Below are 55333 nucleotides of genomic sequence, written 5' to 3' on the forward strand. Positions count from 1 at the left end.
CGTCAGCATCACGTTGGCCGGCTTGAGGTCGCGGTGCACCAGCCCGGCCGCGTGGATCGCGGTCAGCGCGGCGGCCACGCCGACGGCCGCGGAGTGGAGCACCGACGGCGACAGCGCGCCGTGCTCGATCAGGTGGTCCTCGAGCGAGATGCCGTCGATGTACTCGGTGACGAGGTAGAGGACGCCGCGGTCCTCGCCGTGGTCGAGCACGCGCGCCGTGCAGAACGAGGCCACCTTGCGCGCGTTGGACACCTCTTCGTGGAAACGCGCCCGGTAGACGGGGTCGGCCGTGTAGTCGCGCCGGATCGCCTTGAGCGCCACCCGCTGCCCGTCGGCCGCCTTGGCGAGGTAGACCACGCCCATGCCACCGGAGCCGAGACGGCTGATCAGCTCATAAGGGCCGATCGCCGGCGGATCTTCCGGCTCCAGCGGAGTGCCTGCGGAGCGCCCCAATGTCGCCGTCCTCTCGCCGTCGTCATCCCGTCTCAACCCGAACCGTTCCTCCGCCCGGCACGTCATTTTGTACCCAAGACTCTAACGGAGGAAGTGCCTGCCCGGTGGCGACTAGTTCTGAGCAGGCGAGGGGGCGCCGTGGATGCGCAAGGGGCGCATCGTCACCCGCAGGCGCGAGAGGTTGAGGCTGTGGGGGAGGGGGCGGTGCGGGGACAGCAGCCGCCCGACCGGCTTGGGACGGGCGGCGCGGACGATGCCGGCCAGGAAGGCGGTCCCGACCGTGAGCGAGAGGTGCACGCCGTCGCAGCCCGGCCCCTTGAACGATTGCGCCCACCACTCGTTCGCCGCGGTGCCGTCCAGCCAGATCTCGGGGGCGAAGGTGTTCGCGTACGGCAGGCGCGGGCTGCGCTGGTGCGCGGCGATCGGCACGAGCACGGTGGTGCCGGCGGGCAGGGTGGTGCCGTACCAGTCGGTCCTGGTGGCGGTGACCCGCGACAGCGCCGGCACCGGCGGCCACAGCCTCAGCCCTTCGCGCAGGCAGGCCCGCAGGTAGTCGGCGTCGCGGCGGGCCGACTTGCGCTGGGCCGGGTGGGCGGCCAGCAGCGCCAGGGTCTGCATCAGCCCCGCCGACAGCATGCCGAGGCCCATCAGCCAGAACGCCGCCTGCATGAGCCCGCGCGAGCGCCCCACCCCCGGCCTCTCCGCGATCAGGCCGGCCAGGCTGCCGGGTTCGGCGCGCCGCAGGTGGTCGAGGATGCGGGCGTCGTACCGGCCCGAGAGCAGGTCCTGGCGCCGCCTGTCGCGCCACCTGCCGGCCCGCGTGAGGTCCGCCAGCAGGCGGGTGAGCTCCACGTCGTCGGCCGCGCCGTCGCCGTAGACGCAGCGTCTGGCCACCCGCTGCCACCGGGCGTTGAGCCGGTCGTGGTCCACCACGCCGGAGGTGAGCTCCCCGGCCTCCTCCCTGGCGATGTCGACGAACGTCGGGCGCAGCACGTCCGTCGGCAGGCCGAAGGGGCGTTGCTCGACGCCCTGCGCGTATTCGCCCTCCTCCGACAACACGCGCAGGGCGTCCCGCTTGGAGATGATCAGCAGCGCGGGGCCGCGCAGGCCGCGCACCAGGACGGGGCGGCCGCCGTACCTGGACTCGAGCTCGGCCAGCAGCGCGCGGGAGCGCAGCGGGTCGCGCCCGGGCATCAGATGCGGCGCGCCCGGCGGGACGATCGTGGCGGCCAGGCGCAGGCTCTCCAGCACGGTGGCCCGGGGGAGGCCCCTAGGCACGCGCAACCTTCCCTGTTCCGACCGGCGCCCGCGGATCCGTGGTCATGCGGGCTCTGACCTTTCGGACCGCGGGCGCCTCCTGGGTGGCCGGAGCAGGAAGGAAGTCCATATGCCGATGTGATCTCCCGTGGCGCCGCGTTCGCAATCAGGGGTCTCGGCCACCGGAACACTTCTGGGCGGACGCCGCGGAGATGTTCCGATGGCTGGAACGCCTAGGCGCCGAGGAGGGCGGCCGAGATGGCCTGGGCGGCCCCGCGAACGGAGATGCCGAGCTTGGCGAGCGGCGCCGTGCCCGCGGGGGCGGCCACGCCGAGTGACATGCAGATCCGGCCGCCCGGGCCGAACACCGGCGCGGCCACACACGCCACGCCCTCGGTGAACTCCTCCTGCGAGTACGCCACGCCGTGCCGCCTGACCTGGGCCAGCTCGCGTTCGAGCCCGGCCGGCGTGGTGATCGTGCGGCGCGTCATCCGCTCGAACGAGCCGCGCGCCAGCAGCTCCTGGCGCAGCCTCTGGTCGAAGGCCAGCAGCGCCTTGCCGGTCGCCGTGCAGTGGAGCGGCGCGCGGTCCATGCCGTCGGAGCGGGAGTCGACGCGGTTGTGGCTGTAGAGGCGCTCGACGTAACGGGCCTCGAGGCCGGACGGGACGGCCAGGTTGACCGTCTGCCTGGTGGCCTCGTACAGGTAGAGCAGGTACGGCAGCACGACCTTGCGGGTGCCGGGCACGCGGGCCCGGGTGATGCCGGCCATCGTCTCCAGCAGCTCGCCCGGCACGTAGCCGTTGCCCACCCGCCTGGCCAGCTCGCGCGAGCACAGCACGCCCAGGATGCGGTGGGCGGTCGACTTGGGCAGGCCCGTGCTGCGGCACAGCTGCGAGAGGCTGACCGGGTGGGAGGCGGCGCTGAGCGCCAGCAGGATGTCGATGCCCCGCTCCAGGCTGCCCGGCTGGGCCGCGGGGCGGTCGTCGGCCATCCTCTGCACTTGGCGGATCAGTTCCGTCGGCATTGATGTCCTTTCGCTCTCCGGAGAGCGAAAGGGGCTTCCCGGGGGCTGCGGTTGTCCTTTCCTTGGCGTACCCGGCTGCCGCCCGTTAACGCAGGCTGATGATCTCGGCGTACACGGAAACCGCCACTTCACCGGGCGTTCTGGCACCTATGTCCAGACCCGCCGGAACCCGCACGCGCTCTCCTCCCTCCACGCGCGCCAGGACCGCCGTGCCGCGCTTGCGGCTGGCGATCAGCCCGATGTACGGGACGCCCTTGGCCAGCGCGTCACGCAGGACCGGCTCCTCGCCGACCCCGTGCGAGGCCACCAGGACGGCATCGGCGTCGGCGGTGATCCCGGGGCCGGTCTCGATCTGGTATCCCAGCGCCTGGCCGACGGCGGCGAAGGCCCGGGCGATGGGGCTGTCGCCGTACACGTGGATCAGCACGGGAGGCAGCACGGCCTCCAGGAAGATCTCCAGCGTGCCGCCGGACAGGCACGGCTGGCCCACGGCGATCAGGCCCTCCTCCTCGCGCGGCTCGCCCGCCTCCGGCGTGATCCGCAGCAGCGTGGTCCCTGCCGCGCGCCGGAGTTCGAGCAGCCGCAGGCCCTGCGCCCGGACGGTGTCAGTGGCGCAGACCCCGCCGACGAACCCCTCGATCGTCCCGTCCGGCAGCACCAGCGCGCGGTCGCCCGCCTTCGCGCTGGTCGGCCGCTGCGCCCGCACGACCGTGGCCAGCACGTACGGCTCCCGCCCCGACCGCAGCCGCGCGACCCGGGCGTCCAGGTCTGCGGCCGGCCGCGGCCGAGGCGTCGGCATGCCGAGAAACTCGTTCATGCGTCCTCCTTCGTCGGACGCATGAACGAAACTCGGCTGTGTCTGATTGTTCGCTCGCTGCGCTCACTCACGGGATGGCCAGGTCCGTGCGGAACGGGTCGCCGTTGACGACGCGCCAGACGTTCGCCGGGGTGAGCGGCATGTCGGCGTGGCGCACACCGTACGGCTTGAGCGCGTCCACCACGGCGTTGACCACGGCCGCGGGAGAGCCGACGGTGGCCGACTCGCCCACGCCCTTGGCCCCGATCGGGTGCGTCGGCGAGGGCGTCACGGTCTCGCCCAGCTCCCACGACGGGCACTCCATCGAGGTCGGCAGCAGGTAGTCCATGAACGACGCCCCCAGGTGGTTGCCGTCCTCGTCGAACGCCATCACCTGCATGAGCGCCATCCCCACCCCGTCGGCGAGCCCGCCGTGGATCTGCCCCTCGACGATCATGGGGTTGATCCGCACGCCACAGTCGTCCACCGCCACGAACCTGCGCACCTTCACCTGCCCCGTCCCCGGATCGACGTCGACGACGCAGATGTAGGCGCCGAACGGGTACGTGAGGTTGGGCGGGTTGTAGACGGTGACCGCGTCCAGGTGGCCTTCGACGCCTTCCGGCAGCTCCAGGTTGGAGTGCGCGGCCAGCGCGATCTCGGCCATCGACTTGCCGGCGGACGGATCGCCCACCACCGACCACCTGCCGTCGGCCCACTCCAGGTCGTCCGGCGCGGCCTCCAGCATGGCCGCCGCCACGATCTTGGCGCGGTCGCGCACCTTCCTGGCCACGATGGCGGTGGCCGCGCCGGAGACGGGGGTGGAGCGCGAGCCGTACGTGCCCAGCCCGAACGGCGTCTGGTCGGTGTCGCCGTGCACCACCTCCACGTCGTCGGCCGGGATGCCCAGCTCCTGCCCGACGATCTGGGCGAACGTGGTCTCGTGCCCCTGGCCCTGCGACTGGCACGAGACCCGCAGCACGGCCTTGCCCGTCGGGTGCACGCGCAGCTCGGCGCCGTCGGCCATGCCCAGGCCGAGGATGTCCATGTGCTTGCGCGGGCCCGCCCCGACGGCCTCGGTGAAGAAGCTGACGCCGATGCCCATCAGCTCGCCCCTGGCCCGCTTGTCGGCCTGTTCGGCGCGGAGCTTGTCGTAGCCGGCCATGTCCATGGCCAGGCGCAGCGCCCTGGGGTAGTCGCCGGAGTCGTACTCCCAGCCGGTGGGGGAGTGGTAGGGGAACTGCTCGGGTCTGAGCAGGTTGCGCATCCGCAGGTCGGCCGGGTCGAGGTCCAGCTCGGCGGCCAGTACGTCGATCATGCGCTCGACCAGGTAGACGGCCTCGGTGACGCGGAAGGAGCAGGCGTAGGCGACGCCGCCGGGGGCCTTGTTCGTGTAGACGCCGGTGACCTCGCAGTGGGCGGCCTCGATGTCGTACGAGCCGGAGAAGACGTGGAAGAAGCCGGCCGGGAACTTGGTCGGCTGGGCCGTGCCGTTGAACGCGCCGTGGTCGGCCAGCACCTTGACCCTGATCGCCTGGATCCTGCCGTCGCGCGTCGCCGCCACTTCGCCGCGCATGTGGTAGTCGCGGGCGAAGGCGGTGCTCATGAGGTTCTCGGAGCGGTCTTCCATCCATTTGACCGGCTTGCCGGTGACGATCGAGCCGACGATCGCGCACACGTAGCCGGGATATATCCCGACTTTTCCGCCGAAACCGCCGCCGATGTCCGGCGAGATCACCCGGATCTTGTGCTCGGGCAGGCCGGCCACCATCGCGTACAGCGTCCTGTGGGCGTGCGGCGCCTGCGTGGGGCACCAGACGGTCAGCTTGCCGGTGACCTTGTCGAAGTCCGCGAGCGCGCCGCACGTCTCCAGCGGCGCCGGGTGCACGCGCGGGTAGAGCAGGTCCTGGGCGACCGTCACCTCCGCCTGCTCGAAGAGGGCGTCGGTGCGGGCGCGGTCGCCGGCCTCCCAGTCGAAGATGTGGTTGCCGGTACGCCCTTCGAGATCGTCCCGGATGACCGGGGCGTCCGGGTCGAGGGCCTTCCTGGCGTCGATGACCGCGTCGAGGGGGTCGTACTCGACGTCGATCAGCTCCAGCGCGTCGCGGGCCGAGTAGGCGTCCTCGGCCACCACGAACGCGACCTCCTGGCCCTGGAAGCGCACCTTGTCCGTGGCGAGCACCGCCTGGGTGTCCTGCGAGAGCGTCGGCATCCAGGCGAGGCCGAGCCCGGCCAGGGTCTGCCCGGTGATGACGGCCTTGACCTTCGGGTGTGCCTCGGCGGCGCTCGTGTCGATGGAGACGATCCTGGCGTGGGCGTGCGGGCTGCGCAGCACGGCGCCGTACAGCATGCCGGGCAGCCGTACGTCGTCGGTGTAGTTGCCGCGGCCCCTGATGAAGCGGGCGTCCTCTTTGCGGTGCATGCGTCCGTAACTCATGATTTCGCCTCCTCCTGTGCAGCCCAGCGGATCGATCGGACGATGTTCTCGTAGCCGGTGCAGCGGCACAGCTGTCCCGAGATGGCCTCGCGGATCTGGCCCTCGTCGGGGTCGGGCACGCGGTCGAGCAGCGCGCGGGCGGTGAGCAGCATGCCGGGCGTGCAGAACCCGCACTGCAGCCCGTGGCACTCCACGAACCCCTTCTGCACCGCGTCCAGTTCCCCGTCGCGTTCCAGGCCCTCCACGGTGGTCACCTCGTGGCCGTCGGCCATCACCGCCAGCACCGTGCACGACTTGACCGGCACGCCGTCGAGCCGCACCGCGCAGACGCCGCAGTTGGAGGTGTCGCAGCCCCAGTGGGTGCCGGTCAGGCCGAGCTCGTCGCGCAGGAAGTGCACGAGGAGCAGCCTGGGCTCGACCTCTCTGGTGTACGGCTGCCCGTTCACCGAGACCGTGATGCGCATGTCAGATCCTCCCTGCGGCTCTGGCCAGCGCGCGCCGGGTCAGCTCGGCGGCCAGGTGGCGCTTGTAGTCGGCGGGGCCGCGCTGGTCGGCGTGGGGGTCGCAGTGCTCGGCGGCGATCCGGCCCGCCACCGCGAACGCCTCCTCGCCGGGCTGCCTGCCCTCCAGGTAGCTCTCGGCCTCGGGGGCGCAGAAGTGCTCGGCGCCGACCGCGGTCAGCCCGATGCCCGCCCGCGCGATCAGGCCGTCCCGCACGGTGACGACCGCTCCGGCCGCGGCGACCGGCCAGTCGCCCACGCGCCGCTCGACCTTCTCGTACGCGCTGCCCGTGCCCGCCGTGATCGGCACGCGGAGCTGGACCAGCAGCTCGTCCGGCGCGACGGCGGTCTCGTACGGGCCGCGGTGGAAGTCCCTGATCGGCACGGTACGCTGACCGCCCGCGCCCTGGATGACCGCCCGCGCCCGCAGCGCCGAGAACACGGCGGACAAATCCTCGGAAGGGTCGCCCTGGCACAACGACCCGCCAACGGTCCCCCGATTTCTCACTATTGGGTCGGCAATAACTCGCTCCGCATCCCGAAATATCGGGAAAAGGTTGGTGGCGGTGGTGCTGTCCAGCAGCTCTGCGTGCCGTACCAGCGCGCCAATGGCCAGTTCGTCACCCTCGACGGCGATCCGCCCCAGCTCGGCCAGCCCGTTGATGTCGATCAACGCCTCCGGCTGGGCCAGGCGGAGCTTCATCATGGGGATGAGGCTGTGCCCACCTGCGACGATCCTGGCCTCGGGGCCGTAGCGCGCCAGCAGTTCGAGCGCGTGCGGCACGCTGTCCGCTCTCTCGTATTCGAATCTCGCGGGAACCTGCATGACTGCACATTGCTGGCACCGATTTGTCCCGACAATCCGCAAATAAGGGATTCCTTAATGAGCGCCGGAGAACTATGAAGGGGGGATGACACTCAGCCAGCTCGGGGCGTTCGTTTTCGTCGCGCGTCTGGGATCTGTCAAGGCGGCGGCACGGGCGCTGGGCGTGAGCGAGCCCGCGGTCTCCCAGTCGCTGGCCCAGCTCCGCAGGCACCTCGGCGACCCGCTGCTGACCCGTACCGGCGACCGGATGGTGCTGACCGAGGGCGGGCGGCGCCTGCTCGGGATCGCCGCACAGATCGTCGCGCTCGGCGCGGAGGCGGTCGCCGCCGTCCAGCCGGGCCGCGTCGCCGGGCTGCACGTGGTCATGGACGCCGGCCTCGCCGAGTACGTGGCCGGGCCGCTCGTCTGCCTCTTCACGCAGCGCAAGTCGGTGGACGCCACCACCGGCGTGGCGGCCACGGCCGAGATCCCGCTCCTGCTGTCCAGCCGCCTGGCCGACGTCGCGCTCGGGGCCCAGGCGACCGGCGAGGGCCTGGTGAGCCGCCCGGTCCTGCGCTGCCGCCTCATCGTGGTCGGCTCACCCCGCGGCCGCCGCGACCAGTGGCTGGTGGGCCCCTCCGGGACGGACCCGCTGAGCGACACGAGCCGGCTGCTGCGGCTGCTGCGGGTCCCGGAATCCCAGGTACGGGTCTTCGCGAACCAGACGGCCGCCTGGAAGGCCGCCGCCGAAGGTTCCGGGGTGGCGCCCGCCACGGCCCACCTGGTGGCCTCCCAGTTACGCAGGGGTGAGCTGGTGGCCATCGAGACCGCCGCCACCCCGCTGGCCGCGTACTGGTACGCCACGACCCTTGAGCCGCCGAACCGGTCGGTGGCCGCGGGCACCTTCCTGGACTTCCTCACGACCCCGGCCGCCACCCAGGTCATGCGCACCCCGGACGACGGCATCCCCCGCAGCCGCTTCCGCCCCCCGATCCACGTGTCGATCTGGAGCTGAGCTCTCCCCGTAGAACCGGACCAGGATGTCGCCCATTACCGCCGTACTCAGCGCAGAGCCGCGGCCTCCGAGGCGAGCTTCTCGACGCGGCCCCAGTCGCCGGAGGCCAGTGCGTCGGCCGGGGTCAGCCAGGTGCCGCCGACACAGCCGACGTTCGGCAGCGCGAGGTAGTCGGCCGCCGTGGTCACCCGGATCCCGCCCGTCGGGCAGAACCGCACGTCCGGCAGCGGCCCGGCCAGCGACTTGAGGTAAGGGATGCCGCCCGCGGCCTCGGCGGGGAAGAACTTCAGCTCCTTGACCCCGCGCTCGACCAGCGCCATCACCTCGGACACGGTGGCCGCTCCCGGCAGGTAGGGGACGCCGCTCGAATCCATCGCCTCGATCAGCGAGAGAGTCGTGCCGGGCGACACCAGGAACCTCGCCCCGGCGGCCACCGACGCCGAGATGTCCTCCGAGCTGCGGATGGTCCCCGCGCCCACGGTCGCCTCGGGCACCTCGGCCGCGATCCTGGCGATGGCCTCGCGCGCGGCCGGGGTCCGCAGGGTCACCTCGATGACCGGCAGGCCGCCGGCGACCAGCGCCCTGGCCATCGGCACGGCGCTCTCCACGTCGTCGATCACCACGACGGGGATCACCGGGGCGAGATCGAGCAAGCTCATGAGTTTTCTTCTCCTCGTCGGCCCGTTGACGGCCGTCTAGTCACGTACAGGTCCGCACGGTCATCCCACCAGTTCCCGGCGGGCGCGCTGGGCCAGCCAGGCCGCCGCGCCCGTCAGCGCCGGCTGCGGGGCGACGATCAGCGCGGTGCCGATGGCCTCCAGGTAGTGGGCCATGTCCGGATTTGCGGTGAAGCGCGTCCGGAAGCTGCTGGTGCGTACGCGTTCCACGATACGGGGGAGCACGCCGCCGCCCAGATACACCCCGCCCCTCGCACCGAGAGTCAGGGCCACGTTCCCGGCGAAGCTGCCCAGCATCCCGCAGAACACCTCCACCGTCTCCGCGCACAGCGAGTCGTCCAGCCGCGCCACGATGTCCGAGGCGGTCAGGTCGGGGGCGGCGACGCCGTTCACCTGGGCGAGCGCCCGGTGCAGCCGGACCAGCCCGGGCCCGGACAGCACGTGCTCGGCCACCACGTGCGGCAGCCCCTGTGACCGCAGGGCCTGGACGATCTCCAGCTCCCGCCGGTCCACCACGGGCACCGTGACGTGACCGCCCTCGCCCGGGATCGGCGTCCAGCCGTGCTCGGCCGGCACCAGCCCGCCCACGCCGAGGCCGGTCCCCGGCCCCAGCACTGCCTTGACCCCGTGGCCCGGCTCGGGGCCGCCCAGCGAGACCAGGTCCTCGCCCTCCAGGTGCGGCAGCGACACCGCCAGCGCCTCGAAGTCGTTGAGCAGCACCGCGTACGGCACGTCGAGATCCCGTACGGACCCGGCCCACGCGGAGTTCGTGAGCCGGTAGCGGTCGCCGTCGATCGGCCCGGCCACGGCCAGGCACGCCGCCCCCGGTCGCACTCCGCCCGCGTGTTGCGCGAGATAGGCGGCCACGGCTTCGGGGAGGGTTTCGTAGTCGGCCCCGGCCAGGACCGCGACGTTCACCGGCCGCGCTCCCAACGAGGTGACCAGGCCGAACCGGGCGTTGGTCCCGCCGATGTCGGCGACCAGCCACGGAAGGTCAAAGGCACTCACCGCATACCTCCGGCATCCAGGGCGGCGTCAAGATCGCTCGCCATCGGGTCTGTTGAGGGGGCTGCCGGATTCACCCGGCGGGGGTATCGCGCCCCGGATACGGTTCTCGGGTTCAAAACGGGCAGGGCTTGTCCGTCGCTTACCCCAGTTGGGGAAAGCGAGAAGCCGATCCCTCTGGGGAGCGGAGGAGTCACATACCGAAGGATCCCACGGTGACCCGGATCGGGTGGTGAGCCCCATCCGCTGTCTCACACCCGCCTGTCGCACGCCGCGGGACTCGCGTCGCGCGACAAGCGGGTGTGCGTGGGGAGCCGCTGTTCGCCGTACCAGCAGCGAGGTGTCATCGGGCCAGCCCGGCGTGCTGGGCGCCGACCGGGGCGCCCGTCTCCAGGTGGGAGACGCCGGCCTCGGCGAGGAAGCCCAGGCCGGGGCCGTGGTCGGGCGACTCGGCGCCGCTGACGCCGAAGATCCCGGCGCCCTGCTCCGCGTGGCCCGCCATCCGGCGGAAGGCCGCGAACAGCTCGCGCCCGGTCCCCACCCACTGCGCGTCGCTCAGCGGGCGGCCCTCCGGCACGCGCCGGGCCAGCTCCTCGGCGGGCACCTGCAGCTCCAGCGTCCCCGCTGCCGAGTCCAGCCTGATCATGTCGCCGTCCCGCACCAGGGCGATCGGCCCGCCGTCGGCGGCCTCGGGCGACAGGTGGATGGCCGCGGGCACCTTGCCGGACGCGCCCGACATGCGGCCGTCCGTGACGATCGCCACCCGCTGCCCCCTGTCGAGCAGCACGGCCAGCGGGGGCGTGAGCTTGTGCAGCTCGGGCATGCCGTTCGCGCTCGGCCCCTGGTAGCGGATGACCGCCACGAAGTCCTGCCCGTCGAGCTCGCCCGCCTCGAACGCCCGCAGCAGCTCCAGTTGGTCGTCGAACACCTTGGCCGGCGCCTCGATCACCAGGTGCTCCGGCTTGACCGCCGAGACCTTGGAGACGGCCCGGCCCAGGTTGCCCGACAGCATGTGGATCCCGCCGTCCGGCGAGAACGGCGCCGCGACCGGGCGCAGCACGTCCAGGTCGGAGCTGCCGCCGGTGACCGGCGCCCAGACCAGCTCGCCGTCGACCAGCTCGGGAGCCTCGCGGTAGCGGTCGAGGCCGCGCCCGGCCACGGTCATGACGTCCCCGTGCAGCAGGCCCTCGTCCAGCAGGTCGCCGATGAGGACCTGCATGCCGCCGGCGTCGCGGAAGTGGTTCACGTCCGCCTGACCGTTCGGGTAGATCTTGGTGAGGGACGGCACGACGCCCGACAGGCGGGCGAAGTCGTCCCAGGTCAGCGCGATGCCGGCGGCGGCGGCCATGGCGACCAGGTGGATCGTGTGGTTCGTGGAGCCGCCGGTGGCCAGCAGGGCGACGCAGGCGTTCACGATGGCCTTCTCGTCGACCAGCTCGCCGATCGGCGTGTACTCCGAGCCGTGCGCGGTGATCTCCACGGCACGGCGCCCGGCCGCCTCGGTGAGGGCGTGGCGCAGCTCGGTGTGCGGGTTGACGAAGGTCGAGCCGGGCAGGTGCAGGCCCATGACCTCCATCAGCGCCTGGTTGGAGTTGGCGGTGCCGTAGAAGGTGCAGGTGCCGGGGGAGTGGTACGACTTCGACTCGGCGTCGAGCAGCTCCTGGCGGCCCACCTTGCCCTCGGCGAAGAGCTGGCGGGTGCGCGCCTTGACCTTGTTCGGCAGGCCCGAGGCCATGGGCCCGGCCGGGACGAAGATCGCGGGCAGGTGCCCGAAGTGCAGCGCCCCGATGAACAGGCCGGGCACGATCTTGTCGCACACGCCCAGCAGCAGCGTCGAGTCGAACATGTCGTGCGACAGCGCGATCGCCGTGGCCATCGCGATCACGTCGCGGCTGTAGAGGGACAGCTCCATGCCGGCCCGCCCCTGCGTGATGCCGTCGCACATCGCGGGCACGCCGCCCGCCACCTGGGCCACGCCGCCGGCCTTGCGCACCGCGGCCTTCAGCTCCGGCGGGTACGTCTCGTACGGCTGGTGCGCCGAGAGCATGTCGTTGTAGCTCGTCACGATCGCCACGCCCGGCTTGGCCGTGCCGCGCAGCGCGAGCTTGTCGTCGGCGGGCGCGCCCGCGAAGCCGTGCGCCAGGTTCGCGCAGCCGAGGTGGGCGCGGGCCGGGCCCTTCGCCCTGGCGGCCTCGCCGTCGCGCCGGATGCGCGCCAGGTACGCGGCCCGGCTGGTGGCGCTCCGCTCGGCGATGCGGTCGGTGACGTCCTGGATGACGGGGTTCACGGTGTCTCCTTCGTCGGGTCCCTGAACCCGGAATCGATTGTTCACGCGTCCTCCTCGTGCCACTCGCGACCGCTGCGGCCGAGCAGTTCGTGGGCTCCTGCGGGGCCGGTGGTCCCGGCGGGGTAGGGCTCGGGCAGGTCCCCGGACGACTCCCAGGTCGACAGGATCGGGTCGATCCAGCGCCAGGCCGCCTCCACCTCGTCACGCCGCATGAACAGCGTCGGGTTCCCGGCCAGCACGTCCGTCAGCAGCCGCTCGTACGCCTCCGGCACCCGCGCGGTGAACGTCTTGCCGAAGCTCAGCGACATCGGCACCGGCTTCAGCGTCACCTCGCCCGCGCCCGGCTCCTTGGCCATGATGTGCAGCTCGATGCCCTCTTCCGGCTGCAGGCGCAGCACCAGGCGGTTCGGCGTGCCGCCAGGGAAGATGGAGTGCGGCACGTCCTTGAACTGCACCACGATCTCCGACCTGCGGTACGGCATCCGCTTGCCGGTCCGCAGGTAGAACGGCACTCCCGCCCACCGCCAGTTCTTGATCTCGGCCCGGATCGCGGTGAACGTCTCCACCCGCTGCGAGGCCTCCGTCGGCGGCGTGGAGGCGGGCTCGTCGAGGTAGCCCGGCATCCCGTCGGCCTCGGTGTACTGGCCCCGCACGGTGAAGCGGTCGACCTCCGTGCCCGTGATAGGGCGCAGCGCCTGCAGGACCTTGACCTTCTCGTCGCGGATGGCCTCGCGGTCGTTGCGGGCCGGCGGCTCCATCGCGGTCAGCGTGAGGAGTTGGAGCAGGTGGTTCTGCACCATGTCGCGCAGCGCGCCCGCGTGGTCGTAGTAGCCGCGCCGGCCCGGCGTGCCGACGGTCTCGGCGGCGGTGATCTGGACGTGGTCGATCCACAGGGAGTTCCAGATCGGCTCGAGGAAGGCGTTGGCGAAGCGCAGGACCAGCAGGTTCTGGACGGTCTCCTTGCCCAGGTAGTGGTCGATGCGGAAGATCTGGCGCTCGTCGAAGATGGCGCCGACCTCGTCGTTGATGCGCTGCGCGCTCGGCAGGTCGTGGCCCAGCGGCTTCTCCAGCACCACGCGCGAGCTCGGCGTCACCAGCCCGGCCTCCTCCAGCTCGCGGCAGAAGGGGCCGAACGTCCGGGGCGGGCTGGCCAGGTAGAAGACCCGGTCGCGCTGCTCGTGCCCGGCCAGCAGCCGGGTCAGCGATCCCCAGCCGGACTTGTCGGCGCCTCCGACGTCGACCGACACGTGGTGCAGGCGGCCGAGGAAGCGCTGCCACATAGCGGGGTCGTCGATCGGGACCCGGTCGCGTACCTCGGCGTCCACCTTGCCGCGGAAGTCGGCGTCGGTCAGGCCGCCCCTGGACATGGCGATGACGCGGGTCTCCGGGGAGAGCCGGCCGTCCCTGTCGCTGTGGTAGAGCGCCGGGAGCAGCTTGCGCATGGACAGGTCGCCGGTCCCGCCGAAGACGACGAGGTCGGCGGTGTGGGCGGGGCTGGTTGTCGACACGGGGGACACGGTTACGGGCTCCGATGATCTACCAAGCAGGGACAGAACGGACACTAACGAGAGTTTGGGTCCCACACAAGCGGAGTTTTGGCATTTGAGATAAAAAAGTCGGGACTTTTCATGACCTAACCCCATGTGATTCACTTGGCCGATGCCTCGACGTACCGCCGCGACCCTTGCCACGAGTGGCGAGGTGCTCCGCCTCATCCGCACCGGAGAGGCCGTGACGCGGGCCGATTTGGGCCGGGTGACCGGTCTGTCGCGCCCCGCGGTGCAGCTGCGCGTGGGTGAGCTGCTGGAACGCGGCCTGGTCGTGGAGCGCGACGACGCCCCGTCCACGGGCGGGCGGCCGCCGGTCCGGCTGGAGTTCAACGCCGCGGGCGGCGTGGTGCTGGTGGCGGCGCTCGGCGCCAGCCGCACCCGGGTGGCCGTCTGCGACCTGGCCGGGCAGGAGCTGGCCGGGCGCGAGTTCGCGATGGACGTGGAGCAGGGACCCGACGTCGTGCTCCCGGTGATCATGGATTCCTGGGACGAGCTGCTCGGCGACCGGCCCCGCTCGATGCTCAGAGGCGTCGGGATGGGCGTGCCGGCCACGGTCGAGTTCGCGCAGGGGCGCGCCGAGAGCGCCCGCGTGATGGCCTCGTGGACCGGCGTGGTGATCCCGCCGATCATCCGCGAGCGCTTCCCCGTCCCCGTGCTCGTGGACAACGACGTGAACGTGCTGGCCATCGGCGAGCACCGCGGCGCCTACCCCGACCTGGACGACCTGATGTTCGTGAAGATCTCGACGCGGATCGGCGCGGGCGTGATCGCCGGGGGCGGCATCCTGCGCGGCGCGCTGGGCGCGGCGGGCGAGATCGGGCACATCCCCGTGCTCGACGGCGGCGACGTGCTGTGCCGTTGCGGCAACACCGGCTGCGTCGACTCGGTGGCCAGCGGCACCGCGCTGCTGCGCGACCTGCGGGCGCAGGGCAAGGACGTCAAGACGATCGCGGACGTGACCGCGCTGGTGCGCGCGGGCGACGCCGAGACGATGGCCACGGTGCGCGAGGCCGGACGCCGGATCGGCGAGGTGCTGGCAGGGGCGGTCAACATCCTCAACCCGTCGGTGGTGGTGCTGGGCGGCGACGTGGCCGAGGCGTTCGGGCCGCTGGTGTCGAGCATCCGCGAGGTCGTCTACCGCCGCTCCACGGCCCTGGCCACCCGGCGGCTGCGCATCGAGCCGAGCCGGCTGGGGGCGGGCGCGGGCATCAGCGGGTGCGCGGTGATGGTGCTCGACCACGTGCTCTCGCCGGATGCCGTGGACGAGACCATGACGATCACGACCCTGCGCCGCGAGCGCGTCGCCGCCCAGTAACGTCAGAGGTCCCAGCGGGGGACGTCGCTCTCCCGTACGAGCCCGTCCGCGCCGAAGACCAGATGGCGATCGAGGTCGGCGGCGAACCAGCGGTCGTGCGTGACCGCCAGCACCGTCCCCTCGAACCCCGCGAGTCCCTGCTGGAGCGCCTCCGCGCTGGCCAGGTCGAGGTTGTCCGTCGGCTCGTCGAGCAGCAGCAGCGTGGCCCCCGACAGCTCCAGCAGCAGGATCTGCAGCCGGGCCTGCTGCCCGCCCGACAGCGTCTCGAACGGCTGGCCGCCCGCCGGAGCCAGCTCGTAGCGGGCCAGCGCCGCCATCGCCTCGTTGCGGGTCAGCGCGTACTCCCGCATCACCACGTCGGCGGCGGCCCGCCCGAGCAGGTCGGGTCGTGCGTGGGTCTGCGTGAAATGCCCGGCTGACACCCTGGCGCCCAGGCGGGCCACACCGGTGTGCGCGATCGGCTCGCCGGCCAGCAGACGCAGGAAGTGGGACTTGCCGGTGCCGTTCTGGCCCAGCACGCCGACCCGCTCGCCGTACCAGACCTCGGTGGAGAACGGCCGCAGCAGCCCGGTGAGCTCCAGGTCCTCGCAGGTCACCGCCCGCTTCCCGGTGCGCCCGCCGCGCAGCCGCATCCGGACGTTCTGCTCCTGCGGCGCGCGCTGCGGCGGCCCCGCCCGCTCGAACCGCTCCAGCCTCGTGACCGCCGACTGGTACGCCCCCGCCAGCGCGTCGTTGTTCGCCGAGCGCTGGCGCAGCGTGTGGACCAGCCGGCGCAGCCTGGCCCGCTCGTCCTCCCAGCGCCGGCGCAGCTCTTCGAGGCGCTCCTTGCGCCGCCTGCGGGCCTCGGCGTACGTCGCGAACCCGCCGCCGTGCACCCACACCCCGCGCCCTTCCACGGTGATGATCCGGTCTGCGGCCTCGGCCAGCAGCTGCCGGTCGTGCGAGACGAGCAGCACCGTCTTGGCCGAGCCCCTGATCGCCCGCTCCAGCCACTGCTTGGCCCGCACGTCCAGGTAGTTGTCGGGCTCGTCCAGCAGCAGCACCTCGTCCGGCCCGCGCAGCAGCGCCTCCAGCATGAGCCGCTTCTGCTCCCCGCCGGACAGCGTGCCCAGCGCCCTGTCCTTGACCCGTTCGTACGGCAGCCCCAGAGCCTCGGTGGCGCACACGTCCCACACCACCTCCAGCTCGTAGCCGCCCGCGTCGGCGTAGTCGGCGATGGCCTGGGCGTAGGCGAGCTGGACGGGCTCGTCGTCGCTGCGGGCGATCGCCGCCTCGGCCGCCTCCATCGCGGCGGCGGCCTCGCGGACACGCCTAGGGGCGACGCCGATCAGCAGGTCGTGCACGATGCCCGCGCCGAGGAACTGCCGCATCACCCCGATCCCGCCGCTGCTCGCGACGCGGCCGTCCGACGGGGCCAGCTCGCCCGCGATCAGCCGCAGCAGCGTGGTCTTGCCCGCGCCGTTCGGCCCGACGAGCGCCGCCTTGGCGCCGGCGCCCACTTTGAAGGACGTCTCCAGCAGCAGCGGCCGCCCGTCCGGCAGCAGGTACGTCAGCCCGCTCACCTCGATGTGCCCCATGACGGCCACCTCCACTCGATCGTTGTTCCACCACTAGACCATTGATCCAGTCTCTCGAACAACGTATTATCTCCGAGTGGGAACCGTGTGGTCGCGCCCCCAGAAGGCGCCGAGGCAGACGCTGACGCTCGACCGGATCGTGGCCGAGGCGGTCGCGCTCCTCGACGAGGAAGGCGTGGGCCGGCTGACCATGCGCCGCCTGGCCGAGCGGCTCGACACCGGCTCGACCACGCTCTACTGGCACGTCAAGACCAAGGACGACGTCCTCGACCTGGCCCTGGACGCCGTCTTCGGGGAGGTGCGCCGGCCGGCGGGCGGCTCCGGGTGGCAGGAGGCCGTACGCGAGCTGATCGGCGGTTGGCGCGCGGCCCTGCTGCGGCACCCGTGGTCGGCCACCATCCTCGACCGCCCCCTCATGGGCCCGAACGCGCTGGAGCGCACCGAGTTCCTCTACGCGACGCTGGCCGCCGCCGGCTTCGCCGCCCCCAAGGCCGCCGCCTACAGCCTGTCCAACTACGTGATGGGCTCGGTCGTCATGCAGGTGACCTGGCAGGACCGCGACCGGGACGACACCGGCGACTTCCTCAGGGAGCGCGCCGACCGCTACCCGGCCCTCGCCGAGCACGGCCTCGACCACGCGTGGGACGCCACGTTCGACGAGGGCCTCGGCTACCTCCTGGACGGCATGGAGCAGTCCCGCAGACGCGAAGACGGCCGGCTCGGGTGAGCCGGCCGTCTTCGGGAGTTCGTCAGTCCTCGCGGGCCTGCTTCGGGAGCATCAGCCCGACCGCGAACGTCGTGGCGATCATCCCGGCGGCCACCCACAGCGTGATCGTGACGCTGCCGGTGCCGAAGTAGAGGGTGCCCAGCACGGCCAGGCCCAGCGCCCCGCCCACCTGCTGGAGCGCGGTCAGCGCGCCGGAGGCGGAGCCGGTCTCCTGCGGCTCGACGGCGGCCATCACGATGCTGAAGTACGGGCTCATGATCAGACCGCTGCCCAGCCCGGCCACCACCAGCGCCGGGGCGAGCTGCCAGGGCGAGACCCCGGGGGAGACGACGGCGATCACACCGGTCACGCCGAGCCCCATGACGATCGCGCCGGCCAGCAGCACCTTGCGGCCGTGCCTCCGGGCGGCCTGCGCGACGCCCATGCCCGCGATCATGCCCAGCGACGAGGGCACGCTGGTCAGCGCCGCCTTGAGCGGGGAGTAGCCCAGGCCGAGCTGGGTGTAGAGGCCGATCACGAGGAAGAACCCGGTGAAGGCGGCGAAGTAGATCGTGCCGGTCGCCATGCCGGAGACGAACGCCCGCTTGCCGAACAGGCTGGGCGCCACCAGCGGGTCACCGCCGCGCCGGGCCCTGCGCTTCTCGTAGGCCGCGAAGACCGCGAACACCGCGGCGGAGGCCGCCATCATCGCGAACGCCCATGCCGGCCAGCCGCTCTCGCGCCCCTGGACCAGCGGGAAGACCATGAGAACGGTGCCCGCGGAGGCCAGCGCGGCGCCCGGCAGGTCGAGCCGCACACCCTTGACCGGGCGGGAGGCGGGCAGGAAGCGCAGGGCGGCCAGCGCGGCGGCGGTGCCGATCGGCAGGTTGATCAGGAAGATCAGCCGCCAGTCGACGCCGGTCAGCGCGCCTGCCAGGATGGGCCCGCCCACCGCGGACAGCCCCATGACCGGCCCGAACATCCCCATCGCGACCGCCAGCTCCTTGGGCGGGAACATCTCCTTCATCAGCCCCATGCCCTGGGGGATCATCGCCGCCCCGAACAGCCCCTGCACGACCCGGGCCGCGATGATCGTCTCGGGGGAGGCGGCCAGGGCGCACAGCAGCGACCCGACGGTGAACCCGATGACGCCGATGAGGAACATGCGCTTGCGCCCCACGATGTCCCCGAGCCGCCCGCCGGTCAGCAGGCCCGCGGTCATGGCGAGGGTGTAGGCCGCGCCGAGCCACTGGATCAGGGAGGCGCCGCCGCCGAGGTCGGCCCGCATCGTCGGGCCCGCGACGTTGGTGACGGTCGCGTCGAGCAACTCCATCACCGAACCGGCGAGGACCACCGCGAGCGCGGGCCAGCGCCACTTGTAGGGCGCGGGTGCGACGGGCGTCTGCGCGGGGCGGGTGTCGAGGACGGTCATTCACGGCCTCCTGAATCGGAACGGCTTGTTCTGTTCCAGAATAGCAGAACGGAATGCTTCATTCCACAACCAGGCCAAGATTCTTCGTAAGAGTGCGCGTCGTCACGGCGAGCAGCCCGTGAGCCTTCACGACCGGCCATGACAGACGGCAACGGGGGTCGGCGCGTGCGGCCCACCGTGCGCAGCCGTAAAAAAGAGGGGTTTAGTGCTTTTTGGGGTGCCGCGTCTGACCGGGCGGAACGTGAGTGCGGCCGGGCGGCGTGGCGGCGGTGGGGGGTGGCGCCACGGACGAGCGGGTCGGCTGCACCGCCGGGGTAACCGTGACCTGCGCAGGCGTGGGCGTACGGGAAGCCGGGGCGGGGGTCGGGCGCGTGGAGTTTGTCCGCCGTGGGGTCGGGCGCGCCGAGAGTGCCTGCTTCGGAGTGGGGCGGCGCGCGACGGAGGAATGCGCCGGATGCGCGGAGGGGCCGAGGACGGTGGGCGCCGTGCGCAGGCGGGATTCGGTGGCGACCGGGATGGAGCCGTCGCGGGCGCCGGGGCCGGTGCGGTGCCAGTCGACCGCGTCCAGCCGCGTGCCGGTGGACGCCCCGCCCACCAGGATCCCCGCCGAGGCCAGCATGAGCGTGCCGATCAGCGCGCCGGCGATCATCAGTATCCGCCCCCGCCGCCCGCTCTCGTCGGCGAACTGGTGGGGTTCCGATGATCGCTCCGTGCCAGTCACGCCTCAAATGCTAGAGAGGTGCCGCCGATGCCAGGGCCGATCCGGACAAATCGGAGAGCCAATTGTGATCATCAACAGGAGCACAGCAGCCCGCGCAGCGCCGTCTCCAGGCACAGGTCGGAGCGGGCCGGGGTCGGCCACGGGAAGCGGATCAGCGCCTCGTCCACCCGCACGGTCGCCCCGAACCGGTCCAGCTCCCACAGCCACACCTCGCCGGCCTCCTCACCGAGCTGCCGGGACACGCCGGCGGTGAGCTGCGCCCGGTGCGAGGCGTTGACGTGCGCGAGCACCCGCTCGGCCGTCTCCGCCAGCGGGTCCGGCGTCGCGCCCAGGTAGTCGTCGGCGTCCAGCAGCCCCGACTCCTGCCCGGTCAGGTACACGACCTGCCCCACGTCCAGCCGCAGCAGCCGGGGCGCGGAGCGCTCCCCGAACCGTTCGAGCGCGTCGAACAGGCTCTCGTCGGCGCTGTGGGCTGCCACCGCGACCGCCGCGCCACGCGCCTCGCTCTCCGGCACGGCCTCCGCCCACCCCTGCACCTCCAGCAACCCGCGGGGATGGGTGGCGTCGCCCAGTTGCCGCATCGCCGTCAGGTTCACCGCAACGACGGCGTCCTCGCGCAGGGGGTGCAGGGGCTCGCCAGGCAGCACCAGGAGCACGGGCCGGCCGCGCTCGTCCACGCCTCCCCGGGCCGGCGAGGGGGCTCCGTCGACCGACAGCTTGGCGACGCTCGCGGTCGCGGCGAGGGTGCGGACCCGCTCGGGGATCGGCAGCATGGGCCCTCCGTTTCAATGATAGGTTAGGCTTCCCTAAGTAAGGATTACCTAATCACATTGAGGTGAACGTGCGCTACACCGGTCCCAAGGTGCGACTGTCGCGTCGCGCGGGCGTCCCGCTGACCAGGAAAGCCGTCCGCTACTTCGAGCAGCGCCCCTATCCGCCGGGCGAGCACGGCCGCAAGACCAACCGCCGCAGCACCGGCGACTACGGGCTGCGGCTGATGGAGAAGCAGAAGCTGCGCTGGTACTACGACGTGTCGGAGCGGCAGCTGCGCCGCTACTGGGACCTCGCCGTCCGCAAGTCGGGCGCGTCCGGCGCCGAACTGGTCACGCTGCTGGAGAGCCGCCTGGCCTCGCTCGTGCTGCGCGCCGGGCTGGCGCCGTCCATCTACGCGGCGCGGCAGTACATCAACCACGGCCACATCGCCGTGGACGGCCGCAAGGTGGACATCCCCAGCTACCTCGTCAAGCCCGGCCAGGTGGTCACGGTGCGGGAGCGGTCCCGCAAGATGCAGCCGTTCGTGGCCGCCGCCGAAGGGATCTACGCCGACGAGCGCATCGCGCCCTACCTTTCCGTGGACCACGCCAACCTGACGTTCACGCTGGTGAACCGCCCCGAACGCGGGCAGATCGTGGTGCCCGTGGAGGAGCAACTCGTCGTGGAGTTCTATTCTCGTTAGCCGTGAGTGAACCGGTAGAGCGTCACGCGAGTTGGTTAGAGCTGTTCTTCGACCTGGTGGTCGTCGTGGCGGTGGCGCAGCTCGCCCACCGCCTGGAGCACCCGACGTGGGAGAACGTCGCGTTGTTCGCGGTGCTCTACTACGCGGTGTGGAGCGTGTGGACGACGCTGACGCTCTATTCGAACGCCGAGGCCGAGCGCACCCGCACCCGCGGCATGCTGATCGGCATGTTCGGCATCGCGGTGATGGCCGCGGCCGCGCCCGACGTGGCGCACGTGCTGGAGGCGACCGGCGACACGCATGACGGCTGGTTCATCGCCGCCTACATCACCTGCAGGGTCGCCGCCTCGCAGACCCTGCAGCGCTCCGGCACGATCCTGACGGCGTGGCCGGCCGCCCAGCTCGGCGCGGGCCTGATCCCGTGGTTCGCCTCCATCGGCGTCCAGGGCCCGGGGCGCTACTTTCTGTGGGGGCTGGGCGCCGTACTCGACATGATCTTCTCCGTGCTCCAGAGCCGCAGGCCGGAGCGCCTGATCAGCGAGATGCAGCGGCAGGCCCAGCGGCAGGCGCAGCGGCTGGAGAATCGCGACCGGAGGAGGGGCAACGGGACGGTGCTGCGCCCGGCGGCGGCGGTCAAGGCCGCCGTGCTCGACCCGGCACATCTCGGGGAGCGGCTCGGCCTGTTCGTGATCATCGTGCTCGGCGAGGCCGTCATGCAGGTCGTGATGGCCTCCTCCGGGCATTCCTGGGACCTGTCGCTCGGGCTGGCGGCGGTGGCCGGGTTCGGGCTGATCGTCTCGCTGTGGTGGCTGACCCTGCAGTACGGCGTGAGCGCGGTGCCGGGCGCGGCCGAGCGGGGGCTGCGCGCGTATGTGGCGCTGCCCGCGCACTTCGCGATGACCGCGGGCATCACCGCGACCGCGGCCGGGCTCGGCGCGGTCGCCGGTGATCCGGCCGCGCACCCGCACGGCGGCGTCGGCTGGGTGCTGGGCGCCGGTCTGGCCGTCTACTTCGCCGCCTCCGCCGTGCTCGGCGTGGCGGGAGGCGCCGAGCGGCGGTGGATCTGGGGATGGGCGCTGCCGTCCGTGGCCGCGCCGCTGGCGGTGGGCGCGGTTTCCGGGTTCCTCGCGGGCTGGGCCGTGGTCGCGCTGCTGCTGGTCGTCGCCCTGTGGCGGGTGGCCTACCGGCATGGGGGCACGGTTCAGGAGGGCTCAGCCCGGCCGGCGTAGCTCGGCGATCTCCTTGCGCAGCTCGGCCAGTTCGTCGAGGATCCGCTGGGTGTGCTCGCTGGTGTCCTCCAGCACGGCGCGCTCCTCGGCGTTCTCCTCGTCCATGGCGCTGACGACCACGGCCATGAAGAGGTTCAGGATCACGAACGTGCACACCAGGATGAAGATGGTGAAGAAGACCCAGGCCGACGGATGCCGGGTCATCACCTCCCTGGCGATGTTGCCCCAGTCGTCGCCCGTCATCGTCTGGTAGAGGGTGAACAGCGAGGTCTGCAGGCTGCCGAAGCGCTCGGGGGAGGTGCTCCCGTAGAGCTTGGTGGCCATGACGGCGGCCACGTAGAGCACCAGGCCGAGCAGCACCACGATCGAGCTCATCCCCGGCATCGCGCGCAGCAGCGCCGAGACGACGCGGCGCAGGCTGGGCACGACCGACAGCAGCCGCAGGGCACGCAGGATGCGCAGCGAGCGCAGCACGGACAGGCCGCCCGTGGCGGGCAGGAAGGCGATGGCGACGATCGCGGCGTCGAAGACGTTCCACGGGTCGCGCAGGAACCTGGAGCGCTCGACGTAGATCTTGGCGATCAGCTCGACGGCGAAGACGTACAGCGCGATGTGGTCGACCACAGTGAGCAGGTGGCCGAAGCGCGCGACGACCTGGGGGAAGGTCTCGAGACCCAGCGTGGCCGCGTTGAGCAGGATGACGCCGACGATGAACCGCTGGAAGCTTTCGCGGGCGAGGAAGGCGGCGGTGCGTTCACGCACGGGGGCAGGCTCCTAAAGGGCTTGGTCATGTGCCCCACCATGATGACGCAACATGATCAAGCCGGTGTCTGTGGTATAAAAACGCACCTGAGCGACGAATGGTGAGGGCGCCGAGCGACCATGTCCTATCCGAACTACGGTCCCTCCTACTACGGGCCGCCACCCCAGACCCACCCCCAGGGCACCACCATCCTGGTGCTGGGCATCCTGAGCCTGGTGGTCTGCACGTTCATCGGCCCCTTCGCCTGGTCGATGGGCAACCGGGCGCTGCGCGAGATCGACGAGAGCGGCTACTACTACGAGAACCGCGGCATGGTGCAGGCCGGGCGCATCTGCGGCATCGTCAGCTCGATCCTGATGATGGTCACCCTCGGCTTCGTCGTCCTAATGTTCGGGCTCATGCTGATCACCGGCGCCCTTTCCAGCTAGCAGGTCGCCGACGCCCGACTCCAGCAGGTCGAAGGCCTTCTCCGCCTGAGCCCGCAGGCCGGGCTCGATGCTCTCCCATTCCTCGCCCGCGAGGAGCCGGCGGATCGAGTGGTCGCCGAGCAGCCGCGTCGTGTTGAGGATGTGGGCGGCCACCAGCCGCGGCGTCAGATCGTCGGGGTCGGCCTCGAGCTCGTCGGCCAGCGCCTGCGCCAGCGCGCGCTCCCGCCCCTCGCCGATCTCGCGTAGCTTGGCGACCAGCGAGGGGGCCTCGCTGACGATCCTGGCGAACACGTCGGCTCCCATGTTGAGCCCGTAGCGCCAGTGGCGGGTGTCGAGGGCGTCGAGGAAGTCGCGGCGGAACGCCCGCACCACGCTCTCCCCGGGCTCGCGCTCGCGCAGCACCCGCGGGGCCAGGTCGACGGCCACCTCCTGCCGGTCGGCGAACAGGTCCTCCTTGGTGCTGAAGTAGTTGAACACCGTGTTGACCGACACGTCGGCGGCCCGCGCCACCTCGGCCACGGTCACGTTGTCGAACCCCTTGGCCATGAACAGCCCCATCGCGACGTCCGCGATGCGCTGCCTGGTCTCGCGCTTCTTCCGCTCCCGCAGCCCCTCTTGCATGCCTCCATCGTACCAAGTTTGCAGTCACACCAAAATTATGATTACCCTAATTTTGGAGGCGATGAAATGATCAGAACTTCAGGTCTGAGCAAGACCTTCGACGGCGGCGTAGAGGCCGTCAAAGGCGTCGACCTGTCGGTCGGGCCCGGCGAGATCGTCGGGTTCCTCGGTCCGAACGGCGCCGGCAAGACCACGACCATGCGCATGCTGACCACGTTGCTGCGCCCCACGTCCGGCACCGCCACGGTGGCCGGCCACGACCTGCTCGGCGACGCGAAGGAGGTGCGCAGGCGCATCGGCTACGTCTCCCAGACCGGCGGGACGTCACCGGCCTCGCCGCTGATGGCCGAGCTCGTGCTCCAGGGCATGCTGTACGGCCTGAGCAGGGCGAAGGCGGAGACCAAGACGCGGGAGGCGCTGGAGCGGCTCGAACTCACGGGCCTGGAGTCGAAGCCCGGCGCGGCGCTGTCCGGCGGTCAGCGCCGCCGCTTCGACATAGCGTTCGCCCTGCTGCACGACCCGGTCCTGCTCTTCCTCGACGAGCCCACGACGGGCCTCGACCCGCAGAGCCGGGCCAACCTGTGGGACCACATCCGCTCCCTGCGCGCCGAGCAGGGCATGACGGTCTTCCTCACCACCCACTACCTGGACGAGGCCGACGCGCTTTGCGACCGGATAGTGATCATCGATCACGGCCACATCGTGGCCGAGGGCGCCCCGGCCGAGCTCAAGACCGGCGGGCGCACCCTCGACGAGGTGTTCCTGGACATCACCGGCAGGTCGCTGCGCGAGGAGGCGGGCGTCTGATGCTGCGCGACACCTGGGTGCTGTTCCGCCACGGCGTGCGCGTCACGCTCCAGCAGAAGGTCGGCATGATCTTCGGCGCGATCCAGCCGCTGCTCTTCCTGGTGCTGTTCGGGCCCATCTTCGCTACGTTCGGCACGTGGGAGACGCTCGTCCCCGGCCTCATCGTCCAGCTCGGGCTCATGAGCATGGGGCTGGCCGGGTTCGGGGTGGTGTTCGAGAAGCGCTCCGGCGTGCTGGAGCGCATGCGCGTCACCCCGGCCAGCCGCCTGGCGCTGCTGCTCGGACGTGTGCTCAACAACGCGCTCACCATGACGATCCAGACCCTGCTGCTCCTCGTGGTCGCCTTCGCCCTCGGCCTGCGGGCTCCCGCGCTGGGGCTGGCTGCCGGGTTCGTGCTGGTGATCGTGCTGGGCAGCAGCCTGGCGGCGCTGTCGTACGCCATCGCGCTGACGATGAACGAGCACCTGTTCGCGCCCGTGATGTCCACGGCGGTGATCCCGCTGGTCCTGCTGTCCGGCTCGTTCCTGCCGATGTCGATGGCGCCGGGCTGGCTCGACGCCATCTCGCACATCAGCCCGTTCAGGTACACGCTGGAGGCGCTGCGCGACCTGTTCGAGGGGCACTACCTGACGGGCACTGTGGGCCTGGGAGTGGCCGTGACCGTGGTGTTCGCCGCGGCCAGCCTCACCATCGGGACCAGGGTCTTCAACCGGGAGAACGCCTGATGACGCCGTTCAGGCCGCGTTCCTGGCGCGCCGCCGCAGCGCGGCGATGATCCCCGCCGGGTCCACGTTCCCGTAGCCGTAGTCGTAGTCGAAGCCCACCTCGCTGCGGTCCTCGGCGGTGCGCCGCAGCAGCGCCCGCAGCTGGGCGGGCGACAGCCGCGTCGAGGGCCACAGGGTGCGGACGGCGGCGACGAGCCCGGCGGCCACCGGCGTCGCCGCGGAGGTGCCCGAGTCGGGCTCGCCGTCGCCGAACGCCTTGGACCCGGAGAAGTGGGTGTAGGCGCAGAAGTCGGGCTTGCGGGCGGTCAGCCGCCCGGGGCCCTGCGAGGAGTAGCCCACCCGCTCCCCGTTGATGTCGACCCCGCCGATGGACAGGGCCTTCGGGTGGGAGTTGGCGCCGACGATGGGCCGGTTGGGGTAGACGCACCGGCCGTCGGGGCAGTGGGTGCCGCAGTTGCCCGCCGCGAACAGCACGTCCGCGCCCGCCCGGTCGAGCTCGGCCACCATCAGGTTGAACGGGTGGGCGGCGTTGTCGGAGTAGTTGCCCGGATGCCCGACCGGGAAGTCCCACTCCGGGGAGAACGAGCCCCACGAGTTGCTCACCACCAGTGCCCTGGACTCGGCGGGCTGGGCGGCGAGCACGTTGCGCAGGTGCGCGAACGCCGACACCGCGTCGGACAGCAGCCCGTCCAGCGCCGAGCCGCCGGGCCGGGTGGACAGCAGGACCGGAATGTCGATCAGCGACGCCTGGGGAGCGGCGATGAGCGTGTCGAACGCGCACATCGTCCCGTGATCGACCTCGAACTCGCCCGCCTTGCCCAGCACGCCCTGCGGGCTCCACGACCGCTCGGCGTCCAGCGTGACGCCCCTGCCGAGCTGCCTGGCGGTGTGGGCCGCGTTGATCCCGGTGTCGAGCACGGCCAGCGCCACCCCGCTGCCGTCGAGGCCCTCGGCGCTCAGCCCCGGCACGTTGAGCAGCCGCTCCACGTCGTGCCAGGTGCCGACCGGCGGGTCGCCCCCGCACGTGCGCGTGGTCTCGATCACCGGATCGGCGAAGACGCCGACCACGTCGGGCCGCAGCGCGGGCAGCAACGTGACCCTGGAGGCCAGCTCGTCGTCCGAGATCGTGCCGCGCACCAGCACGGAGGCGTCCTCGGCGGCCAGCGAGAAGTCGAGCGGCTGGTTGAGCGAGAGGGGGTCGCCCCCGGCGGCCGGGACGGGCCGCGCGACCGCCACAGGGATGTACGCGGTGTCGAGCTCGACCCCGGGCAGCCCGTCTGCCACGTCGGCCGTGGTGGCGCTCTGATCCGGGTCGGCGACGGCCGCGACCAGATCGGGGGAGGGGCGGAGCTGGATCAGGACCCGCATGTGTCACCACCGAATCTCGTGGAGGGAACGAACTCCCCAAGATTCCTCCATCCATTGCCCCGGCGTCCAGCGCCTTTCAAGGGTTTGACCTGCGCAAATACCCCAATTAGTGCGAACCGGATGACATTTCTTCCGGGGCGTCAGGCTTCCGTGTTCCCGGTCTCTTCACTACGGTGTCGAATCATGACGCTCCAGGCGCAGAAGCCGGTCGACGACGGGGAAAAGGCTCACTGGCTGGCGGTGCGGCCGAGGCTCATCCTCGCCAGCGCCTTCATGCTGTTCCTCGAGCTGGCGCTGATCCGGTGGACCGGGTCCAACATCGTCCACCTCAGCTATTTCACCAACTTCGTGCTGCTCGGCTCGTTCCTGGGCATCGGGCTCGGCTTCCTGCGCGTGGGGCGGTCGCGGCGGCAGCCGTACTACTCGCCCGTCGTGCTGGCCGTCCTGGTCGTGGTCGTCCTGACGTTCCCCGTGACCGTCGACAGGAACACCGAGGGCGTCCTGTACTGGACGAGCCTGTCCACCAGCGGCCCGCCCGCGTGGCTGATCCTGCCGGTGATCTTCGGCGCCGCGGCGCTGGTGCTCATGGGCCCCGCCGAGCTCGTCGGGCGCTGCTTCCCCGAGCTGACGCGCCTGGAGGCCTACCGCTACGACCTGATCGGCAGCCTCACCGGGATCGCCGCGTTCACGGCGCTGTCGTTCCTGAGCGCGCCGCCGGTGTTCTGGGGGCTGATCGCGGCCATCTGCTACGGGCTGCTGCTCACGCCCCGGCCGCGCTCGCTCTACGTCGGCCTGGTGACCGTGCCCTCGCTGGCCGTGGTGGGGCTGCTGCTGATGGAGACGCTGACCGCCGGGGCCATCTGGTCGCCGTACTACAAGGTCACCACGCGCCAGCTCACTCAGCTCGGCGTGCTCGTCACCGACATCGCCGTGAACGGCATCCCGCACCAGCAGGCCGTGCCCGCCGCCGCCCGGCTGCAGTGGGAGGCCCAGTACGGCCTGCCGTACGAGCGGACCAGCAAGCCGCCCAAGGACGTGCTCATCGTCGGCGCGGGCAGCGGCACCGACGTGGCCATCGCGCTGTCCAAGGGCGCCAACCGGGTGGACGCCGTGGAGATCGACCCCAAGCTGCGCGAGCTGGGCGGCTCCGTCCACCCCGACAAGCCGTACGACGACCCGCGCGTCACCACCCACATCACCGACGGGCGCGCCTTCCTGGAGCGCACGAGCGGCAAGTACGACCTGATCCTCTTCGCCCTGCCAGACTCGCTCACCCTCGTCTCCGGGGCGAGCTCGCTGCGCCTGGAGAGCTACCTGTTCACCGAGGAGGCCATGAAGGCCGCCCGCGCCCACCTCAAGCCGGGCGGCACCTTCTCGATGTACAACTACTACCGGGAGAGCTGGCTGGTCGACCGCCTCGCCTCCACCATGCAGCGAGCCTTCGGCCACAAGCCGTGCGTCGACGTCGTCAGCACCGCCGGCCAGCAGGCCGTCATCACGGCGGGCGTGACGGCCGACGCGCAGCGCTGCGCGTCCGAGTGGCCCGGCGCCGCGCCCGGCACCCCGCAGCCCGCCAACGACGACCGGCCGTTCCTCTACCTCAAGGACGCCACGATCCCGCCGATCTACATCATCACGCTCGGCCTGATCCTCATCGTCAGCCTCTTCGCCGTGCGCGTCGTCGCCGGGCCCTATGAGCGGATGCGGCCGTACGCGGACCTGTTCCTGCTGGGCGTGGCGTTCATGCTGCTGGAGACGAAGAGCGTGACCGGGTTCGCGCTGCTGTTCGGCACCACGTGGGTGGTCAACGCGATCGTCTTCGCCGGCGTCCTGGTCGCGGTCCTCGCCGCCGTCGAGATCACCCGCCACTTCCGCACCCCGCCGCTGCCCGTCATGTACGGCGTGCTGCTCGCGGGCCTGCTGCTGGCCTGGCTGGTGCCGAACACGTGGCTCCTGTCCCTCCCGCTGCCCCTGCGCGCCGTGGCGGCCGTGGTGGTGGCGTTCCTGCCGATCTTCGCCGCGAACGTCGTCTTCGCCAAGCGCTTCGCCGAGACGGCCGACGCGACCACCTCCTTCGGCGCGAACCTGCTGGGGGCCATGGTGGGCGGGTGCCTGGAGTATGCGGCGCTGGTGATCGGCTACAAGGGGCTGCTGATCGTGGCGGCGGTGCTCTACATCGGGGCGATGGTGCTGCTGCCCCGAAAGTCGGCCACCGCCTGACGGACGCGCCGGCGGCCGGGCGTCCACGCACCTCGCCGCCCGAGCCGAGCGCGTCGGAGGGCGGGCGTCCGGTGGCTGTGGCACGCGCCTGCGGGCACTCCCGAGCGGCGAAGGGGCTCGGCACGTCGGTCGGTGGGCGCCTCCAGCGACGGCGGAGGCGCCGGCGATGGGCGAGGGCCCGACGGCGGCGGGGAGCCGGGCCGGAGGGGCGGGGGGAGGCGGCGGGGTGGGGCCCGCCGCCGGTGCGGGGGTTACAGGCCGCAGAGCTCTTCGAGGGACTTGGCGTTGCCGCCCTTCTGGGTGTTCCTGGTCGGCGTCTGCGTGGGCGTCGCGGGGCGTGTACGGGTCGGCGAGGCCGAGGAGGTGACGCTCGGGGACGCGCTCACGTTCGCCGTCTGGGCCTGGCGGGCGGGCCGGTTGGAGTCGGCGATCGCCTTCCTGGCGGCCAGGCGGATCTTGGCCCAATCGGGCGAACCCGGCCAGAACTCCGGCGGCACGAACTGCTCGCTCGTGATCCGGGCGTCCTTGACCTTGACGGCCAGCTCCACCAGCGGCTGCACCAGGTGCTGCGGGATGTTGGTCTGGGCCAGCCGCTTGGCCGCGCCGGCGATCCTGGTGAAGTTGGTGAGGATCTTGGTGGGGGTGGCCTGCTGGGCGAAGGCGCCGATGACGCAGCGCTGGCGGGCCATGCGGGAGAAGTCGTCGCTGTTGACCCGGGAGCGGCCGTACCAGAGGGCCTGCTCGCCCGTCAGCTTCCGGTAGCCCGCCTTGATGGTGCCCGCCGTGCCGAAGTGGCCGCCCCACTTGACGTCCTGCTCGACGCGGATCTTGAGGCCGCCGATGGCGTCGACGAGGTCCGCGAAGCCGTACATGTTCATCAGCATGTAGTAGTCGATCTTGAGGCCAAGCGTGTAGCCGATGGCGTCCATCAGCGCCCGGGGGCCCTTGTTCTTGCCGCCCATGAGCTGCGGGTTGTCGTTGGCGTACTGCCAGACCTCGTTGAGCAGGCCCCCGTTGGGGAGCTCGGCCATGTAGCCGTTCGGGAACTGCTTGTGCAGCGGCGAGGTCGGCGGGAAGCGCACGTGCTGCAGGTTGCGCGGCAGGCTGAACAGCACGGTGTTGCCCGTCTTGAGGTCGATGCTGGCCACGTTCATGCTGTCGGTGCGTACGCCGGTGCGGTTGCCGGCCGCGTCGCCGCCGATCAGCAGGAAGTTCACGCGGTCCTTGCCGCCCCACGGGTCTTCGCCCTCCTTGACCGGGGCGGGGGCTTCGGGGTCGGACACCGAGGGGAAGATCTTTCTGATCGCTTCCCGCGCGGTCAGCACGTAGTTGGCGGTCAGGGCGAACGGCGACATCACCGCCACGCACAGCACCCCGACGACGATGCCGGTCAGCACCTGGCCCTGCTGGTTGAGCCGGTTGGGCCCGAGCGCGACGTACGAGGTCACCAGCACCGCGAACCACATCAGCGCGAGGACCGAGGCCACCACGACCACGGTGACCATCATCCCGTCGCCGGCGAACGCGGTGAGGTTCTGGAGGTTGCGGGTCAGCCCGTAGGCCAGGGCCGCCAGGAGCAGCACCGCGTACACGCTGAGGAGGATCAGCCCGGTACGGCGACGCCCGGCCCGCAGATGTGCGGCGCCGGGCGCGATGGCGGACAGGGCGGTCCACCCGAGTACGGAGGCGGTCGTCAGGGGCTTGGCGAAGCGAGGGGATGAGGAGCCAGGGCGCGGACGGCGAATGGGTCGCCGTTTCTTGCCCCTTGGCACGGTTTCTGCCCCATCGCGATTGCTCACACCCGGCTCCTTACACGCCTACCAGGCAAAACTGTCGTTTGCCCCCCGTTGGGCACAAGATTGCCAGGATTCTAGTCCCCATATCTGGACATCAGAGACATGTACCCAAGCTGAGATGAACACTACGTGCACGATGTGCCGCGTTTAGGGGGTTTTGGGTAAGCCGTAATTTTTTCAGGAGACGGTCGAGGACGGCGCCATCCAGGTGTTGCACTGGTACGTCTTGTCCCGCTCCCAGCCCTGCCGGAACCACCGGTTGTTGTTCGCGGGCGTGCCGTGGTCGCGCGGCCACCCCGGATAGTCGCCCACCTGCCCGTAGAACCAGAACAGGCGGCTGCGCAGGGACGTGTTCACCGGGTACGACGCCGCCACCGACCGCATCCACATGCCGCCGAAGCAGGTCGCCTGCAGCTCGAGCCGCCTGCTGAGCGCCAGCTTGCCGCTCTGGCTGGAGGAGTCGAGGGTGGCGCGCCACCAGCTGTCCATCAGGCCCGTGATGTTCTGGATGTGGTGGCCGTACTCGTGGGCCATCATGCTGATGATGCCGCCGTGCCAGGAGATGATCTGGCCGTACCCGCGGGCGTTGCCGTTGCCCCGGGACATGGCCGAGGTGGAGGCGTAGATCGTGTTGTTGCGCGGGCAGTAGTACGGCACCATGCTCCCGGCCGACGGGTAGTCGCCGCACGCGCCCCTGCCCCGCTTGGCGGCGATGGCGTAGTTGGGCGGGCTGAACTGGATGCCCTGCTTCTCCAGGATCGGCCCCCACGCCCGGTCCATGCACTTGCCGGTCTTCAGGATCAGCGCCTTGAGTTGGCTGTGGTTGAAGACGTTGGCGTTCCCGCCGGAGCAGCTCAGCCTGGGCAGCGTGCCCGCCCGGTACATGGTGTTGTTCTTCAGGCTCGTGTTAAGCGTCACCCTGGGAGGCTGCGTCGGGGTCGTGTCCGGCTCCTCGGTCTCCTCCTGGGTGGGCTGCTGCGTCGGCGAGTCCGACTCCGTCGGGGTCGGCCGCCGCGTGCGGGTCGGGAACGGGTCGCTGGTGGCGCGCTCCGAAGGCTCGTACGTCGGGATCGCGACCGGTGTCGTCGTCTCCGACCTCGACGCGCTCTTGAACAGCGCCGAGGCGATGATGATCAGCACGAACAGCGCGGCGATCCCCCCGAGCACGCCGCCGATCACGCCGAAGATGCCCATGCCCGACTTCCTGCGCTGCGGCGGCCCCCACTGCGCCGGCGGCAAAGGGGGCGGCGGCGGTGGAGGCGGGGGCGGAGGCGGCGGTTGCCGGTATTGCTGCTGCTGCCCGTAAGGTGGCGGCGGTGGCGGATACTGCGGGCCGCCCTGGGGATAGGTCTGCTGCGGATAGGCGGGCCCCTGAGGGTGGTTCGGCGCCTGCTGGTACGGGTTCCCCTGCGGAGGAGGCGGGGGAGGCGGCGGAGGTGGCGGAGGCGTCGGGTACGGCTGCCGGCTCGGCGCCTGCGGCTGGCGGTAGTTCGGCGGCGGCCACGGCAACGAGGGCGGCCTCTGTGGCTGCCCTGGCCCCTGTGGCGGGGGTGGATAATGCCCGTTCCCTGTCACCGTGTCTCCCCGTTCACCCGGTTGTCTGGAATCGATGGCTTTGCGCCGCGACTAGCCGGACCCTTGCCAAATTTGGGGCAAAAGCATACTGATTTCTCACCCGTCACGGATGTAGCAGTGATCGGTTACGGTCCGAAATCATTCGAGGTGATCTCGGTTATCTCCCGGTCCGCGCGGCGGGCGTTGCCCTAGCTTCTTTGGCATGAATCTCCAGCAGCTCCGCTATGTGGTCGCGACTGCGGAGCACCGCACCATGACCGACGCGGCAAGATCGCTTTACATCGCGCAGCCTGCGCTGTCCCGCGCGATCCGCGATCTGGAGCGGGAGCTCGGCATGACGCTCTTCGCTCGTTCAGGCCGTGGCGTGGTCGTCACCGCGCAGGGCCGTCGCGTGGTCAAGCTGGCGAGGGAGGCACTCGATGCCGTTCACGAGATCGAGAGCCTGGCCAACCACGGCGGCGTCACGGAAGCGGAGCTCCGCATCGCATCCACGCCCAGCCTCGAACCCGGCCTGGCCGGGCGGCTGCTCCCGGCTTACGCGGCCGAGCATCCGGGAGTACGCGTGCACATCGTGCGCTGCGACGGCAGAGACGCCGTCGTCAACGCCATCAGAGATCAGCGGGCCGACCTCGGGCTCACCGATCTCCCCGTCCCCACGGACCTGATCACCCATCCGCTCGAGCGCCAGGAGATCGTGCTGATCTCCCCGCCCGGGCTCGACCTGCCCAACCCGGTGCCGATGGGCAAGCTGCACGGCATGCGCCTGGCGCTGCCGGCCCGCGGCAGCATGCGGCGCAGGGAGCTGGACGCGATGTTCGGCAAGTACTCGGTGAGCCCTGTGGTCGTGCTCGAAACCGACGAGCGCAACGGCTGGCTCAACGCGGTACGTGCCGGCCAGGCGTCCTTGCTCTGGTACCGCGGCCTGGCGGAACAGGCCAGTCGCGCGGGCCTGATCGTGCGCTCGCTCGAACCCGCCGTACGGCGCGTCATCGCCGTCGTGCACGCTCGCCGCCGCCTGCCGCTGATCGCCCAGGACTTCCTGGCCACCGCAGAAAAGGGGACAGCCGCCTGACCCGATTAGGAACGATCCAGAGAACGAACCCCCCTACCGGGAAACCGGCAACCGCACCACGGCCCGCAGACCGGGCGCGGCGTCCTCCAGGACGACCGTGCCACCGTGCGCACGCACGGTCTCGCGTACGATGGCCAGCCCCAGCCCGGCGCCGCCCTCATCTCGGCTGCGCCCGGAGTCCAGCCTGGTGAAGCGGTTGAAGACGCGCTCGCGATCCTGTTCGGGGATGCCGGGCCCGTCATCGGTCACCGTCAGCACTCCGTCCGCGGTCAAGGCCACCTCGACCTTGGAAGAGGTGTGGCGTACCGCGTTGTCCATCAGGTTCGTCAGCACCCGGCTCAGGTCGAGGGCGTCCCCGCGCACCACGACCGGGTCGCACACCGTCAGGCGCGCCTCGGCGTACCTGTCGACGGTCTGGCGGACCACCTCGTCCATCTCGACGGGTTCCCGCCTGGCGGGCACGCCGCCGCGCTCGTCCAGCCTGGCCAGCGCCAGCAGGTCCTCGGCCAGCCTGGACAGCCGCATCGTGTCCTCCAGGACGCCCTCGGCGGTCTCCCGCCAGTCCTGACCCTCGGGATGTCCCAGCGCGACCTCGAGCTGCAGCCTGATGCTGGCCAGCGGGCTGCGCAGCTCGTGCGCCGCGTCGGAGACCAGCGCCCGCTGTCGCTGCTCGGCCTCCTCCAGCCTGGCCAGCATGCCGTTGAGCGTGGTGGCCAGCGAGTAGACCTCGTCACGCGACTGCGGCACCGGCAGCCGGCGCGACCTGGCCGTGTGCGTGATGTCCGCCGCGCCCCTGCGCAGGGCCGCGATCGGGCGCAGCGTACGGCCGATCATGAGCCAGCTCGCCACCGCCAGCAGCACGATCAGCGCGGGCGTGCCCACCAGCAGCACCCGTCCGGCCGTGACCAGGCTGGTCTGGATCTCGCTGATGGGCCGGGCCGCGATCACGGTCTGCCCGCGGTCCGCGCTGAGCACGATCACCCGCAGGAACCCGGGCACCGCGTACGGCCGCCCGTCCATGAGCGTGGCCTGCCCCCGCTTGAGCACCTTGGCCCGGGCCTTGGCGTCCAGCAGCGGGACCAGCCGGTCGGTGCCGTACGTCACGTGCGTGATGCGCCCGGAGGCGTCGATGACCTGCACGATCGTGCCGTCGTGCGTGGTGATCGGGCTGGTCAGCGTCCCGGCGTCGGCCGCCACGCGCACGGCCTGCGCCGTCTGCCTGGTGGACTCGTCCACCGTGTCCATCAGCGCCCGTTCGAGCACGCTGACCAGCACCGTCGCCGACACGGCCAGCGCCAGCGCGAGCACCGCGGCGGCCGCCACCGTGAGCCTGAACCGCAACCCCTGCCGCCGCCACCAGACGAGCGGGGAGTCAGCCACCGTCGCCCGCCAGCCGGTAGCCGGCGCCGCGCACGGTCTGGAGCGCGTTCCTGCCGAACGGGGCGTCGATCTTGCGCCGCAGGTAGCCGACGTACACCTCGACCACGTTCGGGTCGGTGTCGAAGGTGTCCCAGACGTGCTCCAGGATCTCCACCTTCGACACGACCTCGTCCCGCCGCCGGATCAGGTACTCCAGCAGCGCGAACTCCCTCGGCGTCAGCTCGATCGAGCTCCCGTCCCGCTCGACCCTGCGCCGGGCCGGGTCGAGCGACAGGTCGCCGGCCACCAGCACCGACGGCCGCCGTCCCGCGTCGCGTCGCAGCAGCGCCCGGAGCCTGGCCACCAGCACCACGTACGAGAACGGCTTGGTCAGGTAGTCGTCGGCGCCCAGGTCGAGCCCGTCGGCCATGTCGTACTCGCCGTCCTTGGCCGACAGCATGAGGATCGGCACCCAGTTCTCCTCCGCGCGCAGCTGCTTGCACACGTTGTAGCCCGAGAGCCTGGGCAGCATGATGTCGAGCACCACGACGTCGTAGTCACCGTGCCTGGCCGCGTGCAGGCCCTCCTCGCCGTCGTGGGCGAGGTCAACGGCGAACCCCTCAGCCTGGAGCCCCCGCTGGAGCGCGGCGGCCATCCGCCGCTCGTCCTCGACGACAAGTACTCTCATGTGGCAATTCTCCTGTTCCCGCCCTGAGACAACGCTGAGAAGGCTGAGAGCCGTCTCAGACAGTCTCAGGTCCGCCTAAGGATGCATCACGCAGGCTCTGAACATCGACATACCGTTAAGGAGTGAGATGCGCAGAGGCACGTTCGTGAGGTGGGGAGTCCCGATCGCGGCCGCGGCTGTGATCGGAGCCGCGATCGGCGCCGGCCCCGTCATAGCCGCCGTGAGCGGCGAGCCCGTGCTGCCGGAGCGGTCGGCACAGCAGCTGCTGGCCGACGCCGTGGCGGCGACCAGCAAGGAAGGCGGCATCGCGCCGATGTCCGGCACGGTGCAGCAGACGGCCTCGCTCGGCCTGCCGGCGCTGCCGCAGACCGGCGAGGCCTCGCCGCTGAGCCTGCTGTCGGGCTCGCACGAGGTGAAGGTCTGGTACGGCGGCGCCGACAAGGTCCGGGTGGCCCTGCCGACCCAGTTGAACGAGACCAACCTGATCGTGAACGGCGACACGGCCTGGTACTGGGAGAGCGCCACCAACACGGCCACCAAGCTGACCATCAAGGCGGAGGCCGGGCAGGACAAGCGCGCTCTGCCCACGCCGCGGCCGACCGACGTGACGCCGCAGCAGGTGGCCGAGCACCTGCTGGCCAACGTCGACCAGCACACGGCGGTCCGTGTGATCAACACCGCCCAGGTGGCGGGCCGGCCGGTCTACCAGCTCGTGCTGGCGCCCAAGGACGCGGGCTCGCTCGTCCAGGAGATCCGCCTGGCGCTCGACGGCGAGACGTACGTCCCGCTGCAGGTGCAGGTCTACGCCAAGGGCTCGGCCGAGCCGGCGTTCCAGGTCGGGTTCACGCAGGTGACGTTCACGCCGCCGGCGGCCGAGAACTTCACCTTCACCCCGCCCGCGGGCGCCAAGGTGGAGGAGAAGACCCTCGGCACCGGCATGGAGCAGGACGTCGCGGCGGACCGCGCCGAGCACGCCAAGGACGTCGCGGAGCGGGCGAAGGTCGTGGGGCAGGGCTGGACGACCGTGGCGGTCGTGCCGTTCTCGCTGTCGGACCTGAAGACCGCGACGCCGTCGGACGGTCGCCAGGGCACCGGCCACGGCCCGGGCGGGGACATGAGTGCTGACCCGAGCGCGCTGATCGACGGCGTGCTGAAGTCCGCCACCCCGGTGAGCGGCACGTGGGGCTCCGGCAAGCTGATCAAGACCAAGCTCGTCACCGCCCTGCTGACCGACGACGGCCGCCTCCTGGTCGGCGCGGTCACCCCGGAGGAGATCACCAAGGCGGCGGGCACGAAGTGACCACCGTCACGCAGGAAGCAGGGGCGCCCTTCGGGGCGGCCCTGCCCCCGGGGATGAACGCGGGGGAGTTCGCGCTCGTCACGGAGGGCCTGACCAAGCGCTTCCGCGGCGGCCAGGTCGCCGTGGACACGCTCGACCTGGCCGTGCCGCGCGGTTCGGTGTTCGGCTTCCTGGGGCCGAACGGCTCGGGCAAGACCACCACGATCCGCATGCTGCTCGGCCTGGTCGCGCCGACGTCGGGCGCGTACTCCGTGCTCGGCCTGCCCCAGGCCCAGGCCCTGCCCAAGGTGGGGGCGCTGGTCGAGGGGCCGGCCTTCTACCCGTACCTGTCGGGCGCGGCCAACCTGATGCGCTTCGACTCCGCCGACCCGACCGCGCCCCGCGCGACCGCGAAGCGGCGCATCGCCGAGGCGCTCGACCGCGTGGGCCTGTCGGCCGCGGCCGGCAAGCGCTTCCGCAACTACTCGCTCGGCATGCGCCAGCGCCTGGCCATCGCCGCCGCCCTGCTGGGGCCGCGCGAGCTGCTCATCCTGGACGAGCCCACCAACGGGCTCGACCCGCAGGGCACGCGCGAGGTCCGCGCGCTGGTCAAGGAGATCGCCGCCGACGGCACCACGGTCTTCGTCTCCTCCCACCTGCTGGCGGAGGTGGAGCAGATGTGCACGCACGCCGCGATCATGCGTACCGGCAGGCTCGTGGCGCAGGGCACGATCGCCTCGCTGAACGGCGGGCTCGTGACGCGCATCCGGGTGGAGACGCCGGACGTGGCCGACGCCGCGCGGGTGCTCGGCACGCTCGGCCTCGCCGACGTGCTGACCTCGGACGGGGAGGTCACGGCGGAGCTGGGCGGCCACGCGCCGGACCGGGTCAACGCCGCGCTGGTGGGGGAGGGCGTGGCCGTTCGCGGGCTGGCCGTGGTGCGGCCGAGCCTCGAGGACGTGTTCGTGGGACTGACAGGGGAGGGCTTCGATGTCGACGGCTGAGACGGCGGGGACCCTGGGGTCCGCCGTCGGGACCACGGGGGCCGGGACCCAGGAGGAGCGCCGCACGCCCGGGCTGGTGCCCGTCGCGGAGTCCATGCGCACCACCGAACGCCGCCCGCCGGAGCCGCCTGCCCCCGCTCCCGCCCCCGCGGCGGGAAGGGTGTGGGCGTTCTGGCGGCTGCTCGGCTCCGAGCTGGGCCTGACGTTCCGCAGGCCGCGCAACTTGACGATGCTGGCCGTGCTCGGCGTCGTGCCGATCGTGATCGGCGTGGCGCTGCGGCTCGTCGCCTCCGAGGAGGGGGTGGGCGGGCTCGTCCAGGACGTCGTGGGCAACAGTCTGATGCTGACGTTCGTGTCGTTCTCGTTCCTGGTGCTGCTGCTGATGCCGGTCGCCGTCAGCGTCGTGGCCGGCGACTCGATCGCGGGCGAGGCCGGGGCGGGGACCCTGCGCTACCTGCTGGCCGCCCCGGCGGGGCGCACCCGGCTGCTGCTGGTCAAATACCTCAACGCGGTCGTCTTCGCGTACGCGGTCACCGCGGTGGTGGCCCTGACGGCGCTGCTGACGGGCCTGATCCTCTTCCCGGCCGGGCCGGTGACGCTGCTGTCCGGCACCACGATCTCGATGGCCGACGGGCTGCTGCGCATCCTCATCGCCGTCGGGTACGTCGGCGCCGGGATGGCCGCCCTGGCCGCGGTCGCGCTGGCGCTGTCGACGTTCACCGAGGTGTCCATCGGGGCCATCGCGGCCACCATGGTGCTGGTCATCGTCTGCCAGGTGCTCCGGGCGATCCCCGAGCTGGGCTCGATCACGCCGTACCTGCTGCCGTCCAAGTTCACGAACTTCGACGCCGTGCTGCGCAGCCCGATCGACTTCGGGGGTCTGCGGGACGGCCTGCTGACGTTCGGGGCGTACATCGTGCTGTTCGGCTCGATCGCCTGGGCGCGCTTCTCCGGCAAGGACATCACCTCCTGACAACCGAAGCGCCCCGACCGCGGACGGCCGGGGCGCGGGACGTCGTGAACGTCAGGCGGCGGGACGGCGGCGCAGGCCGAGCGCGCCGATCACGACGCCGATGACGCCGACCACGAGGCCGGCGCCGCCGAGCAGGCGGGCGGTGCCGTCGGAGGCCGACGTGGCCGCCGCCACCGGCGTCACCGAGGGAGCGGCGGCGGCCGGAGCGGCCGAGGCCGACGCCGAGGCCGTGCCGTGCCCGTCGCCCCCGCTCGCGGGGACCAGCTTGAGCACCGGGGCGGGGTGCTCCGCCTCGGTCCCGTCCGTCTTGGGCGCGTCCGACCAGTCCACGACCTCACCCCCCGAGTACGTCTGCTTCGTCGGGAACACCAGCGAGTCCGTGTCCTTGGGCAGCTGCCCCATGGACACCTCGAACTCCTGGAACTCGCCCGGGTTGATCTTGCCGCCGGACCACACGACCTTGGTCACGGCCTCTTCGAGGTCGCCGTACTCGGTCTTGACCGGCTTGGGCAGCTTGCCCTGCGTGACCTTGACGTCCCAGCCCGGCAGGGGCTTGACCGACACGAACGCCAGCGGGTGGTCGGCGGGGAAGGAGACCTCGATCTTGGTGGTCGAGGCGTTGTCGCGCTCGTTCGGCACCCGGAACGCGACCTTGGTGAAGCCGCCCTGCTCGGCGGTGCCCGGCTGGATGGTGACGTGGGCCAGGGCCGGAAGGGCGAGGCCGACGGTGAGGGCGGTGGCGGCGGCGATCACGGTCGCCGCACGGCGTACGAGGGACATGCGGGAACTCCACTTGGTGAATGGGGATGAACAGGGGTGTCAGACGGTCAGGCGGGAAGTGGAGGACCACGCCTGGCCACGCAGAGCCGGAACTCCGGCTGGAGCGGGACGACCCTCGACCGGACGATCGGCGCGGCAGGCCGCGCGAACGGCGGCACGGTGACCGCGGGGAGCAGCATGAGACGGCGGCCGACGAGGCGCAGCAGCGACCAGAGCGCGACCTCGCCGCGCGCCAGCCACAGGCCCGTGATCAGCGTGGCCGTCACGTGCGTGAGCAGCATCCCGGTGTTGACCGCCAGGCCGCCCTGGCCGTGGCCGTGCGCCGCGGCCCCCAGCTCGAACAGCCCGCGCACGGAGAAGTAGGCGGCGCCGTCGCCCGCGAACAGCTCGTGCAGCGCCAGCTGCGCGCCCACCAGCACCACGTTGATCGTCGCCGCGGAGCGCTCCCTGCCGCACAGCGCCAGCCCCAGCGCGGACACGCCCGCGAGCCCCAGGCCGGCGACCCACGGCGCGGGCGCCGAACCGCCGCCCAGCACGTGGGCGAAGGCGGCTAGAGCCACGCAGACGGCGGCGAAGGCGGCCGTCCGCGCGAGTCTGAGGGGAAGGTGCGCACGCATGAGTGTGCCCCATGCTCTCACGGGGCAGTGAGTCATGAGACCCGAAGTCCGAAGGTGCACATTGGCTGGTTCAAAACGGGCATTTAGGGCTAGGGTCGTGCCGACCGCGTTGACATTGAGGTGAGAACGTTGCGGCACTTTGGTGGTTTCCTCATCGGGCTGGTGGTGACGGCAGCCGTGCTGGCGGGCGGCGGCTGGGCCGTTCAGCAGGCCGTCGGCAACGCCGCGGCGACGCCACCGGACAACCAGAAGATGTGGATCGCGCTGGGCGCGATGGCCGCCGTCGGGCTGGTCGTCGGGCTGGTGGTGGCGGGCCGGATCTCGCCCATGGCGACGTTCGTGCCGTCGTTGGTCCTGCTGGCCTGGACGGTCGTGTACGCACTCGACGTGAACAGGGCGATCTCCCTCATCCCGAACGCCCCGTCGGTCAACCAGATCATCCTGGACGCCGGTCTCGGCGCCAAGACCCTGCTCACGTCGGGCGTGTTCGCCCTGCTCGGCGTGGCGCTGTTCATCCCCGTGCTGATGCCGTCGCGCTGGTCGCGCCACTACGACGACGTCGACGAGGACTACGAGGCCACGCCGGAGGGCAGCTACTACTGAGCCGTCCCTACTGGGCCGTCCCCGTGTAGAGGCGGGTCACGACGTCCTCGATGCTCGACTGGCCGGGAGACGTGGCCATCAGGTCGTCGAGCGTGCCGTCGAACGCCAGTCGCCCGTGGTCGATCACCATGACCCGGCGGCACAGGCGCTCGATGTCACCGAGGTCATGCGTGGTCAGCAGCACGGTCGTGCCGCGCTCGGCGTTGAGCCGCTTCAGGAACTCTCTGATGCCGGCCTTGCTGACCACGTCCAGCCCGATCGTCGGCTCGTCGAGCACCAGCACGTCGGGCGCGTGCAGCAGCGCCGCCGCGAGGTCGCCCCGCATGCGCTGGCCCAGGCTGAGCTGGCGCACCGGCGTGCGCGTGAACTCGCCCAGGTCGAGCGTCTCGGTCAGCTCGTCGAGCCGCGACCTGAACGTGGCCCGGTCGACCTTGTACAGGTGGCGGATCAGCTCGAAGCTGTCGGCGAGCGGCAGGTCCCACCACAGTGTCGTCCGCTGACCGAAAACCACCCCGATCCGCCGCGCCAGCGACGTGCGCCGGCGCGACGGGTCGAGCCCGGCCACCCGGACCCGGCCGGACGTCGGCGTGAGGATGCCGCAGAGCATCTTGATCGTGGTGGACTTGCCGGCCCCGTTGGGTCCGAGGTAGCCGACGAACTCTCCCGCCGACACGGTGAACGACAGGTCGCTCACGGCGTGGACGACATTCCTCTTGATCTTGAACGAGCGTCCGGCCCGGTCAAGTTCGATCATCCTCAACTCCCCGTGGATCGGTAGTGCCTGATGCCCTGCCGCCAGGCCAGCCCGGCCAGCAGGGCGAGGACCAGCGCGGCGACCGGCGCGGCGAACCGCAGGAACTCCGGCGTGCCGAACGGGTCGGCCCTGCCCAGCACGTACAGGCCGGGCTGCCAGTTGACGAAGGCCAGCGGGAGCACGTAGGTCACGCCCCTGACCAGGTCGCGGCCGTAGATGCTGAGCGGGTACTGGTTGAGCTGGCCGCTGCCGTAGGTGAAGGCGTTGGACACCTCGGGGGCGTCGGTCAGCACGAACTGGACCGCGCCGCCGAGCGTCCAGACGGCCGCGAAGATGACGATCCCGCTGACCAGCATGACGGGGATCATCCAGGCGCGCCGCCAGTCGAGGTCGAGCGCGGCGATGCCGTAGCCGAGCACGATGGCAGCCTGGAGGATCCGGCCCACCCGGGCGGGCACGAACCGGTCGGTGGCGAGCTGGATCCACGGGCTGAGCGGCCTGATCAGGAACGTGTCGAGGGTGCCCGCCTTGATGTGCTGGCTGATCCGGTCGATGTTGCTGACGAACGTGTCGCAGACGGCGAACGACACGCCGGCGGCGCCGTACAGGAAGAGGACCTCGTCGCGGGAGAATCCCGCGAGCGTGGTGGTGTTGGCGAAGACGATCAGGAGCACGGCGACGTCCACCGCGGAGGTGAGGACGCCGAACAGGGTCATCAGCGCGAACGACACCGGGTACGCCGCCGCGGCCCGGGTCCAGGTCCACAGCAGCAGGAAGTAGGTCCTAACCACCCTGGATCACCACCTTGTGGCGGATCGCCATGGTGGCGAGCGCGCCCAGCCCGAGCAGGATCGCCGCCCAGAGCGCCTGGAACGCGAGCGTCTCCAGGACCGGGGCCTTGCCCAGATAGAGGTCGGTCGGGAGCTGGACCATGGCCGCCCAGGGCAGCGCCGTCGCCAGGTCGCCGAACCAGCCGGGGAACAGGTGCAGCGGCACCAGCATCCCGGAGAAGAACGTCGTCAGGAGCATCGAGACCACCGCGACGCCGCGGTCGTCGAGGAGCCAGCAGACCGACAGCGCCACCAGGTAGCGCCAGCCGAAGCTGACCAGCACCGCGACGGCGAAGCCGGCCAGGAACGCCAGCCACTGCCCCGGCCCGGCGGGGACCCTGATGCCGAACACCACCGCGCCGACCAGCATGGGCGGGATGCCGCGGACCAGGAACAGGTACGCGGCCCTGCCCAGGTCCTCGGCCAGCGTCCAGAGCTGGAGCGGGGCGGGCCGGACCAGGTCGAGCGCGATGTCACCGCTGCGGATGCGCTCGGGGATGCCGAGCCCGCCCCCGAACAGCTGCATCGGGCCGATGAACGCCTGGGTGATGAAGCAGAACGTGACGGCGTCGGTCACGTCGTAGCCGGCCAGCCCGGGGCGGGCCTGCCAGAGTGCGATGAGGATGTAGGCGCGAAGGATGCCGAAGACGCTGTTGGTGAAAGCGCCGGCGATCGCGCCCCAGACGTAGGTGGCGTGCTTGCGGAAGCCGTACCGGACAAGCCGGGCATATAGGGGTATGGTTTTGCACCTCCGGAGGGTGAGGACACGGTGACCAACCGTGTACGGACCCGCGCACGGGTCTGCCGATGAGAAGCATGGAATTATGCGTTGCGGCCTATGGGCGCCGCAACGCAATTAATCGTTCAGCGGTCGGTGAGGCGGTAGACGAAGCGCAGGCCCGACCACTTGTCGTCGATCGCGGCGACCTTGTTGTCCACCAGCCCCATGGACAGGCCGTAGTCGCGGATGGGGTTCTCCGAGAGGTCCGTGGGCACCTTGCTGGCGCGTTTCGGCCAGCAGACCCACAGGCCGCCGCTCTTCGCCAGCAGGGCCAGGGCGGACGGGAACGCCTCGTGAAGGGCGGCCGAGTCGGGGCAGAAGACCAGTATGACGTCGTACGGCCCGGCGGCCGGGGCCCGATGCACCTCGGCGGCGGGCTCGCCCAGGTCGAGTCCGTCGGGGGCATCGATGGCCAGCACCCGGTGCCCTGGCTTGACGCCGAGCTTGCGCGGCAGCGGTGTGCCCGAGTATCCGGCCATAGAGGACAGCGTGTCACAGCACCGAAATATCCAGGTAAGAGATGAGATACTTACTGGCCGGTAGGAGGATCTTCATCCGGGGAAGGAGATTCATCGGAGGGCCGATATGCAGATCGACCGGGACGTGGTTCCCGACTATCCCTTGAGCTGGCAAGCCCGCGCCCTGACCAGTCTGATGTGGGGCACCCTGAAGCCGGCGTCCACCGTGCTGATGCGCCATCCGCTGGCTCTGGTCTGCGCGGCCCGGCTCGGGGAGCTCGGCCGTCTCGTACGCGTCCCCCAGCCCGAACACGTCACGATCGAGCCCGCGGAGTTCTCGGCGTGCGGGGGCGAGTGGGTACACGGCAGGCCGGGGCTCGACGAGGGCAAGGTGGTGCTCTACTTCCACGGCGGCGGCTACTTCTCGTGCTCGCCGCGTACGCATCGGTCCATCACCTGGCGGCTGTCGGTGGCGGCCCGGCGGCCCGTGCTGGCGCTCGACTACCGGCAGGGGCCCGTGCACAAGCTGGCGGACTCGCTGACCGACGCGCTGGACGCGTACGACTGCCTGCTGGGGCGCGGCCACGCGCCCGAGGACGTCATCCTGGCGGGGGACTCCGCGGGTGGCCACCTCACACTGGCGACGCTGCTGGCGCTGCGGGACCGCAAGCTGCCGATGCCCGGCGCGGCGATCTGCCTGTCGCCGTGGGCCGACCTGACCGACATCCCGCGGCACGCGAACCGCTGGCAGGACCCCATGCTCCCGGCCGGCCGGGTGCGCTGGCTGGCCCGCCGGTGGACCTCGGGCCTCGACCCGAGCGATCCGCTGGTCTCCCCGGTGCTCGGGGACTTCACGGGGCTGCCGCCGCTCATGATCGTGACCGGCTCGACCGAGGTCCTGCGGGACGAGGCCAGGCGGGTGGCCGAGCGGGCGCGGCAGGCCGGGGTGCCGGTACGGTACGAAGAATGGAACCGGATGCCGCACGTCTTCCCGATCCTGGCGGACGTGCTGCCCGAGGCGCGGCTGGCCTTCCGGCACATGGCGTACTTCCTGCGAGCGGTGGCCGCCCGCCGGGCGTCCAGAGGCGACATCGCGGCGGCCTGAGTTTTCGGCACTGCCTTTTTTAAGGTTCGCGGCGTACGCTGACAGCTTGGAGAACGTGTAAGGTTAGGTATACCTAACCTGAAGTCAGGGGGCTGTGCATGACTGAGAAGCCCACGGATCACCATCGTGGCGTCGTCCTGCGGACCGAGTGGATCTCGCGGCAGATGGTCCGCGTCGTGGTCGGGGGCGACGGGCTGGCCGACTTCGCGACCGCCGGTCTGACGGACCACTACGTCAAGCTGGTCTTCCCCTACGAAGGCGTCGAATACCCCACCCCGTTCAGCGTGAAGACCTGCCGCGAGACGATGCCGCGCGAGCTCTGGCCGCGGCTGCGGACCTACACCGTACGCGCCTGGGACCCCGACAGTCGCGAGCTGACCCTCGACTTCGTGGTGCACGGCGACGAGGGGCTCGCCGGCCCGTGGGCCGCCCAGGCCAGTCCCGGGGATGTCGTGCTCATGCTCGGCCCCGGCGGCGGCTACGCGCCCGACCCCGAGGCCGACTGGCACCTCCTGATCGGCGACGAGAGCGCGCTGCCGGCCATCGCGGCCTCGCTGGAGGGCCTGCCGGAGGGCGCGCAGGCGCACGTGCTGGTCGAGGTGGACACGCCCGAGGACGAGCAGAAGCTCGAGACGGCCGCCGACGCCCGGATCGCATGGCTCTACCGCGGCGGCCGTCCCGTGGGCGAGAAGCTCGTGGCGGCGGTGCGGACGCTGGAGTTCCCCGAGGGGGACGTGCACGCGTTCGTGCACGGCGAGGCCGGCTTCGTCAAGGAGCTCCGCCGTCACCTGCGCGTCGAACGCGGCATCGGGCTGGACCGGCTGTCCATCTCCGGATACTGGCGCTCGGGGGCCGACGACGAGGCGTGGCGCGCGATGAAGCGCGACTGGAACCGTCAGGTCGAGGCCGAGGAAGAGTCCTCGATCGCCTCCTAGGCTCCTGGGGCACTCAGAGCCGAAACACCACTTCAGACCGCTGAACCCCAGCACTTACTGACCCCAGGGGAACGAAGACCTAACCTCCAATACCCCTTATGACAGACATGCGGAAAGCCTCCGCGGATCCGGCCACAGTGTGCTTTGCCGAGTCCCGGATCAGAGAGGCGAAACCCGTATGGCGCGTGGTGCTGGCGACATGCCTCCTGGCGTGCGGCCGCTTACGGTGGGCGACCCGGTCATCATCGGCCGATACCTGCTCCTCGGCCGCCTCGGCACGGGCGGGATGGGAGTGGTGTATCTGGCCGAACACCCTCAGGGTGGCCTGGTCGCACTCAAGACGCCGCATGCGGTGCATCTCAACGATGCCACGTTACGCGCGCGCTTCGCTGAGGAAGTGACTTTCTCGCGAAGATTGGTGCCGTTCTGCACGGCGGCGGTTCTGGAGGACGGCACCGACAAGGACCGCCCCTACCTGGTCACCGAATACATCCCGGGTCCGGCGCTCTCCCAGGTCGTCGCGGCCAAGGGGCCGCTCACACCCGATCTCGCGTACGGCGCGGCGCTCGGCGTGGCCGCCGCGCTGGTGGCGGTGCACGAGGCGGGGCTGGTGCACCGGGACCTCAAGCCCGGCAACGTGCTGCTGTCCACGCGGGGCCCGCGCGTCATCGACTTCGGCATCGCGCGCGACGTCGACACGCTGGCCGCGCACACGCAGGCCGGCCAGGTCATGGGCAGCCCCGGATGGGTGGCTCCGGAGCGGCTGACGGGTGGCCCGGCGGTGCCCGCGTCGGACGTGTTCGCGTGGGGGTGCGTGGTGGCGTTCGCGGCCACGGGGCACCACCCGTTCGGGGGCGGGGAGGCGGATGTGCTGACCCGGAGCATCCTGTTCGACCCGCCGCGCGTCGCTGGCGTGCCCGCCATGCTGCGGCCCGCCGTCGAGGCGGCGCTGGCCAAGGATCCCGCCGACCGCCCCAGGTCCGCCGACCTGCTCCGGGCGCTGCTGGCCGCCGGTGGCGTCGGCGAGCCGTGGGATCTGCGGCAGGCGGTGGGCGGGGTGCTGGAGGAGATCTGGACGCCCGTGCCCTATCCGCCCGGCGGCGGGCGGGTACGTCTTGCCTCTCCGACCGGCGAGTCCGGGACGCCGGAGGAGGCTGTGGAGCGTTCCCGTACGCGTAGGCGCAGGGCCAAGGCCGGGGCGCATCTGTCGCACGCCAGCTTCGCCGCCCTGGCCACGGTGTCCATCGCGGCCCTCACGGTGATCGCGGCGGGCGGCGACGGCACGAGCGTCGGAGGCGGCTCGCTGCTGCCGGGCAATCCGTCCGTCGTGCGCTCTCACGGCAGCGCGGACTCGACCGTCCGCCCCTCGACCACGCCCGTCGTCACGCTCCCGCCGACGAAGGCCGCCGCCCCGCTCACGCCGGCGAGCACGCCCACGACGTCCGTCCCGCACACCCGTACCAAGGCCCCGCTGACGGTGCGCAGCCCGTCGCCCGGCCGGAAGGACACGTTCGGACCGGCCAACAGCAGCGGACCGGGCGGCGAGGACCCCGCCGACTGCGCGAGCCCGGTGCGCAGGCGCGGCAGCGCGGTCAGGAGGGACTGCCCGCAGCCGTCGCAGTCGATCAGCACGATCCCGCAGGACGGGCCCGGCGAGTCGCCGGACCCGTCCGTGTCCGTTTCGGAGACGCCGACGGCTACCGGATCTTAGACAGATCGATCAGGTAGAGGTCGTCCCCGAGGGTGTAGCTGAACATCCTGCCGGTCGATTCCATGGACGGCAGCATGATGGAGTTGCCCTCGCCGGGGATGCGCAGGTCGCCCGACTTGCCGGTGTCCAGGTCGTAAAGCCCCACGCCCTCCGTCGGCTTCCCCGCGCTGCCGTACACCGAGACGTAGAAGCGGTCCTGGACCGGCTGGTACGCCGAGTTCACGGAACCGGGCACGTCCTTCTGCGACGAGCCGTCCCGATGCCGGAAGAAGGTCGTGCCGTCCGCGGTCCTGCCCAGGCAGATGGTCACGCCGCAGAGACGCAGTTCCTCGCCCGGCTTGGTGACGGCCGTCCGGGTCTCGCCGGTCTCCACGTTCTGGATCCGGGCGTACGGCATGCCGTGGGGCTCGCCTCCTCTCCCCGGCGTGCCGATCCACGGCCAGGCCAGCAGATGCATCCCGGCGCCGCCCTGGACCGGCTCCACCGTGCCGCCCCCGAGGGGAACGGTGAAGACCCCGCCGGTGTACAGGGAAAAAACGATCTTGTCGTTGACCACGGCCAGCTCGTCGATTCCGCTGCCGTCGTCGGCCGGGTCGAGGCGCTGGTCGGCGACGATCTTCGGGGTGCCGCCGTCCACCGGCACCGTCCAGAGTTGCGCGACGGAGTCCTTCCTCCCGGTCCACCAGACCACCTGGCCGCCGCCCACGGCGAAGCCGTTGGACCCCACCGTGCCCTCGGGAGCCGGAACGTCGGCGATCTTCCGCGGCGTGCCGGAGTCGAGGTCGTAGGCGTAGACGGCATCCGTCGTTCCGGATCTGCCTCCCTGGGCCCCCATGAGCAGCGTACGGTCGTCGATGAACGTCTCCGGCCGCCACGGCGCCCCGTCGGGGGCCTTCGCCGAGACCTTCCGCACCGCCTCCGGCCAGACCTTCTCCACCTGCTCGGCCGGCGCCTCGACGTCCGGCCCCGCGGCGGGTACGGCCGTGATGGTGTCGCCGCCGCGCAGGAAAGCCGTGGCCCCGCTCCCGACCAGCACGACCGCCGCGGCGGCCAGCGCGATCCTGGCGCGCTGCCTCCTGCGCCGGTGGATCCGCTCCAGCCGCTGGGGCAGCAGGGCGGGCAGACCCGGTGCCTGCTCGGCGGCCTGGCCGAGCGTCCTGCGCAGGGTCTCCTCAACCTCGGTCATCGTACGTTCCCCCTGGTCATCGGCTCACTCGGGAGGGCCGCGCGCAGCTTGTCCAGCGCGCGGGCGGCCTGGCTGCGTACCGTGCCGCGGGAGATCCCGAGCACGGTGGCGATCTCGGCGTCGTCGAGTTGCTCGTAGTAGCGCAGCACCAGCACCGCGCGCTGCTTGCGCGGCAGCCCGGCCAGCGCCTGCCACATCCTGCGCTCGTCGCCGCTGGGCAGCAGGTCGTGGTGCTCGCCTTCCGGCAGGTCCCAGGCGAGCAGCTCACGCCTGCGCAACCGCCAGGAGGCGATGTGCAGCCTGGCCATGGTGGTGCGCGCGTAACTCTCCGGGTTCTCCTTCAGCCGCAGCCGGGACCAGGCCCCGCGCAGCTTCAGCAGCGCCTCCTGGACCAGGTCGGCCGCGTCGTGCGGATTGCCGGCCAGCACATAGCCGTAGCGCAGCAGCGCGTCGCCACGTTCGGCGACGAACTCCGCGAAACGGGGATCACCTTCCAACAGTCCTCGCCCTTCGTCGTTCCTTCACCTCCGAGAGGAACAAGGTGCGAAAACTGTTGCACGCCCCCGCCGGAGCCGGGGGCGACGCGTACGGCGGGCTACGCTCAGAGGTGGGTCAACTCTTCTGTGAAAGAAGATCATCATGAGTACGAAAGCGTTCCCGCTCACGCTGCGCGTCACGGTGAGCGAAGCGACGCCGGACGAGATCAGGGAGAAGGCCGTGGCCCGGGCGCTCAGCTTCTTCGGTCTCGGCACCGAGCTGGACGTCATCAGCGCCGAAGCGGAGCCTGACGCGGAGGCGGAAGGCCGCTACCGCGCCACCGTGCTCTTCCGGAAGGTCGCCTGATGAGCCAGGGTTTGTGATCCGGCGGCGTGCGTGCGGCGAATATACGGTGATTGCCAGTCGATGACAGTCGATGACAGGAGGCGTGCGATGACACGTTGGCGCCGGTTCGTGCTCACCCTGACCGTTGCGATGTTCACCGTGGTCGCGGCGGCATCGGCCGCGGCCGCCGGCATCCAGGGCAGCGGCCTGAACTGATCAGCGCTACGCGACACCGGAACGGCCAGTTCCGTCCTGGCCGTTCCGGCTCCGCGACCCCCGCCCCCACAACCACAACAGCACGTCCGGGGACGCGCCCGAGATCGACGCCTCTCCCGTGGAACCGTCCCTGGAGACCTCGACGCCCGCGGCGGCCGGGCGGACGAGCCGGCGATCCGCTTCCACGACGATCGACACCGCGCGGCCGTCCGCGCCATTCGTGCGTAGTCCAGCTCAAGCAGCTGCGGGTATCGGCGCTGACCATTCGCCAAGTCAAACATGGTTCCGCAAACGCGGTTATTACTTGACGAACTGGAAGATGAACGGCGCGACCAGACCGAGCAGGGCCAACGCCTCGGTGAGCACGAAGCCGAGGAGCATGTTCTGGCGGATCAACCCGTACGCCTCGGGCTGGCGGGCGATGGCCTGAACGCCTTGACCGAAGATGATGCCGACCCCGATTCCGGGGCCTATGGCAGCAAGGCCGTAGCCAATGGCGGTGACGTTGCCGGAGACCTGAGCGAGTACATCCATTGCGCCGCCTTTCTGGCGTGAGAATTGCTGGTTTAGCTGCATTTCAGCGCATGGATGCCGGTAGAAGAAATATTTGGTTGCTCCAATTTGCCCGCAAATTGCTCGTCAATAGACGCACTAGACAAATCGCCGTCCCCGAGCCGGAGCCGGTCGCGGGTTGCTCAGTGGATGAAAATGATTTGCCGGAAGAGCCGCGTGCGGCTAACTTCGCCGCCTATGACCCCGACTCTGCGCACCGAGCGCCTGCTGCTGGAGCCGTACGTTCCCGAAGACCAGGAAGACTTCGTCGCCCTGTTTCAGGACCGGACGGTTTCGCAGTGGATGGGCGACGGCCCGGCTACCGAGGCGGAGGACCGTGCCCTGTTCGGACGGATCTTCACCAAGGTCTATGCTCAGGATCTGTTCGACGTCTGGGCCGTTCGCCGGAACGGTCTCCTGATCGGACACGCTGAGATCAAGCCGACCGACGTGGCCCAAGGCTACGAGATCATCTACGCGCTGACCCCTGATGTGTGGGGATCGGGGCTGGGGAGAGAGTTGGCCGAGGCGATCGTCACCTACGGTTTCGACACCTTGGGGCTCACGGAGGTGTACGCCACCGTGGCGGCGTCCAACAGAGCCTCGCTGGCCGTGCTGAACAGGATCGGCTTCGAGCACGTCCGGGACATGGCCGAGGATGACGGCAGCACCACTCGCGTGCTGACGCGCCGCCGGGCCGCGCAGCCCACCGGGCAGGAGTGAGGCTAAGGACCTGCGGCCCAGGGCATCAGCTCGGCGACCACGAGCTTGCTCCACGGCCGGGCGAGAGAGCGCAGCTCCTCGCAGCCCGCGGCGCCAAGCGCGGTGTACGGTGCCATCCCCATCCGGTCGGTCGCCTCTTCGATCTCCTCCCGCCATGTGCGCCCTTCCTCGGTGAGAGATCCCTCGGAGAGCCAGCCACGCTCCTCCAGCCTCTGTACGGCGGCGGCCCAGTCGGCCTTGGACCACCCTCGCGTACTTCTGAGCACCTCGGACGTGACGGCGCCGGTGGCCGCGTGGGTGACCAGCGCTTCGATGCCGCTCAGGCCGGCGGCCAGGAGGGCGGCGAGATGGCCGTCGCCGCGATACTCGCGCAGCAGGGTCTGGGCGTGCCAGAGCGCCAGGTGGGGAGCCTCGGGCCAGGGCAGTGCCGTGTGCGCGGCATACAGGGGCCGCCCGCTCAGCTCGCCCGCGACGGCCTCCGCCGCCCGCCGGGCCAGCGCTGCCGCCTGCGACATCTCCGGGGCGTCCACGGCATCGCCCAGCACGCGGCGCAGCGTGGCGTCGGCCGATTCGAGCCGGGCGGCCAGGATGTCGGCCGGCGAGGCGATCTGCCAGGCGGCCGGGATCGCCTGCCGTACCAGATCAGGGTTGAAGTTGTAGAAGGTCGCGATCACCGTTTCGGCGGGCACCGGACCGAGAGCGGCGGCTCGGGAGGCGAAGTAGCCCATCCGGCCGCTCAGCCCGAGCTTCTCGTAGGCGGCGCTCGCCTCGGGAGAGAAGTAGATCATGCCGTGCAACGGCTCCAGAGTGCGCCAGGTCCGGCGTTCCAGCGTCATGCTGGAGAAGATACCGACCGGTAAGTATGGTGTCCACACCGGCGCGAGCTCACAAACAAGGTGGGCCGCGCCAGTGCTGGGGGAGACTGGCGCGGCCCGTTTCGCCGGGGAACCGCCGCATGCCCGGAGGGCGGTCCGGCGAGATCAGTGGGCGAACTGCTCCTCTTCCGTCGACCCCCGGAGCGCGGTCGTCGAGGAGTCAGGTGCCACGGCCGTGCTGACCAGGTCGAAGTAGCCGGTGCCGACCTCGCGCTGGTGCCGCGTCGCGGTGTAGCCGCGCGACTCGGCGGCGAACTCGGCCTCCTGCAGCTCCACGTACGCCGTCATGCCGTCCGCGGCGTACCCCTGGGCCAGGTCGAACATGCCGTAGTTCAGCGAGTGGAACCCGGCGAGCGTGATGAACTGGAACTTGTACCCCATGTGTCCCAGCTCCCGCTGGAACTTGGCGATGGTGGAGTCGTCCAGGTGCTTCTTCCAGTTGAACGACGGTGAGCAGTTGTAGGCGAGCATCTTGTCCGGGTACGCCGCCTTGATGGCCTCGGCGAACTCGCGGGCCACGTCCAGGTCGGGCGTGCTGGTCTCCATCCAGAGCAGGTCCGAGTACGGCGCGTACGCCAGCCCGCGGGCGATGCACGCCCCCAGCCCGTTCCTGACCCGGTAGAAGCCCTCCGGCGTGCGCTCGCCGGTGGTGAACGCCTGGTCGCGCGGGTCCACGTCGCTGGTCAGGAGCGTCGCGGCCTGTGCGTCGGTCCGCGCGATGATCAGCGAGGGGACTCCGGCGACGTCCGCGGCGAGGCGGGCGGCGGTCAGGGTCTTGATGTGCTGGCCGGTCGGGATGAGCACCTTGCCGCCCAGGTGGCCGCACTTCTTCTCGGAGGCGAGCTGGTCCTCCCAGTGCACCCCCGCGGCGCCGGCCGCGATCATGCCCTTCATCAGCTCGAACGCGTTCAGCACCCCGCCGAACCCGGCCTCGGCGTCCGCCACGATCGGCGCGAGCCAGTGCGGGGCGTCGGTGTCGCCCTCCGACCAGGTGATCTGGTCGGCGCGCAGCAGCGCGTTGTTGATGCGGCGCACGACGGCGGGCACGGAGTTGGCCGGGTACAGGCTCTGGTCCGGGTACGTCTGCGCGCCCAGGTTCGCGTCCGCGGCGACCTGCCAGCCGGACAGGTAGATCGCCTTCAGTCCCGCCTTCACCTGCTGGACGGCCTGGTTGCCGGTCAGCGCGCCGAGGGCGTTGACGTAGTCCTCGGTGTTCAGCAGGTCCCACAGCCGGCCGGCGCCGAGCCGGGCCAGCGTGTGCTCCTCCTGGACACTGCCGCGCAATCTGATCACGTCTTCGGCGCTGTAGGTGCGCTCGACGCCCTCCCAGCGAGGGTTGTTGTCCCATTCGTCCTGCAGCTGCTCAGCAGCTCCCTTGAGGCGATCGATCATTGTTCACTCCCTTGTCGTCCCCTGGGGCTCACAGCCGAGTGTGTGCCCTGGGAGGGGCCGCCCATAGTCATGAGCCGAGAGAAGAACAGCGAAAATTTCCAAACCATGCATTACTGGCGGGTATTCAGCAGTGAAGAAATCGATAGTTTTCCCGTTGGCCTAGACCAATCCGAGCGACACGGCACTCGGGTCCCGACCTGTTCGGGAGACTAGAAAATGGGCCGAATTTCTGTCTAAGATGCCGACATGGTGCCCTTGCTAGGCGAAGAACCGCTGTCTTTGACGCAGGAGCTTGACCTGATCGCGTTTGGCCAGCGACTCCGGCACCTGCGCAAACAACGTGGCCTCACCCTCTCCGACCTGGGTTCGCGCGTCGGCAGAGCGCCCAGCCAGCTGTCGCTGCTGGAGAACGGCAAGCGCGAGCCCAAGCTCTCGCTGCTCAAGGGGCTGGCCTCCGCGCTGGGCGTGCCCATCGAGGAGCTGCTGCGCCGCCAGCCGCCCAACCGCCGTGCCCAGCTGGAGATCGCGCTGGAGGAGGCGCAGCGCGACCCCATCTACGCCGGGCTCGGGCTGCCCCGGCTGAAGGTCTCCGCCCGCGTCCCGAACGACGTACTCGAACATCTCCTCGGCCTGTACGGCGAGCTGCGCGCCCGGCAGGCCCGCGGCACCGCCACCCCGGAGGAGGCCAGGGCCGCCAACGCCGAGCTGCGGCGCAGGCAGCGCGAGGTCGGCAACTACTTCGGGGAGATCGAGGAGGCCGCCGCCAAGGCGCTGGCCGCGGTCGGCTACCGTACGGGCGCGCTGTCGCAGAGCATGATCCAGAGCCTGGTCACGCACTTCGGCTACACCGTGCACACCGCGCAGGACCTGCCGCGGTCCGTACGTTCCATCACCGACCTGCGCAACCGCCGCATCTACGTCAAGCACGAGCAGCTCGGCATGCACACCCCGCGCACGATCCTGCTCCAGACGCTCGGCCACCTCGCGCTCGGCCACGACAAGCCCCGCGACTTCGCCGACTTCCTGCGCCAGCGCACCGAGGCGAACTACTTCGCCGCCGCCGTCCTCGTCCCCGAGAAGGCCGCCGCGCTCTACCTCCAGGAGGCCAAGGCCGACCGGGCGCTGTCGGTGGAGGACCTGCGGGACGTGTTCGCGGTGTCGTACGAGATGGCCGCCCACCGCTTCACCAACCTCGCCACCCACCACCTGGGTCTCGTCTGCCACTTCGTGCGCAACGACGCCGGGGGCACCATCTACAAGGCGTACGAGAACGACGGCATCGTCTTCCCGGCCGACGAGCAGGGGGCCATCGAGGGGCAGCGGATGTGCCTGCAGTGGTCGGGGCGGCAGGTGTTCGCCTCGCCCGACCGGTTCTCGGTGTACTACCAGTACTCCGACTCGCCCACCGGGACCTACTTCTGCGTGGCGCACGTGGATCCGTCGCGGGAGCGGGACTTCGCCATCACGCTGGGGGTGCCGTACAAGGAGTCGCGCTGGTTCAGGGGCCGGGAGACCACCAACCGCACCAAGTCCAACTGCCCCAACGGCGACTGCTGCCGCCGCCCGCCCGCTGAGCTGTCCGAGCGCTGGGAGGGCTACGCCTGGCCGTCCGCCCGCGCCAACTCCCACGTTCTGGCCGCGCTGCCGCCGGGGTCGTTCCCCGGGGTGGACGAGGCGGACGTGTACACGTTCCTGGAGCGTCACGCCGCCACCGCATAATCTGAAATGTGGGGATACGGGGGGAGGGGTCGCATGCTGCCTGAAGTGCGAGGATGGTTGCGGCACCGTACTTCGTCCGCCGCGGACTGGCCGCTTCGGGATCTGAAGGCCGCCAAGGGGAAGACCACGGTGAGTGTGGTGCTTCCCGCCCGCGACGAGCGGGAGACCGTCGGCCAGATCGTCGGGGTGATCAGGCGCGAGCTGGACGGGCTCGTCGACGAGATCGTGGTGATCGACTCGCGTTCCTCCGACGACACGGCGCTGGTGGCGCGCCGCGCGGGGGCCTGCGTGCACGCCCAGGACGAGATCCTGCCGCGGCTCAAGCCGATGGACGGCAAGGGCGAGGCACTGTG

Annotated in this window: 54 protein-coding genes (2 of these 54 only partly in view); 21 read left to right on the forward strand and 33 right to left on the reverse strand. The window is 71.0% G+C overall.

All coding sequences use genetic code 11. The features are described 5' to 3' along the window. The 7 genes from ACIBI9_RS05190 to ACIBI9_RS05220 all read right to left on the reverse strand — a co-directional run. Positions 1-453 carry the start of a protein kinase gene (locus ACIBI9_RS05190; RefSeq protein WP_397220644.1) on the reverse strand. It extends 1401 nt beyond the left edge of the window, so 453 of the gene's 1854 nt are visible here — the first part of the coding sequence; it begins with the start codon at positions 451-453; the stop codon falls past the left edge of the window. Positions 454-564: 111 nt separating this feature from the next. Next, positions 565-1731, reverse strand: coding sequence for a cytochrome P450 (locus ACIBI9_RS05195; RefSeq protein WP_397220645.1), 1167 nt, complete (start codon positions 1729-1731; stop codon positions 565-567). Between the two features lie 212 nt (positions 1732-1943). After that, positions 1944-2735, reverse strand: coding sequence for an IclR family transcriptional regulator (locus ACIBI9_RS05200; protein ID WP_397220646.1), 792 nt, complete (start codon positions 2733-2735; stop codon positions 1944-1946). An 85-nt stretch (positions 2736-2820) separates the two neighbouring features. Then, on the reverse strand, positions 2821-3552 hold the full coding sequence (locus ACIBI9_RS05205) for an XdhC family protein (RefSeq protein WP_397220647.1): 732 nt from the start codon (positions 3550-3552) through the stop codon (positions 2821-2823). 67 nt (positions 3553-3619) lie between these two features. Then, on the reverse strand, positions 3620-5968 hold the full coding sequence (locus tag ACIBI9_RS05210; RefSeq protein WP_397220648.1) for an aerobic carbon-monoxide dehydrogenase large subunit: 2349 nt from the start codon (positions 5966-5968) through the stop codon (positions 3620-3622). Then, a complete protein-coding gene (locus tag ACIBI9_RS05215) occupies positions 5965-6432 on the reverse strand; it encodes a (2Fe-2S)-binding protein (protein ID WP_397220649.1) in 468 nt (155 codons plus the stop codon). Before ACIBI9_RS05215 ends, ACIBI9_RS05210 begins: the two co-directional genes overlap by 4 nt. 1 nt (position 6433) lies before the next feature. Then, positions 6434-7294, reverse strand: coding sequence for an FAD binding domain-containing protein (locus tag ACIBI9_RS05220; protein ID WP_397220650.1), 861 nt, complete (start codon positions 7292-7294; stop codon positions 6434-6436). A gap of 85 nt (positions 7295-7379) precedes the next feature. Here ACIBI9_RS05220 and ACIBI9_RS05225 point away from each other — a divergent pair, with 85 nt between their 5' ends. Continuing rightward, the gene (locus tag ACIBI9_RS05225) at positions 7380-8288 is read left to right on the forward strand and encodes a LysR family transcriptional regulator (protein WP_397220651.1); all 909 of its coding nucleotides are present in this window, start codon (positions 7380-7382) and stop codon (positions 8286-8288) included. Between the two features lie 47 nt (positions 8289-8335). Here the strand turns inward: ACIBI9_RS05225 and eda are convergent, their stop codons facing one another. The 4 genes from eda to zwf form a co-directional block, all read right to left on the reverse strand. Beyond that, a complete protein-coding gene (gene eda / locus ACIBI9_RS05230; protein WP_397220652.1) occupies positions 8336-8947 on the reverse strand; it encodes a bifunctional 4-hydroxy-2-oxoglutarate aldolase/2-dehydro-3-deoxy-phosphogluconate aldolase in 612 nt (203 codons plus the stop codon). 60 nt (positions 8948-9007) lie between these two features. Then, positions 9008-9973: a glucokinase gene (gene glk, locus ACIBI9_RS05235; protein WP_397220653.1), complete on the reverse strand. Its 966-nt coding sequence runs from the start codon at positions 9971-9973 to the stop codon at positions 9008-9010. Between the two features lie 340 nt (positions 9974-10313). Then, on the reverse strand, positions 10314-12257 hold the full coding sequence (gene edd / locus ACIBI9_RS05240; RefSeq protein WP_397220654.1) for a phosphogluconate dehydratase: 1944 nt from the start codon (positions 12255-12257) through the stop codon (positions 10314-10316). Positions 12258-12298: 41 nt separating this feature from the next. Next, positions 12299-13765: a glucose-6-phosphate dehydrogenase gene (zwf, locus tag ACIBI9_RS05245; RefSeq protein WP_397220655.1), complete on the reverse strand. Its 1467-nt coding sequence runs from the start codon at positions 13763-13765 to the stop codon at positions 12299-12301. 151 nt (positions 13766-13916) lie between these two features. Here zwf and ACIBI9_RS05250 point away from each other — a divergent pair, with 151 nt between their 5' ends. After that, on the forward strand, positions 13917-15122 hold the full coding sequence (locus tag ACIBI9_RS05250) for an ROK family transcriptional regulator (RefSeq protein ID WP_397220656.1): 1206 nt from the start codon (positions 13917-13919) through the stop codon (positions 15120-15122). Positions 15123-15124: 2 nt separating this feature from the next. Here ACIBI9_RS05250 and ACIBI9_RS05255 read toward each other — a convergent pair whose 3' ends face one another. Then, entirely contained in the window at positions 15125-16699 is a 1575-nt protein-coding gene (locus ACIBI9_RS05255; protein WP_397220657.1) for an ABC-F family ATP-binding cassette domain-containing protein, read from the reverse strand. A gap of 76 nt (positions 16700-16775) precedes the next feature. Between ACIBI9_RS05255 and ACIBI9_RS05260 the strand changes: the two genes are divergently transcribed. Continuing rightward, positions 16776-17426, forward strand: coding sequence for a TetR/AcrR family transcriptional regulator (locus ACIBI9_RS05260; RefSeq protein WP_397220658.1), 651 nt, complete (start codon positions 16776-16778; stop codon positions 17424-17426). A gap of 22 nt (positions 17427-17448) precedes the next feature. Here the strand turns inward: ACIBI9_RS05260 and ACIBI9_RS05265 are convergent, their stop codons facing one another. From ACIBI9_RS05265 to ACIBI9_RS05275, 3 genes are all read right to left on the reverse strand, one after another. After that, positions 17449-18837, reverse strand: a complete 1389-nt coding sequence (locus ACIBI9_RS05265; protein ID WP_397220659.1) for an MFS transporter — start codon at positions 18835-18837, stop codon at positions 17449-17451. Between the two features lie 202 nt (positions 18838-19039). Continuing rightward, the gene (locus tag ACIBI9_RS05270; protein ID WP_397220660.1) at positions 19040-19558 is read right to left on the reverse strand and encodes a hypothetical protein; all 519 of its coding nucleotides are present in this window, start codon (positions 19556-19558) and stop codon (positions 19040-19042) included. Positions 19559-19629: 71 nt separating this feature from the next. Further along, positions 19630-20331, reverse strand: coding sequence for a DUF2470 domain-containing protein (locus ACIBI9_RS05275; RefSeq protein ID WP_397220661.1), 702 nt, complete (start codon positions 20329-20331; stop codon positions 19630-19632). Positions 20332-20399: 68 nt separating this feature from the next. On the opposite strand from ACIBI9_RS05275, the gene rpsD reads away from it, so the two are divergent. Further along, the gene (gene rpsD / locus ACIBI9_RS05280) at positions 20400-21014 is read left to right on the forward strand and encodes a 30S ribosomal protein S4 (RefSeq protein ID WP_397220838.1); all 615 of its coding nucleotides are present in this window, start codon (positions 20400-20402) and stop codon (positions 21012-21014) included. A gap of 2 nt (positions 21015-21016) precedes the next feature. After that, positions 21017-22243 (forward strand): low temperature requirement protein A, encoded by a 1227-nt coding sequence (locus tag ACIBI9_RS05285; RefSeq protein ID WP_397220662.1) that lies wholly within the window; start codon positions 21017-21019, stop codon positions 22241-22243. On the opposite strand, the gene ACIBI9_RS05290 is transcribed toward ACIBI9_RS05285, so the two are convergent. Beyond that, on the reverse strand, positions 22226-23005 hold the full coding sequence (locus ACIBI9_RS05290; protein ID WP_397220663.1) for an ion transporter: 780 nt from the start codon (positions 23003-23005) through the stop codon (positions 22226-22228). The two genes, ACIBI9_RS05285 and ACIBI9_RS05290, sit on opposite strands and share 18 nt — an antisense overlap. Positions 23006-23125: 120 nt before the next feature. Between ACIBI9_RS05290 and ACIBI9_RS05295 the strand changes: the two genes are divergently transcribed. After that, the gene (locus tag ACIBI9_RS05295; RefSeq protein WP_397220664.1) at positions 23126-23434 is read left to right on the forward strand and encodes a DUF4190 domain-containing protein; all 309 of its coding nucleotides are present in this window, start codon (positions 23126-23128) and stop codon (positions 23432-23434) included. Here ACIBI9_RS05295 and ACIBI9_RS05300 read toward each other — a convergent pair. Next, on the reverse strand, positions 23390-24055 hold the full coding sequence (locus tag ACIBI9_RS05300) for a TetR/AcrR family transcriptional regulator (protein ID WP_397220665.1): 666 nt from the start codon (positions 24053-24055) through the stop codon (positions 23390-23392). The genes ACIBI9_RS05295 and ACIBI9_RS05300 overlap by 45 nt on opposite strands. Before the next feature lie 66 nt (positions 24056-24121). Here ACIBI9_RS05300 and ACIBI9_RS05305 point away from each other — a divergent pair, with 66 nt between their 5' ends. Next, complete coding sequence (locus ACIBI9_RS05305; protein WP_397220666.1) at positions 24122-24862, forward strand: ABC transporter ATP-binding protein; 741 nt, start codon at positions 24122-24124, stop codon at positions 24860-24862. Continuing rightward, positions 24862-25587 carry an ABC transporter permease gene (locus ACIBI9_RS05310; protein WP_397220667.1) on the forward strand — a complete coding sequence of 242 codons (726 nt, stop codon included), beginning with the start codon at positions 24862-24864 and terminating at the stop codon, positions 25585-25587. The genes ACIBI9_RS05305 and ACIBI9_RS05310 overlap by 1 nt, the downstream gene beginning before the upstream one ends. A 9-nt stretch (positions 25588-25596) precedes the next feature. Here the strand turns inward: ACIBI9_RS05310 and ACIBI9_RS05315 are convergent, their stop codons facing one another. Then, positions 25597-26955, reverse strand: coding sequence for a S8 family serine peptidase (locus tag ACIBI9_RS05315; protein WP_397220668.1), 1359 nt, complete (start codon positions 26953-26955; stop codon positions 25597-25599). A gap of 183 nt (positions 26956-27138) precedes the next feature. On the opposite strand from ACIBI9_RS05315, the gene ACIBI9_RS05320 reads away from it, so the two are divergent. Further along, complete coding sequence (locus ACIBI9_RS05320; protein ID WP_397220669.1) at positions 27139-29175, forward strand: spermidine synthase; 2037 nt, start codon at positions 27139-27141, stop codon at positions 29173-29175. A 251-nt stretch (positions 29176-29426) separates the two neighbouring features. On the opposite strand, the gene ACIBI9_RS05325 is transcribed toward ACIBI9_RS05320, so the two are convergent. Beyond that, a complete protein-coding gene (locus tag ACIBI9_RS05325) occupies positions 29427-30974 on the reverse strand; it encodes an LCP family protein (RefSeq protein WP_397220670.1) in 1548 nt (515 codons plus the stop codon). A 174-nt stretch (positions 30975-31148) separates the two neighbouring features. Next, on the reverse strand, positions 31149-32165 hold the full coding sequence (locus ACIBI9_RS05330) for a neutral zinc metallopeptidase (RefSeq protein WP_397220671.1): 1017 nt from the start codon (positions 32163-32165) through the stop codon (positions 31149-31151). Positions 32166-32748: 583 nt separating this feature from the next. Between ACIBI9_RS05330 and ACIBI9_RS05335 the strand changes: the two genes are divergently transcribed. After that, complete coding sequence (locus ACIBI9_RS05335; RefSeq protein WP_397220672.1) at positions 32749-33618, forward strand: LysR family transcriptional regulator; 870 nt, start codon at positions 32749-32751, stop codon at positions 33616-33618. Between the two features lie 33 nt (positions 33619-33651). Here the strand turns inward: ACIBI9_RS05335 and ACIBI9_RS05340 are convergent, their stop codons facing one another. Together ACIBI9_RS05340 and ACIBI9_RS05345 are read right to left on the reverse strand one after the other, a co-directional pair. Further along, complete coding sequence (locus ACIBI9_RS05340; protein ID WP_397220673.1) at positions 33652-34998, reverse strand: sensor histidine kinase; 1347 nt, start codon at positions 34996-34998, stop codon at positions 33652-33654. Next, on the reverse strand, positions 34991-35665 hold the full coding sequence (locus ACIBI9_RS05345; RefSeq protein WP_397220674.1) for a response regulator transcription factor: 675 nt from the start codon (positions 35663-35665) through the stop codon (positions 34991-34993). Before ACIBI9_RS05345 ends, ACIBI9_RS05340 begins: the two co-directional genes overlap by 8 nt. A 127-nt stretch (positions 35666-35792) precedes the next feature. Between ACIBI9_RS05345 and ACIBI9_RS05350 the strand changes: the two genes are divergently transcribed. From ACIBI9_RS05350 to ACIBI9_RS05360, 3 genes are read left to right on the forward strand one after another with little or no spacing between them, the layout of a single operon-like run. Then, on the forward strand, positions 35793-36965 hold the full coding sequence (locus ACIBI9_RS05350; RefSeq protein ID WP_397220675.1) for an outer membrane lipoprotein carrier protein LolA: 1173 nt from the start codon (positions 35793-35795) through the stop codon (positions 36963-36965). Beyond that, positions 36962-37948 carry an ATP-binding cassette domain-containing protein gene (locus ACIBI9_RS05355; RefSeq protein WP_397220676.1) on the forward strand — a complete coding sequence of 329 codons (987 nt, stop codon included), beginning with the start codon at positions 36962-36964 and terminating at the stop codon, positions 37946-37948. The genes ACIBI9_RS05350 and ACIBI9_RS05355 overlap by 4 nt, the downstream gene beginning before the upstream one ends. Next, on the forward strand, positions 37935-38921 hold the full coding sequence (locus ACIBI9_RS05360) for an ABC transporter permease (protein ID WP_397220677.1): 987 nt from the start codon (positions 37935-37937) through the stop codon (positions 38919-38921). Before ACIBI9_RS05355 ends, ACIBI9_RS05360 begins: the two co-directional genes overlap by 14 nt. 51 nt (positions 38922-38972) lie before the next feature. On the opposite strand, the gene ACIBI9_RS05365 is transcribed toward ACIBI9_RS05360, so the two are convergent. Then, a complete protein-coding gene (locus ACIBI9_RS05365) occupies positions 38973-39701 on the reverse strand; it encodes a YcnI family protein (RefSeq protein ID WP_397220678.1) in 729 nt (242 codons plus the stop codon). A 47-nt stretch (positions 39702-39748) separates the two neighbouring features. Then, positions 39749-40318: an MFS transporter gene (locus ACIBI9_RS05370; RefSeq protein WP_397220679.1), complete on the reverse strand. Its 570-nt coding sequence runs from the start codon at positions 40316-40318 to the stop codon at positions 39749-39751. A 120-nt stretch (positions 40319-40438) separates the two neighbouring features. On the opposite strand from ACIBI9_RS05370, the gene ACIBI9_RS05375 reads away from it, so the two are divergent. After that, positions 40439-40921 (forward strand): hypothetical protein, encoded by a 483-nt coding sequence (locus ACIBI9_RS05375; protein WP_397220680.1) that lies wholly within the window; start codon positions 40439-40441, stop codon positions 40919-40921. Between the two features lie 7 nt (positions 40922-40928). Here the strand turns inward: ACIBI9_RS05375 and ACIBI9_RS05380 are convergent, their stop codons facing one another. The 4 genes from ACIBI9_RS05380 to ACIBI9_RS05395 all read right to left on the reverse strand — a co-directional run bounded on the left by ACIBI9_RS05380 (position 40929) and on the right by ACIBI9_RS05395 (position 43765). Then, entirely contained in the window at positions 40929-41675 is a 747-nt protein-coding gene (locus ACIBI9_RS05380) for an ATP-binding cassette domain-containing protein (protein ID WP_397220681.1), read from the reverse strand. A 2-nt stretch (positions 41676-41677) separates the two neighbouring features. Next, positions 41678-42466: an ABC transporter permease gene (locus ACIBI9_RS05385; RefSeq protein ID WP_397220682.1), complete on the reverse strand. Its 789-nt coding sequence runs from the start codon at positions 42464-42466 to the stop codon at positions 41678-41680. After that, positions 42459-43244, reverse strand: coding sequence for an ABC transporter permease (locus tag ACIBI9_RS05390; RefSeq protein ID WP_397220839.1), 786 nt, complete (start codon positions 43242-43244; stop codon positions 42459-42461). Before ACIBI9_RS05390 ends, ACIBI9_RS05385 begins: the two co-directional genes overlap by 8 nt. A gap of 125 nt (positions 43245-43369) precedes the next feature. Beyond that, positions 43370-43765, reverse strand: a complete 396-nt coding sequence (locus ACIBI9_RS05395) for a hypothetical protein (protein ID WP_397220683.1) — start codon at positions 43763-43765, stop codon at positions 43370-43372. Positions 43766-43871: 106 nt separating this feature from the next. Here ACIBI9_RS05395 and ACIBI9_RS05400 point away from each other — a divergent pair, with 106 nt between their 5' ends. From ACIBI9_RS05400 to ACIBI9_RS05410, 3 genes are all read left to right on the forward strand, one after another. After that, complete coding sequence (locus ACIBI9_RS05400; RefSeq protein WP_397220684.1) at positions 43872-44849, forward strand: alpha/beta hydrolase; 978 nt, start codon at positions 43872-43874, stop codon at positions 44847-44849. Positions 44850-44947: 98 nt separating this feature from the next. Beyond that, positions 44948-45784, forward strand: a complete 837-nt coding sequence (locus ACIBI9_RS05405) for a siderophore-interacting protein (protein ID WP_397220685.1) — start codon at positions 44948-44950, stop codon at positions 45782-45784. Between the two features lie 211 nt (positions 45785-45995). Beyond that, entirely contained in the window at positions 45996-47495 is a 1500-nt protein-coding gene (locus tag ACIBI9_RS05410; protein ID WP_397220686.1) for a protein kinase, read from the forward strand. Here ACIBI9_RS05410 and ACIBI9_RS05415 read toward each other — a convergent pair. Continuing rightward, complete coding sequence (locus ACIBI9_RS05415; RefSeq protein ID WP_397220687.1) at positions 47482-48681, reverse strand: TolB family protein; 1200 nt, start codon at positions 48679-48681, stop codon at positions 47482-47484. The two genes, ACIBI9_RS05410 and ACIBI9_RS05415, sit on opposite strands and share 14 nt — an antisense overlap. After that, positions 48678-49178 carry a SigE family RNA polymerase sigma factor gene (locus ACIBI9_RS05420; RefSeq protein ID WP_397220688.1) on the reverse strand — a complete coding sequence of 167 codons (501 nt, stop codon included), beginning with the start codon at positions 49176-49178 and terminating at the stop codon, positions 48678-48680. The genes ACIBI9_RS05415 and ACIBI9_RS05420 overlap by 4 nt, the downstream gene beginning before the upstream one ends. A 142-nt stretch (positions 49179-49320) precedes the next feature. Between ACIBI9_RS05420 and ACIBI9_RS05425 the strand changes: the two genes are divergently transcribed. After that, positions 49321-49524: a hypothetical protein gene (locus ACIBI9_RS05425; RefSeq protein ID WP_397220689.1), complete on the forward strand. Its 204-nt coding sequence runs from the start codon at positions 49321-49323 to the stop codon at positions 49522-49524. A gap of 495 nt (positions 49525-50019) precedes the next feature. On the opposite strand, the gene atpE is transcribed toward ACIBI9_RS05425, so the two are convergent. Beyond that, positions 50020-50253, reverse strand: a complete 234-nt coding sequence (gene atpE, locus ACIBI9_RS05430; protein ID WP_397220840.1) for an ATP synthase F0 subunit C — start codon at positions 50251-50253, stop codon at positions 50020-50022. 216 nt (positions 50254-50469) lie between these two features. Here atpE and ACIBI9_RS05435 point away from each other — a divergent pair, with 216 nt between their 5' ends. Then, positions 50470-50994: a GNAT family N-acetyltransferase gene (locus tag ACIBI9_RS05435; RefSeq protein ID WP_397220690.1), complete on the forward strand. Its 525-nt coding sequence runs from the start codon at positions 50470-50472 to the stop codon at positions 50992-50994. Between the two features lie 2 nt (positions 50995-50996). Here ACIBI9_RS05435 and ACIBI9_RS05440 read toward each other — a convergent pair whose 3' ends face one another. Further along, positions 50997-51830 carry a hypothetical protein gene (locus ACIBI9_RS05440; protein WP_397220691.1) on the reverse strand — a complete coding sequence of 278 codons (834 nt, stop codon included), beginning with the start codon at positions 51828-51830 and terminating at the stop codon, positions 50997-50999. A gap of 144 nt (positions 51831-51974) precedes the next feature. Next, positions 51975-53261 (reverse strand): isocitrate lyase, encoded by a 1287-nt coding sequence (gene aceA / locus ACIBI9_RS05445; RefSeq protein WP_397220692.1) that lies wholly within the window; start codon positions 53259-53261, stop codon positions 51975-51977. A gap of 246 nt (positions 53262-53507) precedes the next feature. On the opposite strand from aceA, the gene ACIBI9_RS05450 reads away from it, so the two are divergent. Both ACIBI9_RS05450 and ACIBI9_RS05455 read left to right on the forward strand, forming a co-directional pair. Next, a complete protein-coding gene (locus ACIBI9_RS05450; RefSeq protein WP_397220693.1) occupies positions 53508-54980 on the forward strand; it encodes a helix-turn-helix domain-containing protein in 1473 nt (490 codons plus the stop codon). A 33-nt stretch (positions 54981-55013) separates the two neighbouring features. Then, positions 55014-55333, forward strand: the beginning of a protein-coding gene (locus ACIBI9_RS05455; RefSeq protein ID WP_397220694.1) for a glucosyl-3-phosphoglycerate synthase. Its footprint extends 607 nt past the window's final position; 320 of the gene's 927 nt are visible here — the first part of the coding sequence; its start codon is at positions 55014-55016; its stop codon lies off the right edge, out of view.

Source organism: Nonomuraea sp. NPDC050451 (assembly GCF_044458585.1).

Coding starts and splice junctions, on each gene's coding strand:
- ACIBI9_RS05215 (WP_397220649.1), bottom strand. CDS start 6,432: ATGCGCATCACGGTCTCGGTGAACGGGCAGCCGTACACCAGAGAGGTC.
- ACIBI9_RS05265 (WP_397220659.1), bottom strand. CDS start 18,837: ATGACCGTCCTCGACACCCGCCCCGCGCAGACGCCCGTCGCACCCGCG.
- ACIBI9_RS05310 (WP_397220667.1), top strand. CDS start 24,862: ATGCTGCGCGACACCTGGGTGCTGTTCCGCCACGGCGTGCGCGTCACG.
- atpE (WP_397220840.1), bottom strand. CDS start 50,253: ATGGATGTACTCGCTCAGGTCTCCGGCAACGTCACCGCCATTGGCTAC.
- ACIBI9_RS05450 (WP_397220693.1), top strand. CDS start 53,508: ATGGTGCCCTTGCTAGGCGAAGAACCGCTGTCTTTGACGCAGGAGCTT.
- ACIBI9_RS05435 (WP_397220690.1), top strand. CDS start 50,470: ATGACCCCGACTCTGCGCACCGAGCGCCTGCTGCTGGAGCCGTACGTT.
- ACIBI9_RS05315 (WP_397220668.1), bottom strand. CDS start 26,955: ATGCGGGTCCTGATCCAGCTCCGCCCCTCCCCCGATCTGGTCGCGGCC.
- ACIBI9_RS05225 (WP_397220651.1), top strand. CDS start 7,380: ATGACACTCAGCCAGCTCGGGGCGTTCGTTTTCGTCGCGCGTCTGGGA.
- ACIBI9_RS05210 (WP_397220648.1), bottom strand. CDS start 5,968: ATGAGTTACGGACGCATGCACCGCAAAGAGGACGCCCGCTTCATCAGG.
- ACIBI9_RS05400 (WP_397220684.1), top strand. CDS start 43,872: ATGCAGATCGACCGGGACGTGGTTCCCGACTATCCCTTGAGCTGGCAA.
- ACIBI9_RS05415 (WP_397220687.1), bottom strand. CDS start 48,681: ATGACCGAGGTTGAGGAGACCCTGCGCAGGACGCTCGGCCAGGCCGCC.
- ACIBI9_RS05405 (WP_397220685.1), top strand. CDS start 44,948: ATGACTGAGAAGCCCACGGATCACCATCGTGGCGTCGTCCTGCGGACC.
- eda (WP_397220652.1), bottom strand. CDS start 8,947: ATGAGCTTGCTCGATCTCGCCCCGGTGATCCCCGTCGTGGTGATCGAC.
- ACIBI9_RS05275 (WP_397220661.1), bottom strand. CDS start 20,331: ATGCTGCCGATCCCCGAGCGGGTCCGCACCCTCGCCGCGACCGCGAGC.
- ACIBI9_RS05300 (WP_397220665.1), bottom strand. CDS start 24,055: ATGCAAGAGGGGCTGCGGGAGCGGAAGAAGCGCGAGACCAGGCAGCGC.
- ACIBI9_RS05350 (WP_397220675.1), top strand. CDS start 35,793: ATGCGCAGAGGCACGTTCGTGAGGTGGGGAGTCCCGATCGCGGCCGCG.
- ACIBI9_RS05425 (WP_397220689.1), top strand. CDS start 49,321: ATGAGTACGAAAGCGTTCCCGCTCACGCTGCGCGTCACGGTGAGCGAA.
- ACIBI9_RS05335 (WP_397220672.1), top strand. CDS start 32,749: ATGAATCTCCAGCAGCTCCGCTATGTGGTCGCGACTGCGGAGCACCGC.
- ACIBI9_RS05295 (WP_397220664.1), top strand. CDS start 23,126: ATGTCCTATCCGAACTACGGTCCCTCCTACTACGGGCCGCCACCCCAG.
- ACIBI9_RS05200 (WP_397220646.1), bottom strand. CDS start 2,735: ATGCCGACGGAACTGATCCGCCAAGTGCAGAGGATGGCCGACGACCGC.
- ACIBI9_RS05250 (WP_397220656.1), top strand. CDS start 13,917: ATGCCTCGACGTACCGCCGCGACCCTTGCCACGAGTGGCGAGGTGCTC.
- ACIBI9_RS05345 (WP_397220674.1), bottom strand. CDS start 35,665: ATGAGAGTACTTGTCGTCGAGGACGAGCGGCGGATGGCCGCCGCGCTC.
- ACIBI9_RS05440 (WP_397220691.1), bottom strand. CDS start 51,830: ATGACGCTGGAACGCCGGACCTGGCGCACTCTGGAGCCGTTGCACGGC.
- ACIBI9_RS05255 (WP_397220657.1), bottom strand. CDS start 16,699: ATGGGGCACATCGAGGTGAGCGGGCTGACGTACCTGCTGCCGGACGGG.
- ACIBI9_RS05320 (WP_397220669.1), top strand. CDS start 27,139: ATGACGCTCCAGGCGCAGAAGCCGGTCGACGACGGGGAAAAGGCTCAC.
- ACIBI9_RS05395 (WP_397220683.1), bottom strand. CDS start 43,765: ATGGCCGGATACTCGGGCACACCGCTGCCGCGCAAGCTCGGCGTCAAG.
- ACIBI9_RS05330 (WP_397220671.1), bottom strand. CDS start 32,165: ATGGGCATCTTCGGCGTGATCGGCGGCGTGCTCGGGGGGATCGCCGCG.
- aceA (WP_397220692.1), bottom strand. CDS start 53,261: ATGATCGATCGCCTCAAGGGAGCTGCTGAGCAGCTGCAGGACGAATGG.
- ACIBI9_RS05365 (WP_397220678.1), bottom strand. CDS start 39,701: ATGTCCCTCGTACGCCGTGCGGCGACCGTGATCGCCGCCGCCACCGCC.
- ACIBI9_RS05205 (WP_397220647.1), bottom strand. CDS start 3,552: ATGAACGAGTTTCTCGGCATGCCGACGCCTCGGCCGCGGCCGGCCGCA.
- ACIBI9_RS05370 (WP_397220679.1), bottom strand. CDS start 40,318: ATGCGTGCGCACCTTCCCCTCAGACTCGCGCGGACGGCCGCCTTCGCC.
- ACIBI9_RS05380 (WP_397220681.1), bottom strand. CDS start 41,675: ATGATCGAACTTGACCGGGCCGGACGCTCGTTCAAGATCAAGAGGAAT.
- ACIBI9_RS05220 (WP_397220650.1), bottom strand. CDS start 7,294: ATGCAGGTTCCCGCGAGATTCGAATACGAGAGAGCGGACAGCGTGCCG.
- ACIBI9_RS05360 (WP_397220677.1), top strand. CDS start 37,935: ATGTCGACGGCTGAGACGGCGGGGACCCTGGGGTCCGCCGTCGGGACC.
- ACIBI9_RS05305 (WP_397220666.1), top strand. CDS start 24,122: ATGATCAGAACTTCAGGTCTGAGCAAGACCTTCGACGGCGGCGTAGAG.